A 57,671-nucleotide genomic window follows, 5' to 3' on the forward strand; every position below is an offset into this window, starting at 1 on the left:
AACCCAATAATAGAAGTGCTTTTATTTTATTGTCTCAAAAAATAGTTGCAGTACCATACGACTCTTTTTTCATGTTTTATTTTTCAACTGGTAACCAGAATGGATGTGATGAAACCTCAAAGTTTATATCAAATTCTTGAGGTTTTAATTCTTCGCCATCCATTTGACCATATTCGTTATGTAAACTGCTTAAGGTAAATTCACTGGATTGAATATGCCAGACGTTTTCATCCTTTAGGTGTGAGCCATCCGTCAGTAGTTTAGTAAATAGTTTTATAAAGGTTTTACCTTTTATTTTATTGACAACAACTAGATCTAATTTGCCATCAAACGGTGTTGCTAATGGATCGATAGCAATTCCACCACCAAAGTAGGGATGGTTGGTAGCCGAAACAATATAAGCTTGGTCAAATTTTTTCATGCCATGTTTAGTTGTAACTGTTAATGGAAATGCCCCTTGTTCCTTGATAACTTTAATCAAACTGGAGACATACGCCAACGTTCCTAGTTTCATTTTATTAAGTAAATCTTTTCTTTTGGAATGGTTGGTCGTATAGACTGTATTAGCATCGAAGCCAATACCGATGTTATTTACAAAATACTTTGTTTTATCAGAGAAAGTAGCCTTGCCAATATCAATTGATCGTGGTTCTTGCATTGATAGGATATCTTGTAGTAATACTATTGGTTTTACATGATTTAGTTTGATACCTCTACTAAAATCGTTTCCAGATCCTGCTGGTATATAGGCTAAAGGAGTATTTGGATTTTTAGAAAGTTTTACTCCATTGACTGACTGATTTAAAGTTCCATCTCCACCTAAAACTAATATTTTTGTCTGTTTATCGATTTTGTCGGCAAGATTTTTAGCAATCCTAATCCCGTCACCATTTTTTTGAGTTGAATGAATTTGAAAATCTATCTGATTTTTTTTCAAAAACATCTTTATACTTTTCCAGACTCGCACTGATTCACCATTTCCGGCTTTGCGATTGAGAATTATCTCCAATTTTTTGATCTTTGTCATAATAAACCCCTTAAAAATAAAAAAAGCAGATCAATTGATCTGCTTAAATAGAAGTGGAAATTATCATTGGTAAAATTACAGGATTTCTTGCTGTACGCTTGTATAGAAATTCTTGCAATCCCTCAATTATAATTCGTTTCAATGACGCTTCAGTAACTTTTTCCTCATTATCAAAAGCACTCTTAATCAAGTGGAAGACACGTTTTTGTGCTTGATTGATTAATTCCCCTGATTCACGCATATAAACAAAACCACGTGATAAAATATCAGGTCCTGCAAGTACAATATGTTTTTGATAGTCAATTGTTGCAACGACAACGACCATACCTTCTTCAGAAAGTACTTGTCGGTCATGAATAACTACATTACCAATATCTCCGACACCTTTACCATCGACATAAACATCTCCAGCAGGGAAGTGTCCGGCTACATGGGCTGAATCTTTAGTTAATGCTAAAACATCGCCGTTTTCTAGTAGGAAAGAGTGATCCATTGGCACATCACATAAAGCAGCTAACTCAGTATGGATTTTTAACATTCTGTATTCACCGTGGATTGGCATAAAGAACTTTGGCTTCATTAAACGAAGCATTAATTCTTGTTCAGTTTGACCACCATGTCCAGAAGCGTGAATGTTGTTAACTTTACCATGAATAACTTCAGCACCAGCTTCAGATAATTGGTTGATCAAATGGTTAACACTGATTGTATTACCAGGGATTGGGTTACTTGAAAAGATAACTGTATCACCTGGTTGAATACTGATTTGTCTATGAGTACCATTTGCAATTCTACTTAAAGCTGCAAGAGGTTCACCTTGTGAACCGGTACATAGTATCAATGTTTCACTTGCTGGTGTTTGATTAAGTTCGTGAGGATCGATGATCATATCATCAGGAATATTTAAATATCCAAGCTCACGTCCATTTGCAATTGCGGATTCCATACTTCGTCCAAAGACTGCAATTTTTCGTCCTTGTTGCATTGCAGCGTCGACCGCTTGAGATACACGATAAATATTAGAAGCAAAGGTAGCAAAAATTATTCTTCCTTTAATTGTTTCAAATATTTGGTGGATCGTTAATCCAACTGATCTTTCTGATTTAGAAAAAGTAGGTATTTCAGCATTTGTACTATCAGATAGTAAGCATAAAACACCTTCTTGTCCTAATTGTGCCATTTTTTGTAAATTAGGCGCTGGTAAACCAGCTACTGGTGTTAAGTCGAACTTAAAGTCACCAGTTTCTACAATAGTACCTTGTGGTGTATGAACAGCAACACCTAAGGTATCTGGAATTGAATGAGTTGTTCTGAAGAATGAAACACTAGTTTTAGGAAACTTTATAACTGCGTCTTCTTCAATGGGGTACATTTTAGTAGTTCTGAGTAAACCATGTTCTTCAAGTTTACCTTTTATTAAAGCACAGGCTAATGGACCGGCATATATAGGTATATTAGGTAACTTTTGAAGTAAGAAGGGAATACCACCAATATGATCTTCGTGACCATGAGTGATAAATAATCCCTTGATTTTATCCTGGTTTTGAACAAGATAACTATAATCAGAAATGACGTAGTCGATTCCTAATAAGTCATCTTCGGGAAATTTAATTCCGGCATCAATAACTATTAGTTCATCTTGGTATTGAACACCGTACATATTTTTACCAATTTCGCCAAGGCCCCCGATGGCAAAAACGGCAACTTCGTTATTTTTAACTTTAAACGACATTAATTAAAACTCCGTAAGCTTGTATGAAGGGTCTTTTTGTTCATATTCCAAATGCTTTTCATCAAGCTCCTGAATGAATTCTATGTGGTACTTTGTATTTTTTTCAACTTCTTCACGAACCTCGATACTTGAGTCAGCGTCTACATAGAGTGACTTAGTAAATTCACGACGGGGGTTATCTAGTTCGCTTTCTTGATACAAAACTTTATAAATCAAATTGTTTTCTCCTTTTGGTTATTAACGAAACAGGTCAGCTTCGTTTATTCTTTTCTTGTCCATTAAACGTGCAATAATACAGATGACATCAGTGTAACATATAACTGTTATCAAGTATACTTAGCGGTTTTTATGAAATTACTACGGTACTTGGATCAAGTTCAAATGGTTGTTTTTTATCAATTTTATCGTAGTACAAATGTCCATTTAAGTGATCGATTTCATGTTGGCAAACAATTGCTGGATAATCTCTAACACGTAATGTCTGAGAATTACCGTCAAAATCATCATACTTAATAGTAATACGATCTGAACGAGGTACGAAACCAGGCACATCTTTATCTACTGAGAGGCAACCTTCTCCTTCAGAAAGGGCAGCATTTTGTACAGAATTTCTAACGATAACAGGGTTTATCAACGTTATCTTCAATTGTGGTTTATCAGAGCCATCTTCTGCTGGAACTAGAACAGATGCCATCATTTTGGATACACCAACTTGAGGTGCAGCAAGTCCAACACCAGCACGTAGTTGATGCTTTTCAGCAATTTTTTCATCTTGACTGTTGATTAGATATTCCATCATATCGTCGGCCAATTTTTTGTCTTCGTCACTCAAAGGGAATTCAACCTTTTGGGATACTTTTCTTAATACAGGGTCACCATCGCGAACGATGTCTTTCATTAAATACATAATTTCCTCCAGATATTTAGATTTGAGTTTATATCGATACTATCTATTATAAATTATTTTACGTTAAAAAATGAAATATAACTTAAATTACTTTACAAAATTCCTACATTATTAATTTTAAGACTATATAGTTGGATCTGTCCAAAATTTGATCGGTAAAAATATTTGGAAAATTTAACTTTGAAATTGGAAAAATTTCATTGATTTGTGAGTGTTCCTTTTTAAAAACCACTTAAAATACGCAAATTACGGAAAATGATTTTTCAAGTTTTACGTAAAACTTTCTGAAATGATTTTCGATTAATCGATGTGTTTTTCTTGAATAGATTATGATGTTATAAGCTTTTATCTATGATATTAATAAATAAAATTTTCGACTGTTCAGAGATATTTTTTGAAAATTTTAAATTAGTAAATTCAAGTGTTTTTGATCGACTTCGTGAAATCTTTATAAAGAATAGTTATTAGTAATTTCAAATTCTATAGCAATGTTCGTAAAGATATGTTTTCTTAAAGGTAGTTTTCACTTTTTCATATTTTTAGAAGTTGCAATTTACGTATTCATCAGTTCTTTCAAAGATATTTGACTATTGATGATATGGCTATATGGTTAATAGCCTTTGGGCTTTGTATATATCCATTTAAAATATTTTTTTGCAAAATTTATTAATAAATGACAATAAAATGATAATTGTGAATCAAATAACTATAATGAATGTTATTTCTTATTGATAATAAAGAGTTTTAAAATTTATTTATAATATTCAGTCATTGAATGTGATTAATCTAACTTAGTTGTCAACCTTGAACGAATCGTGATAAGATTAGCTCGCACACCGATGTAACCGTTTTCAGCATAGCTAGAAGGGGAATATACTTATGAACAAAACTGAAAAAGAACGGATTATCGAAGAGGAGCAAAAAGATGCTTCTCCAGTAATAATTCAGCTCGGAATTTTTGCTGCGGTATTGTTTGTATCTAATATTTTGTCATTAATAATGCCCAAGGCTTTTCCAGTACCTGTACCAGTGTGGGGATTAATAATTCTCTATGTGCTTTTAACGACGCATGTAGTTAAACTACATCAAGTCGAAAAGCTTTCCGGTTTTTTAATTGGAATTATTGGAGTTTTCTTTGTTCCATCTGGTATTCAAATGTACAAGAGTCTGGATTTGATCAAAGAGGACGGAATTACTTTGTTCATTGCGATCATTGCTTCAACAATTGTCTTATTGGTAACTGTTACTTTTACTACACGACTTTTTATTTCTATTAGTAGAAAAATTAGAAACAGGAGGGAATGATTATGCAGTTTATCAATAATACTTTTTTTGGAATCTTTGTTTCAGTGGTTGTTTATTTAATAGGGCTATATTTATTTAATCGTTTTAATAATTTCTTTTTATTTCAACCACTGTTTGTCGGAATGATATTAGGTATTTTTGTTCTCTGGGTTTTAGAACATGCTATGGGAGTTTCTTCTACTTTGATCTATGACGCTTTTTGGCATGGAGGAAAAGATAATTTTATTGGTGCCAATCTTTTATTTTGGTTCTTAGGACCAGCCACGATATCTTTTGCAATTCCTTTATATAAACGAAACGATATTGTTAAAGATTATTGGCTCGAAATATTATTATCTTTGGTAGTTGGATTATTTATTAGTTTGATTATTATCTACTATATATGTAGAGCTTTGAATTTAAGCAATTCAGAAATTGCCTCATTATTACCTCAGTCAGCCACTACGGCTATTGCATTACCATTATCAACAAGTATTGGCGGTATACCTGCCATAACTGCTATGACGGTAATTTTAAATTCGGTGATTGTATTAGCAATAGGGGATCAGCTTGTTAAGTGGCTGAAGCTTGACACTGATCCAATTGGTATAGGATTAGGTTTAGGTACTTCTGGACATACAATCGGTTCAGCCAAGGCAGTAAAGCTTGGTTCCATTGAAGGCGCAATGGCATCGATTGCCGTTATCGTTGTTGGAATTGTAACCAATATTGTTGTTCCATTATTTGCACGATTGATCGGTTTAAAATAACTTTTTTAAGGAGAAATTATTATGAAACTTATTGACTACGGTGTAAGAGAAGATGAAATGCAATATATCAAGGATTGGTCAAAGGAAAATGATATTGAAGTAAAGATTGTTACTGATCTTTTAACAGCAGAAACTATTGAAGCCGCAAAAGGCTACGATGGAGTTGTTGCATATCAACAATTACCTTATGATCCGATTATTTTTGACAAGATGAATGAATATGGAATCCATGTAATCTCTTTGAGAAATGTCGGTACTGATAACTTACCTATGGATGCACTTATTAAAAATAATATTAGACTTACAAATGTTCCAAGTTATTCACCAGAAGCTATTGCAGAATATTCCGTAACTGGTCTTATGGCACTATTAAGAAACATGAAATCAATGATCAGAAAAGTCGATAATCATGACTTTAGATGGGCTCCAGATATCGGAAGAGAGTTAAATTCGCTTACTGTTGGTGTTGCTGGTACCGGAAGAATTGGTAGAGCTGCTATTAAAATTTATCAAGGTTTTGGTGCAAATGTAATCGCTTACGATAAATTTCACAATCCAGATATTGAGAAGCAAGGTCTATATGTTGATAGTTTAGACGAACTTCTAAAAAATTCTGACGTAGTAACATTACATCTTCCTAGTCTTGGTAAGGGTAATACTGTTATTAATGAAGAAACAATTTCAGAAATGAAAAATGGAGCTATTGTAGTCAATACTGGTCGTGGCGATTTAATTAAAACAAAAGACCTATACGATGCAGTGGAGAGCGGTAAATTAGATGGTGCTGTCTTGGATGTTTACGAAAATGAGGTTGGAATTTTCAATAGTGATCTTTCCAATGGTGAACTAAATGATGAACTTCTAAAGGCCATGGTTAGTAACCCTAAATTTATCATCACACCACATATCGCCTTTTACACTACTAGAGCGGTAAAGAACATGGCTACAATCTCTCTTGATTCTATGGTAGAAGAGCTAGAAACTGGTACCTCAAAAAATGAGATTAAATTAGCAAAATAGTTAATTAATTCACAAACTAAATAATGAATTTTTTTATTGAAAGCGGTTAAAAACCCCTTGTTTTTTTCATAAACAATGATAGTATTAAGAGTGTGAAAGCCCTTTCAATGCAGGTTGGACGGGTGAGTTTCTTTAATGAAAGGACTGTAGAGAATGGCAAACAAACCGATTGTTGACTTTGAAACTATTAAAAAAGATTTATCAAATAATCCAAAGCCAATACAAGTTTTAAATGAAAACGCTGAAATTGTGGATCAAAAGGTATTTGATTCATTTTCAGATGATGACTTAGTAGAATTTATGAAGAAAATGGTTTGGGAACGTGCATTGCACGAACAAACTATGAACTTTTCACGTCAAGGACGTATGGGATTCTACGCACCAACAGAAGGTGAGGAAGCTTCTGAGATGGGTACTGTCTTAGCAATGAAGAAGCAAGACTACTTATTACCAGCTTATCGTGATATTCCTCAATTGATTCAACATGGTGCTACTGTTACAGAAGCATACCTTTGGTCAAGAGGACATGTTGTAGGTAACAAATATGATGCACGTGCTATGATGCCACAAATCATTATTGGTGCTGCTTATAATGAAGCTGCTGGTGTTGCATTAGGTCTCAAGAAAAATGGTGAAGATGCTATTGCATTTACATACACTGGTGATGGTGGTACTTCTCAAGGTGATAGTTATGAGGGAATGAACTTTGCAGGTGCTTTCCAAGCTCCAGCATTATTCATTGTTCAAAATAATGGCTTTGCCATTTCAACACCTCGTAAGAAACAAACTGCTGCTCCAACACTAGCTCAAAAGGCTGTTGCTGCTGGTATTCCAAGTGTACAAGTTGATGGTATGGATATTTTGGCTTGCTACAAGGTTGCTCAAGCTGCACGTGAATATATTACAGCTGGTAATGGTCCAGTTATGATTGAAACATTAACATATCGTTACGGTGCTCACTCAAGTGCTGGTGATGATCCTAAACGTTACAGAACTGAAGAAGAAACAAAACCTTGGTTCGATAAGGATCCATTGATTCGTTTAAGAAAAGTTCTTGAAGACAAAGGTCTATGGTCAGACGAGGACGAAGAAAAACTTGTTGATGAATACAAATCATCATTCAAGGACGCTATCAAGGAAGCAGATGCTGTTGAACCAGATACAGTACCAGCTATGTTGAAACGTACATTTGAGGTTCCAACTCCAGAAATTAAAGAAGAAATTGCAAAATTTGAAGAAAAGGAGTCGAAGTAACGATGGCAAAGAAAACCTATATTAAAGCAATTACTGACGCACTTGACATTGTCTTAGACGAAGATCCAAAGACATTAATCTTCGGTGAAGATGTTGGTAAAAACGGTGGTGTATTTAGAACTACACAAGGCCTACAAGAAAAATATGGCGAAGATCGTGTCTTCGATACTCCATTAGCTGAATCAGGTATTTTAGGTATGGCTACTGGTCTAGGTGTAACTGGCTGGCGTCCAATTCCTGAGATCCAATTTATGGGATTCTCATTTGAAGCTGTTGATCAAATTGTTGGACAACAAGCAAGAATGCGCTTCCGCTTTGACGGCAAACAAACAGCACCTGTTACTATCCGTACACCTTATGGTGGTGGTACACATACTGCTGAAATGCACGCTGATAACTTGGAAAACTACTTCACAGGTACACCAGGACTACGTGTTGTTATGCCAAGTAATCCATACGATGCTAAGGGACTATTGATTTCATCAGTTGAAAACAATGACCCTGTTCTATTTATGGAAAACCTTAAGCTATATCGTTCAATGAAGGATGATATTCCTGATGGCAAATATACAGTTCCATTGGATAAAGCTAATGTTTCACGTGAAGGTACAGATATCACAATCGTAGCTTACGGTGCAGAAGTTAACGAAGCACTTAAAGTTGCTGATAAATTAGCTGAAGAAAAGATCTCAGTTGAAGTTATTGATCTAAGAACGGTTTCACCTATTGATACAGAAACAATTTTCAAGTCACTTGAAAAGACACACAAAGTTGTAATTGTACAAGAAGCTCAAAAGATGGCTGGTGTTGGAGCACAAGTTGCTTCAGCTATTTCAGAAAAAGCCATTATGTCTCTTGATGCACCTATTGGTAGAGTTGCCGCTCCAAACAGTGTTTACCCATTTGCTCAATCCGAAGATATTTGGATTCCAGGCGAAGAGGAAATTGAAGAAAAAGTAAGAGAAATCTTAAATTATTAATAAAAACTACTAATAATAGGTAATTGAAGGGGAGGATTCTAGCCATGGCATTTAAATTTAAGCTACCAGAACTAGGCGAAGGAATGGCCGAAGGTGAAGTCGCTAGCTGGCTTGTTAAAGAAGGAGACACAGTTAAAGAAGATGATTCTTTAGTTGAAATCCAAAATGATAAGTCTGTTGAGGAATTACCATCACCAGTCTCAGGTACTGTTAAACAAATCGTTGCTCAAGAAGGACAAACTGTAGAAATCGGTGATACATTGATCGTTATTGATGATGGATCAGCTGATACAGGTGACGACGATGAAGCTCCAGCTGCTGCATCAGATGATGACGCAAAACCAGCTGAAAAAGAAGAAGCAGCACCAGCTGCAGAACCTGCTAAGGAAGCAACAGGAGCTGCCAATGCTGACTATCTTGCAATGCCATCAGTACGTCAATTAGCTCGTGATAAGGGTGTTGATCTATCACAAGTTACACCAACTGGTGAACATGGACAAATTACAAAGGCTGATGTTGAAGGATTCAACGGTTCAGCTGCTACTGCACCTGCTAAAGAAGCAGCACCAGCAGCCGCTGCTGCACCTGCTTCAACTGCAACAGCTATCAAACCTTACAAGTCAGATAATCCTGAACTTGAAACACGTGAAAAGATGACTATGACTAGAAAGGCAATTGCTAAGGCAATGTCAAATTCTAAGCACAGAACTCCACACGTTACAAGTTTTGATGATGTTGAAGTTTCAGCATTGATGGCTAACCGTAAGAAATATAAGGCAGTTGCCGCTGATAAGGATATTAAGTTAACATTCTTACCATATATTGTTAAGGCATTAGTTGCTGTTATGAAGGAATATCCTGAATTTAACGCTTCTATTGACGATACAACTGAAGAAATTGTTTACAAACATTATTACAATGTTGGTATTGCTACAAATACTGATCATGGTTTGTATGTACCAAATATTAAAGATGCTGATTCCAAGGGAATGTTCGAAATTGCCAAGGAAATTTCAGAAAATACACAAGCTGCATATGATAACAAGTTGAATGCTAAGTCAATGTCTGGTGGTTCAATCACTATCAGTAACGTTGGTTCAATCGGTGGTGGCTGGTTTACACCAGTTATCAACCAACCTGAAAGTGCTATTTTGGGTGTTGGTAAGATTGCTAATGAACCTTACGTTGATGAAGACGGAAACATCCAAGTTGGTAAGATGTTGAAGCTTTCATTGAGTTATGATCACAGACTAATCGATGGTGCCTTGGCACAAAATGCCTTGAATCTATTGAAGAAATTATTGCATGAACCAGATATGCTACTAATGGAGGGCTAGTTTAAAAATGGCAGATAATGTTGTAGAAAAAGATACTGTTATCATTGGTTCAGGACCCGGCGGATATGTTGCCGCTATTCGTGCCGCTGAATTAGGACAATCAGTAACCGTTATTGAAAAATCAGATACCGTTGGTGGTGTTTGTTTAAATGTTGGATGTGTGCCTTCAAAGGCTTTGATTACTGCTGGACACAGATTACAACAAGCTAAACACTCCGAGACATATGGTATTACAACAAAGGAAGCCACAGTTGACTTCACAAAGACACAAGCATGGAAAGACGAAAAAGTTGTTAAACGTATGACAAATGGTGTCAACATGCTTTTGAAGAAACACAAGGTTGAATTAATTCAAGGTGAAGCATACTTGGATAATGATACACAACTACGTATAATGCCTGCTGGCCCTCGTCAATTTATGGACAACGGTGGTGGACAAACAATCAAGTTCAAGAATTTAATTCTTGCTACTGGTAGTCGTCCCGTTGAAATCAAAGGCTTCAAGTTTGAAGACAGAATTATTGATTCAACTGGCGGTTTGAACCTTAAACAAGTTCCTAAGGAACTTGTAATCATCGGTGGTGGATATGTTGGTACTGAACTAGCTGGTGCTTATGCTGATTTAGGTGCACATGTTACTATCCTTGAAGGTACACCACAAATCATTCCTAACTTTGAAAAAGATATGGTTTCAGTTGTTAAGAAGAACCTTGAAAAGAAGGGCGTTACAATTATTAATAACGCTATGGCTAAGAAGGGTGAAAATTCTAAAGACAACGTTACTGTTACTTATGAAGTTGATGGTAAAGAAGAAAAAGTTGTTGCAGATTACTGCATGGTAACTGTAGGACGTCGTCCAAATACAGACAACTTTGGTCTTGAAATGACATCTGTTAAGACTACTGATCGTGGACTTATCGAAGTTGATGAACAAGGCCGTACAAACGTACCAAACATTTATGCTATTGGTGATATTGTTCCTGGACCAGCTTTGGCTCACAAGGCATTCTTTGAAGCTAAAACTGCCGCTGGTGCAATCTCAGGTAAGAAGACTGCTAATGACTTTATCGGTGTTCCTGCTGTCTGCTTTACAGACCCTGAATTAGCGAGTGTTGGTATGACACAAGCTGAAGCAAAAGATAAAGGTATTGAAGTATCATCAGCTAAGTTCCCATTTGCTGGTAATGCACGTGCCGTATCACTTGATGCTCCAGAAGGATTTGTAAGATTGATTGCTAAGAAAGATACAGGTACACTTATCGGTGCACAAATTGTTGGACCAGGTGCCAGTGATTTGATCTCTGAATTAAGTGTTGCTGTTAACTGTCAATTGAATGCCGAGGATATTGCCTTGACAATTCATCCACATCCAACCTTGGGTGAACCAATTCAAGAAGCAGCTGATATTCTTATCGGTTATCCTACACATATTTAATACAAATAAATAAAGATCAGAGATTCCTGAGAGGGATTTCTGATCTTTTTTGGGTTGGACATCTTTTTAAATTATTGGATAGGTGATGCAAGTGCATCACTTTTTTTGTATAGTATAGTAAATGGTTGAAAAGGGGAATACTGATGCGTGAAAACTATAGTTATCCATTAGATGAAGATTGGAATAATAATGAAATAATTACGGTGATGGCACTATATAATGCTGTTGAGGCAGCATACGAGCATGGTATTAAACGAGAAACTTTTTTGGACAAATATCGATCATTTCAACAGGTGGTACCAATGAAGATGGAACAAAAGCGTCTGGATCATGAATTTGAGACCGAATCAGGTTATTCCATCTATAAAGTATTTAAGCAAAGTAAGACAACACCTGAAAATGAGAAAGTAAGGGTTAGATATGAAGATAGACATTAAAGAAATGGATGAATTTTTAGTTGACCTTCTGAGTGAAATTGGAGATAAGCTATTAATTGATTCGTCTAAAGATAAATCAGTTGACACAAAGAGCAGTCGAATTGATCTGGTTACTAACTTTGATAAATCGACTGAAAAACTAGTAGTAGAAAAAATCAAAGAAAAATATTCCGAAGCTGCTATTGTAAGTGAAGAAGGATATGGCGATGTAGTTAATAATATGTCAGGATTAGTTTTCTTTGTTGATCCAATTGATGGTACAATGAACTTTGTGAAACGACGCGATGATTTTGCCTCAATGATAGGAGTTTATCTTGATGGCAAACCGTTTCTAGGCGCAATAATTGATGTTGTTAAAAAAGAGATCTATCATGGTGGACCTGATTATGGAGTATTTAAAAATGATGAAAAAGTAATCAGTCCTAAAAACCAATCATTACCAGAAGGATTAGTTGATATAAGTTGGCCTATGGTCATGGCTGATCGTTTTAATTCTCAAGCCGTTGTTAAGAAGAGTAGCGGACTTAGAATATATGGTAGTGCGGGAATTATCTTTGAACATTTGATTTTTGGTAGAGAAGTTTTATATATGTCTTATTTAGCTCCTTGGGATTTAGCTGCAGGACGAGTACTCTGTGAAAGTCTAGGTTTGAGGGTCGCAACTATTGACGATAGCCCAATAAATATGCTAAAATCACAAGTCGTAATAGTTGGTACTCAGAAAGTTATTTCTGAAGTATTAAAGACAGTTAAAAAATAATAACTGAAACTGTGAATTACAATCACAGTTTTTTTATTGCAAGTAATCCAGTCGCATTACTATTTGATGGAAGGAAGAAGTACTTTGACTAAATTAAGAGAAGATATTAGAAATATTGCCATTATCGCCCACGTTGACCACGGTAAGACAACCTTAGTTAATGAAATGCTAAAACAATCAGACACATTAGGGGAACATTACCAAATTCAAGATCGTGCTATGGATACTAACGCTATCGAAAAGGAACGTGGTATCACAATTCTTTCAAAGAATACAGCCGTTGATTATAAAGGAAAGAAAATCAATATCTTGGATACACCAGGACACGCCGACTTCGGTGGTGAAGTTGAACGTATCATGAAGATGGTTGATGGTGTTTTGCTTGTTGTTGATGCATACGAAGGAACTATGCCTCAAACACGTTTTGTTCTAAAGAAAGCTTTGGAACAACATCTTACACCAATCGTTGTTATCAACAAGATTGATAGACCAGGTGCTCGTCCTGAAGAAGTTGTTGACGAAGTTCTTGAATTGTTTATCGAATTAGGTGCTGATGACTCACAACTTGATTTCCCTGTTATTTACGCTTCAGCTATTAACGGAACATCAAGTTATGATTCAGATCCAGCTGCACAAGAACACACTATGGACCCATTGTTTGATACAATCTTGAAGACAATTCCTGCTCCTGTTGATAATTCAGATGAACCATTACAATTCCAAGTTGCATTGCTTGATTATAACGACTATGTTGGACGTATTGGTATTGGTCGTGTATTCCGTGGAAAGATCAAAATCGGTGATAACGTTACAGTTATGAAGCTGGATGGATCAACAAAGAACTTCCGTGTTACAAAGATCTTTGGTTTCTTAGGACTAGATCGTGTTGAAGTTCAAGAAGCTAAAGCTGGTGACTTAATTGCCGTTTCTGGTATGGAAGATATCTATGTTGGTGAAACTGTATGTCCAGTTGATCATGAAGAAGCACTTCCATTATTACGTATTGACGAACCAACACTACAAATGATGTTCTTACAAAACAACTCACCATTCGCTGGTCGTGAAGGTACAGAAGTTACTGCTAGAAAGATTGAAGAACGTTTGAGAAAACAATTGCATACTGATGTTTCACTTAAGGTTGAGAATACTGACCAAGCTGGTGCTTGGATGGTTTCAGGACGTGGTGAACTTCACTTGTCTATCCTTGTTGAAGAAATGAGACGTGAAGGATTTGAATTACAACTATCTCGTCCAGAAGTAATCTACAAGAATGTTGATGGTGTAAATAGTGAACCATTTGAAGAGGTAACTATCGATACACCTGATGAATATGTTGGATCAGTTATTGACTCAATGTCACAAAGAAAAGGTGACATGAAGAACATGGAAAGTACTGGAAATGGTCAAACACGTTTGATCTTCTCAGCACCTTCACGTGGTTTGATCGGTTACTCAACAGAGTTCCTATCAATGACTGGTGGTTATGGTATCATGAACCACACATTTGAAGAATACAAACCTGTTGTTAAGAATTGGGAACCTGGTAGAAGAACTGGTGCTTTGGTTTCAATTAACCAAGGTCCATCAACTACATATAGTTTGCAATCAGTTGAAGATCGTGGACAATTATTTATCGGTGCCGGTGTTGATGTTTATGAAGGTATGATCGTTGGTGAAAGTAACCGTGATCAAGATATTGCCGTTACAGTTACAAAGGGTAAGAACCTAACAAATACTCGTGCTGCTGGTAAAGACCATGCTGCTGCTATCAAGACTCCTAAAGAAATGTCACTAGAACAATCAATTGAGTTCTTAAATGAAGATGAGCTTTGTGAAGTAACACCTGAAAGCGTTAGATTACGTAAGAAGATTCTTAATACTAACGAACGTAAGAAGTATGACAAGCAAAGAAAAATGTCTAAGAAGGCTTAATATAGCTTAATAAGGTATAACGTCATTTGATGTTATACCTTTTTTTATACCCTAAAATCATTTATTCTATCAGTATTTTGCAATTCTATACGCCATATTTGATTGGTGGTATAATCTTATTATTAGATTTTAGGAGTATTAATGTGAAAAAATTAAAGTTAATTGACTTGTGGATTTTAATTCCATACATCATACTTCTGGGTATTGGTGTTGTAATGGTGTATTCCGCCAGTTTTTATAATTCCATGTCACATGGTGGAAGTACCAATACATATCTGATAAAACAAGGCCTGTATTCAATTATGGGATTGATAGTGTTTTTTATAACTTTTATGCTGAAAGTTAGATTGTTTAAGAGTGCTAGAATTAGAGCAATATTGTTGTTCATCACATTAGGATCGTTAATATTGCTGTTAGCCAGAGCTATATTAAATCCAAGTAGTAGGATCAATGGAGCTTCAGCTTGGTTTAATTTAGGATTTATTAGCTTTCAGCCACTTGAGTTAGCTAAGATAACTTTGATTTTATATTTAGCATATATTTTGACTAGTAGAAAAAGTAGTCTTTTGGAAAATGACAAATTGTTTGATTCTTTAAAAGTTATAAGAGAACCCGTAATAACGATTTTGGCAATTATAATTTTTGTTGCCTGTCAACCTGATATTGGTGGTGCAGCAATTTTAGGGTTAATTACAATTGTTTTGATTTCATCATCTTCTATTCCCTTTAGTCATATAGTTAAACTAGATGGTAGTCTAATGGCCGCTTTTGTTGCTGGAATACTTTGGATAGCAAAATTTCAGCCCAGCTTTATTGTAAAAAACTACCAGTATCAACGTATTCTAGCTATGTTCCATCCGTTTAAGTTAGAGAGAACTTCAGGAAACCAGTTAGTAAATTCATTTTATGCGATTAGTAATGGTGGGATATTTGGTGTTGGATTAGGAAATAGTATTCAAAAAAGAGGATACCTTCCAGAGCCCCATACTGATTTTATTTTGGCTATTATTAGTGAAGAATTAGGGCTAGTTGGCGTATTTATTGTGTTAGGACTATTAAGTCTGGTTATTTTTAGGTTACTTTATTTAGGCATTAAGTCTGCCAATACATATAATGTATTAGTATATTACGGTGTTGCAATTATGTTATTTGCACAGACGGCCTTTAATGTTGGCGGACTATTAGGACTATTGCCACTAACAGGTGTTACATTACCATTTATAAGTTATGGTGGTTCAAGTTTATTGATTCTTTCATTCTCGTTAGGAATTGTTTTAAACCTTGAAGCAACAGACAAATTTATTACAGAAAAACACAGGTGATTTTATGTACAAAAAAGTGGAACGTCAGGCTATGTACGTCTGGGTCTACTCAATGAAATGGAAAAAGAAGTTACAACGTTATGGGACGATTTATTATTCTTCACCAAAAATGAAGTATGTAATGTTGTATGTTAATTCAAATCGAGCCTCTGAGGTTAGAAAAGAATTAATCAATAAAAAGTATGTTAAGCGAGTTACTATGGCTCATCGCAAAGAACTTGATGATCATTATGTATTAAAAGAAAAGAAAACCGATGAGTTAGGAGATTAGCTATGAAAGTTGTATCAGGCTCTTTTGGAGGATTAAATTTAAAACCCGTTCCTGGAAATAACACCAGACCTACATCTGCCAAAGTAAAAGAGGCCATTTTTAGTATGTTGACACCTTATCTCAATAATGGCACAGCATTAGACTTATTTGCTGGAACCGGTAGTTTAGGAATTGAAGCGGTTTCTAGAGGGTTTGAAAAAGCATATCTAGTTGATAAGGCATATAAGGCAATTAATATTATTAAAGAAAATGTAGAAAAGACACGTCATGAAGACCAGTTTTCGATTATAAAAAAGTCGGCAACAGAGGCTTTAAAACAGTTTTCAGATGAAGGTGTTAAGTTCGATTTAGTATTTTTGGATCCACCATACAGGATGAAGATAACTGAACAAATAATTCTAGATATGATTGAAACCAATTTATTAAATGATGGAGCAATTATTGTTGACGAAACGGATTATAATGTTAAGTTGTCTTCTGATAAAATTACTCTTATTAAAGAAAAAGATTATAAAGATACAAGAGTTGCAATGTATCAATTTGGGGGATAGTTATGCCAAATAGAATTGGAATGTATGCAGGCAGTTTTGATCCTGTAACTAATGGTCATTTAACAATTATTCGTCGTGCATCCAAGTTGTTTGATGAATTGATTGTCGCTACTATGACTAATAATTCTAAAAATTATATGTTTAATTATGAAGAAAAAAAAGCTTTTATCGAAGCTGAAATAGGCGATTTAAAAAATGTAAAAGTAATTGATGGTAAAGAGCAATTGACAACCAAGCTTGCTAAAGAATACGGAGCCAATGTTTTGGTACGATCAATGCGCAATTCCAGTGATTTTAGTTACGAAGCTGGCGTTTTTTCAATGAATCGATCCCTAAATCCAGAGATTGAAACAGTATTTTTATTAGCGGATTCTAAATATGCTAATATATCATCATCAATGATCAAAGAGGTTGCTAAGTTCGGTGGGGATGTTTCTAAATTTGTCCCTGATGATGTTGCTAAGTCTTTGGTTAAGAAATTGCGGAAGGAATAGATCTGTTGAAATTTAATAAAACTAGAAATAAGATTTTTGGTGGGATTTTTCTTTTTATCATTGTTTTAGCGTTCTTTACTTTTCCAACCAAATACTATTTGGAAGTTCCTGGTAGTGCGGAATCGACCTCACAATACGTTAAGGTAGATGGAAAGCATGATAAAAAGAAAGGTGACTTTTTATTAACCACTGTTGGAATCATGCAAGGTACACCATTTACTTTATTACGCTCAGTTGGAAATGATTTTGAAACTATTTACTCCAGAGAAGATCTGATGGGTAAAGAAACTGATCAACAATACATGCAAGTTCAGCAGTACTATATGAGATCAGCAACTAATAATGCCGTACAAGCGGCTTATTCTGCAGCAGATAAACCATTTACCAAAAGGTATATGGGTGTTTATGTTATGGATATTTTAGGAAATTCAGATTTTAAGAATAAACTAAAAGTTGGAGATACAATTAGTTCTATCAATGGCTATAAGTTTAAGAATTCAAATCAATTTATAAAATATGTTCGTAAGCAAAGTAGAAAAGCTACCGTTAAGATCAATTTTACCAGGGATGGCAAAAAGAAGTCGGCAAGTGGTAAATTAGTAAAATTAGCTAGTACTAAGCGTTATGGGTTAGGAATTACTTTAACTGATAATACTGAAGCTAAGGGAACACCACCAACAAAAATCAATGCAGGCGATATTGGTGGACCTTCGGCAGGGTTAATGTTTACATTACAAGTTTATTCACAGATCACCAATAAGAACTTGAAAAGGGACCGTATTGTTGCCGGGACTGGTACTATTTCTCCTGATGGCACAGTTGGGCCAATAGGTGGAATTGAGAAGAAAGTATATGCTGCTTCTGCAGAAGGAGCAACTATCTTCTTTGCGCCTGATGATCCAGTTACAAAAGAAATTAAGAAGTATGATCCTAGTTATGTAAATAATTATCATTTGGCTAAGAAAGCTGCAAAAAAGATAAATACTAAGATGAAAATCGTACCAGTTAAGTCTTTGAATGAAGCCATCAAATATCTTGAGAATAATTAAAAGCATCGAATTTTATTTCGATGCTTTTTTTTTCGGCCATTTTCAAAATTGTTACCGTAGTTTTTATTGAGGTGAAATAAATGGAAAAAATTTTGAAACTGTTCCGAGAGAATATGATAATTATTTTTTGCGTGTTTATCTTAATAGGATTGGGTGCATGGACACACAGCAAAAATACACAACCTAAATCTGTGGCTATAAAATCAGAATCAATTCAGAAAAAGTCTGAGTCACCCAAAAAAGAACAAAATAAATTATTAATGGTTGATATTCAAGGAGCAGTTAAATCGCCAGGAGTTTACCAATTTAAAGATGGTGCAATTGTTCAAGAAGTCATTAAAGTTGCTGGTGGCTTGACTGAAAATGCTGACGTAAAACAAATTAATCAAGCACAAAAAGTAACCGATCAAATGCAAATCATTGTTCCGCAAATTGATGAATCATCTGGTAATATTTCGGCCAGTACAAAAGCAACTGATAAGAAGGTTAATATAAATACTGCTAAAGTTGAAGATTTTCAATCTGTTACTGGTATTGGGCCTAAGAAAGCTCAAAAAATTATAGAATTTAGGGAACAGAACGGGACTTTCAAAGAGTTAAAGGATCTAACAAAAGTATCTGGAATAGGAGACAAGACATTAGAATCTTTAAAGGATCAACTGACTGTTTAAATGAAGAACTATCTGATTTTTCCGGCATTATTTTGTTACTGTATTTCCGCAACATTAAATAGTAAGTCTTATATTATTTGGATTGTTCTACTGTTGATAATTTCATTGCGCGTAAGTTTTCTTAAAAATAAGGTACTTTTAGTAGTGATGATACTAGTTGGAGGACTTTTTTTCGTCAGAGCAAATACAACTCATACGGCTGAAATTTATTCAGGTGAATCGGAGTTGGTTTTCTTTCCGGATCATTTTAGAGTAAATGGAGATTTAGTTAGTGGTGATACGATAAAAGATGATCAAAAGGTGAAATTTACTTATAGATTAACGAGCCAAAAGGAGAAAGCCTTTTTTAGTTCATTGTCTGATCCAATTAAAGTTAGAACTTCAATTGATAAGGTTGAAAAAATCCCGATAACTAGAAATCCAGGTGAATTTGATTACAGTAATTTTTTGAGCCATAGAAATATCTATTATTCAATTAAGTTATCCAAAATAGATAAGATTGAAAAATATGTTCCTAAAACATCTTTTGACAGAATAAATGTTTTACGAATACATATCATTAAAGAATTAGACAAATTACCTAAATGGTTAAAGATACACAGCCAAAGTTTATTATTGGGTTACGATGATGGAAGCGAGAAAGAATTTTTCAACAGTTTAAGTGTACTTGGAATTATTCATCTCTTTAGTTTATCTGGATTACATGTTTTGATATTTGTAACTTTTTTTAGAAAATTCCTTTCGACGCTTAAAATCACCAAAGAAACGACGGATTTTATTTTACTAATTTTATTGCCACTGTATGGAATCTTAGCTGGATCAAAAATAGGAATATGGAGAGCTATTATTTTGTCTTTACTGGCTATAGTGATCTCGAAGTGTAGATTAAACTTAAGTCGATTAGATATTTTTAGTCTAACAATGATTATTTGCTTGCTTATTCAACCTAAATCAATTTTAGATATGGGTGGTCAACTGAGTTTCCTTTTGTCTTTTTCGTTGCTATTCTTATATGAAGGAAGTAGCTCTATAGTTTCTACAACAAAGTTGAATTTAGTTAGTTTACCTTTAATTTGTAATTATACTTATCAGATCAGTTGGTTAGTTTTGCTAGCAAATTTGATATTTGTTCCATTTTTTACATATATAATTCTTCCGACGACGCTTTTAGTGGCTGTTTTACCCAATTTAAAAATTTGGAATTTTGTTAATGATTTTTTCGAATTTGTTTACTCATTTTTAGAAGATATCTCGCAAGATCAAAGTTTTATAATTATTACTGGGAAATTTTCTTTATTAATTGTTTTTATAATGATAGTTTTAAGTTTGTTCAATTTAACAGAGACCAAGCTTAAAAATAAGTATTTAATTAGTTATATTGCTACTTTTTCTATGGCGATTTCTTTTAATAAGTTTCCTCTATTTGGACAGGTTTCGATAATAGACGTTGGACAAGGTGATAGTATTTTGGCCACGACACCAATTGTCAGGAAAACATTTTTAGTAGATACCGGTGGCAAATTATCATTTCCGCAAAAAGATTGGCAAATTAGAAATATTAAAAATCAAGTTGAGACTTCGACGATACCTTATTTAAAATCACAAGGGATAAGTAACATAGATAGAGTGTTTTTATCGCATAAGGATGTAGATCATATGGGTAATCTACCCACTTTATTGAAAAAGTTTCCGGTTTCAGAGGTGAGCTTTGGTACAGGCATGCAAGATAATAAGTCGATTAGAGATATTATTATTAATTATCCTAATATAAAATTTTCTTCATTAAAGCAAGGAGATTTTTTTGAGGCTAACGGGATAAGCTGGAATGTTTTATGGCCTAAAAGAAAGAGTGTAGGTGAGAACGGTGACTCACTTACTCTATTAGCAAAAGTAAATCAGAAAAACTGGCTATTTACTGGTGACTTGGATATTGCTGGTGAAGAAAAAATATTAAATGACTATAAGATTAAAATAGATTACTTGAAAGCTGGGCATCATGGTTCTAAAACATCTACTGGAGATAATCTTTTAAATGAGGTAAAGCCAAATTTAGCTTTAATATCTGCAGGGGTAAACAACAGATATAGTCATCCAAGTAAGGAAACGATTAATAGACTCGATAAATATGGAGTTGCTCATATGAATACCGCGGATTATGGTATGATTACTTGGTATTATTATCCGTTTGTTCAGGAAAACAAGATAAAAACTTTTTTAAAGGGTGAAGTAATTGAAAATATCAGAATTAAAGAGTGAATTGAAAAAATCAAATATTAAAAATGTTTATCTTGTAACTGGAAAAGAAGAGGTTTTTGTTAAGCAAGTAGAAAATGCATTTAAAGATTTATTATTACCAGAAGAAAGAGATATGAATTTCTCTTCATTTGATTTAGAGGATACTTCTTTAGATGATGCAATAAATGAGGCAATATCTGCTCCCTTTTTTGGAGAAAAAAGATTAGTATTCATTAATCATCCTTATTTTTTGACTGGAGAAAAATCTAAAAGTTTTGTAGAACAAAATATGGATTTATTGACGGAATATGTTAAAAATCCTACACCATCAACTATAATGGTTATTTTTGCCACTTATGAAAAATTGGATTCGCGTAAAAAAGTAGTAAAGCAGCTTAAAAAATCTGTAACTACTGTTGATGCCAGTAAGATGGATAGTGGACGTTTAGCCAATACTGTTAATATGGACTTAAAAAATGATGGTTATAGTATTGATCGAGAGGCACTAGATTTACTAATAAATAAAACGCAGGGGAATTATTCTCAAGTAGTTAATCAGCTTGATAAATTAAAACTATATGCAATGCAGTCCAAAGTAATTGATGAAAAAGCGGTTAGCGAATTGGTTCCGCAAAGTTTGGATGATAATGTCTTTGAATTGATGAATCAAATATTGGCTCAAAACATTTATCAAGCCGAGGAGTTGTATCAACAATTTTTATTACAAAAAATTGATCCAATCTTGTTGGTGGCAATATTAATGTCTCAATTGAGAACACTGATACAGACAAAAATATTAAGTGAAAGAGGACTATCCGAATCAACGATATCTAAGAGTCTTAAATTACATCCGTATAGAGTTAAGATGTCTCTTAAACAGGCTAGAAACTTGGAGATTCAGCAATTGATTTTAATGTTCCACTCCATTGTAGATTTAGATTACCAAATTAAGTCTGGTCAAGGTGATAAGGAATTACTATTTGATCTGTTTATTGCCAAATTTGCATAAAATAAAAAAGAGTGTGACAAAAGGCGGTCTGCCACCGGAACATAGTCTAGAATCACGAATGATTGGTACTGTCAATCATTTGTGGTTCGTAACTATGTGGAGGTTGCAGCCTGTTGTTACACGTTTAGGCTATAAAAAAGTTTGGAAATGTAAAAAGGGGATGTGACATATGTCACATCCCCTTTTTGTGTATCTATAATAATGTCAAAAAAAATAAGCAACTAAATTAGTTGCTTACGTTTTAATTCATTTTAGCAAGTCTTGACTTATCACGAGCAGCTTTGTTTGCCTTGATAAGACCTTTTGATTTAGCCATATCAATAGCGCGAACTGCTGATCTGAACAAATCTTCTTTGTTGTCAGCGTTGTTTGCAGCTGAAGTTTCAAAGTTCTTGATAGCTGAACGCATAGCGTTACGTTGTGAACCGTTGCGAAGGTTAGCCTTTTCTGCAGACTTCACATGCTTGATTGCTGATTTAATTTGTGGCATCTATTTCACCTCCGATTACCTAGTGACTTAAACTCAATACATAGAATTATACATAATTGATAGTTTCAATGCAATAAATTATTTGTAATTAGTGCAAATGGTTTACATTGAATAAGTAATATTAAACATATTTTCATATTGAAAGTGAAGCTGTTTTATAGTAAACTAGTTAATCGTATTAACCATGCTCTGTTTGACGAATCACCAGCGTTTTGCATAGTTTGGCTAAATTAATAAGGAAAAGGTGAATGAAATGGCTATTTCAAAAGAAAAGAAAAACGAAATCATTAAGCAATATGGACGTAAAGAAGGAGACACAGGTTCTCCAGAAGTACAAATTGCTGTTTTGACATATGATATTAACTCATTAAATGATCACTTGAAAGTTAACAAGAAAGACCACCATTCATACGTTGGTTTGTTGAAGAAGATTGGTCACCGTCGTAACTTACTTAAATATCTTAGAAATAATGATGTTCAACGTTACCGTGAATTAATCAAGTCACTTGGTCTACGTCGTTAATATATTTTAGGAAATTCCAAAAGGAATTTCCTATTTTTTTTGCTAAATTTCAATTTGCTATGTGGTGTGATAGAATAACAATCAGGTACATATCAAGTAGTCTTAAGTAGAGGGACTCAAAACGACAATTAGATATTGTTATCTATCCATATTTATGAAATGAGAGATGAAATAATGAGCAAAAAAATAAAGATTGTTCTATTAAGTGGAGTTCGTGAAAACGGTAAGAATATGTACGCCGTTGAAGTAAATAATGAGATTTATATTTTAGATATTGGTTTACAGTATCCTGATAATGATTTATACGGAATTGATGTTGTTGTTCCGGATATGACTTATATTAAAGAAAACATTGATAGAGTTGTTGGTATTTTCTTATCACATGGTCATGCTGATGCTATAGGCGCTTTGCCATATTTGATAGGTGATTATGATATTCCTGTCTTTGGCTCAAAGATGACAATTGAATTAGCTAAAATTGTTTGTTCAAATGATCGTCGTAGTAAAAAATTCAATGATTTTCATGTAATTGATGAAAATACGGCAATTGATTTTGAAGAAGCAACTGTTGCATTCTTTAAAACAACGCATTCAATTCCAGGTTCTTTAGGAATTGATATTAAAACTAGTGAAGGTCAAATTGTTTATACCGGTGATTTCAAGTTTGATCAAGCTGCGGTACCAACATATAGAACTGACTTTGGCCGTATTGCAAAAATTGGTAGTGAACGAGTTCTGGCATTGTTAAGTGATTCTGCAAATGCTGAGTCTCCATATGAGAATTCAAATGAACGAGATATTTTTGAATATATTCTTGATATGTTTAATTATCACAACGGTCGTATTGTAGTTGCTCAAGTTGCTTCCAATATTCAAAGAATGCAACAAGTTTTAGACGCAGCTGATCAAACTGGCCGTCAAGTTTATTTATCAGGTACAGACGCTGAAAGAATCCTTAAAACAGCCATGAGACTTGGATATCTAAAAATAGCTAATAAGAAACTTATTGTTAAAGGTAAAGAGCTAAATGATGTAGATCCTAATAAATTAGTTGTTATTGAAACTGGTAGAATGGGCGAACCTATCAAGCTTTTGCTCAAGATGGCAAATCCATCTGCTAAAACTAAGTTCCAAATTGAAGAGGGAGATTTAGTGTTTATTGCTACAACTCCTTCACACGCAATGGATACAAGTTTTGCTAAGACACGTGATGCTATCTATAGAACTGGCGCTGAAGTAAAATCATTAGGTGATGATCTTCATTCTTCAGGACATGCTAATAAGACTGATCTACAATTAATGATTAATTTGTTAAATCCTGAAAATGTTATTCCAATTCAAGGTGAGTATAGATTATTAGATGCTCATGCAAGAATTGCGCATGAAACAGGAATACCTTATCAAAATATCTTCCTAACTAAAAAGGGTGATGTTTTAAATTATGAAAACGATCAATTCTATCTTGGTAAAGGAGTTGCAGCTGGAGATACTATGATTGACGGTATCGGTGTTGGTGATATCGGTAGTATCGTTCTTCGTGACCGTGAATTACTGGCTGAAGATGGTGTATTTATTGCTGTCGCAACAATTGATCGTAAAAAGAAAAAGGTTATTGCTAAACCTAAGATCACAGCACGTGGCTTTGTATATATGAGAGCCAGTCGTGATTTATTAAGTGAGAGTTCAGACTTGATCGTTGATACTATTGTCGACTACTTGCAAAATAGTAAAGATTTTGATTGGTCTGATTTAAAACAAGGAGTTAGAGACAAGCTTAATCACTTCCTATATGAACAAACAAATCGCCATCCTGTTATTTTGCCAGTTATTATGGAAGTTAATCAAAATAGACATCGTAAATCTAAAAAGTAAGATCAATTGATCTTCTGTAAAGAGGTATTTTATGGACGACTCAGACAACCTAAAAAAAATATTGGACGCAGCTGACGATGCATTCAACAAGGGTAATTGGGATGAAGCCACTGAACTTTATACCGAGGCATATACTATGCAGCCATCCTTTTTAACAAATCAAGGACTGGCTGCTTCTTTGTTGAACCTAAAAAAAGCTGACGATGCTGAGGCCGTTATATTAGATTACTTTAATTACTACCTCAGCAATGCAGATGCCGCCAAACTGGCTGCGGATATTGTATTGGAAAATAATGATTTTTTGTTGGCAAATCAAATCATAAATTATTATGATAATAACAACATTTCTACTATTGAAGATGAATTTGTAATCGATTTTAAAAGACGAGTAGCACTAGCCGAAGAGCGTCATTTAAGATCTTTTAAACCACATATGACAAACATAATCACACATCTAAGATCAATTGTAACAAGACCTATGGTAGGGCAGATTCAATTGATTAGAAGTATGAGAGAATTTGATAAGAGAGATTATATAGAAGCTGCTAAGCTATTGCTTGGTAATCCACTTTTACATCCATTATTAAAAAGTGAATTGGCTGAAAATCTTTATAAGTTAGGTGTCACTGAAAAAATTGACATTTCATTTTATGGGGATATGAAAACATTTGTACCTTCTAAATTGAAACCGATCATGGCAACTGATGTTTATCTAGAAATGTGTGATGAATTAGATAAAATTCTAGAAGATAGTAAAAATGAGACTCAAGTTGAGAATTTATGTGGAGAATTATCATTATATGCCGCTATGGTCTACCCATTTGGAGAAAATATAATAAAAAATCCAAGTCTCTGGACAAACCTTTTCCTTTTGAGGTATGGTCTTATAGATGAGTCTGATATTAAAGACAATTCACACTATTCAGAAGTGAAGAGCTGGGTCGACAGGTTCGATTCTCTAATAAATGTATTTCAGCAATGAAAATATGCATTTTTTTCGTTATTAGTATTTACAATTTGGATTGTGCCCCGTATAATCCAAAGAGTATATTTTTAGTAGGCGATTTGCGTTGAATTGCTTTGCTTTCGCTTCTGAAAGTAGTATAATTTTTCAGTAAAGAGTCATCTAAAGAACATTTTCTTTGGATTAATCTTATGAAATGAAATTTTAGGAGGATTCTTTGTAATGGCAGAAAAAGAACATTATGAGAGAACAAAGCCCCATGTAAATATTGGGACAATTGGTCACGTTGACCACGGTAAGACTACATTAACAGCCGCAATTACAAAGGTTTTGGCTGACAAAGGTTTAGCTAAGGCTGAAGATTACGCTGATATTGATAAGGCCCCAGAAGAAAAAGAACGTGGGATCACAATCAATACAGCTCACGTTGAGTATGAAACTGAAAAGCGTCACTATGCACATATTGATGCTCCAGGACATGCTGACTACGTTAAGAACATGATCACTGGTGCTGCACAAATGGATGGTGCCATCCTTGTTGTTGCTGCAACTGATGGTCCTATGCCACAAACTCGTGAACACATCCTATTGGCTCGTCAAGTTGGTGTTGAATACATCGTTGTATTCCTAAACAAGACAGACCTTGTTGATGATGACGAACTTGTTGACTTAGTTGAGATGGAAGTACGTGAATTACTTTCAGAATACGATTATCCTGGGGACGATACACCTATCGTTCGTGGATCAGCTTTGAAGGCTCTTGAAGGTGACCCAGAGGAAATCAAACATGTTGAAGAACTTCTTGACATTATTGATGAATATATCCCAACACCTAAACGTGAAACAGACAAGCCATTTATGATGCCTGTTGAAGATGTATTTACAATCACAGGACGTGGTACTGTTGCTTCTGGTCGTATCGACCGTGGTGAAGTTAAAGTCGGTGATGAAGTTGAAATTGTTGGTTTGAAGGAAGAAGTTATCAAATCTACAGTTACTGGTCTAGAAATGTTCCGTAAGACATTGGATCTTGGTGAAGCCGGAGATAACGTTGGTGTTCTTCTTCGTGGTGTTAACCGTGACCAAGTTGAACGTGGACAAGTTCTTGCTAAGCCAGGTTCAATCCAAACTCACACAAAATTCAAGGGTGAAGTTTATATCATGACAAAAGAAGAAGGTGGACGTCATACTCCATTCTTCTCAAACTACCGTCCTCAATTCTACTTCCATACAACTGACGTTACTGGTGTTATTGAATTGCCAGAAGGCGTTGAAATGGTAATGCCTGGTGACCAAGTTACTTTTGAAGTTGACTTGATTGCTCCAGTTGCCGTTGAAGAAGGTACACGTTTCACTGTTCGTGAAGGTGGACGTACTGTTGGTGCTGGTGTTGTTACTGATATCTTAGACTAATCTCTTTGATTCTAATTAAAAGAGTTGAGACTATGTCTCAGCTCTTTTTTTTTAATCAGATTTGATTAGGAAAACGCTTTACGTTATCTTATAATAGTAAAGTAATGGCGTAAAAGCCTATATTTAGCGTGAAATATTTACAATATTATTGATTTAAGGTAATATTACAAAGTATGAGATCGTGAAATACCGGAGGGATAAAATGTCTGCTAAGGCTGAATTTACAAAAAAAGAAAAAAATACTGGTGAATTAAAATTTGAAATTGACCAAGATACTATCAAAAAAGGTTTAGATACTGCTTTTGATCGTGTAAAGAAAAACTTAAATGTTCCTGGTTTTAGAAAGGGTAGAGTACCTCGTCAAATCTTCAACCGTATGTACGGAGAAGAAGCTTTGTATGAAGATGCTTTAAACGCTGTTTTACCAGAAGCATATGATAAAGCTGTTAGTGATACTGCAGTTGAACCAGTTGATCAACCACAAATTAGTGTTGAATCAATGGAAAAGGGTAAACCATGGGCTATCAGTGCAACAATCACTGTTAAACCAGAAGTTAAACTTGGTGACTATACAGGTCTTGAAGTTAAGAAGCAAAAACGTAATGTTATGAAGACAGACGTTGAAGCACGTCTTGCTGAACTACAAAAGCAACAAGCTGAACTTGTTCTTAAAGATGGTAAAGCTGAAAACGGTGATACTGTTGTTATTGATTACGTTGGTACAGTTGATGGAAAAGAATTCGATGGTGGTAGTGCACAAAACTATTCACTTGAATTAGGTTCAGGTTCATTTATTCCTGGATTTGAAGATGAATTAGTTGGTCACAGTGCTGATGAAGATGTTGACGTTAACGTAACATTCCCAGAAGACTACCAAGCAAAAGACTTAGCTGGTAAGAAGGCTATCTTCAAGACAAAGATTCATGAAGTTAAGACAAAGGAATTGCCTGAACTTGATGATGACTTTGCTAAAGATGTTGACGAAGATGTTGATACATTGGACGCACTTAAGAAGAAGATCCATGATGAATTGAAGGATCAAAAGAAGCAAACTGCTGAAGAAAACATTCAAGAAGAAGCAATTTCTGCAGCTGTAAAGAATGCTAAAATTGACGAAGTACCACAAGCTATGATCGATACTGAAGTTTCAAACCAAATGAATCAATATCTATCAAACTTACGTCGTCAAGGAATCGATCCTAAGTTGTACTATCAAATGACAGGTACAACAGAAGATGATTTGAAGAAGCAATTCTCAAATGATGCTGAAGAACGTGTTAAGACTGATCTTGTTATCGAAGCAATTGTTGCTAAAGAAAACATCAAGCCTACAGAAGACGAAATCAAAGATGAAGTTAAGTCACTTGCTGATGAATATAACATGGACGAAAAAGCTGTTAGAAATGCACTTACAGATGATATGTTAGCTCATGATATTTCAGCTAAGAAGGCTATCGAACTTATCGTTGACTCAGCCGTTGAAAAATAATTAACTAATTAATTATTGAAAAAAGAAGCCAATGGGCTTCTTTTTTTTAGGTAATCAGTTTATTAAAGTTTAAGGTAATATTTGTTTAAAACTAATTACTTTACTCTTAACAGCTTCAATGCTAGACTTTCAAAGTATTGGAACTATTGAAGGAGAAATTGCATATGTTTGATAGTACAGAAACTACAGGCACAATCAGTTGTTCTTTCTGCGGAAAGACACAAGATCAAGTTCAAAAAATTGTTGCGGGACCAGGAGTATACATCTGTAACGAATGTATCGATCTTTGTAAAGAGATCATCGATGAAGAATTAAGTGAAAATAAACCATTGGATCTTGAAAACATCCCTACACCAGTAGCAATTAAGAAGATCCTTGATGATTATGTCATTGGACAAAGTGATGCTAAGCGTGCTTTATCAGTTGCCGTTTATAATCACTACAAGAGAATTAATAAGATGGAAAATTCAAAAGATGGTGACACAGAGCTACAAAAGAGTAATATCGCTTTAATTGGACCTACAGGTTCAGGTAAAACGTTCCTTGCTCAAACACTTGCACGTATCTTAAAAGTACCATTTGCAATTGCAGATGCTACGACATTAACAGAAGCAGGTTATGTTGGTGAAGATGTTGAAAATATCTTATTGAAATTGTTGCAAAATGCCGACTTTGACGTTGAAAAAGCCGAACATGGTATTGTTTACATTGATGAAATTGATAAGATTTCAAAGAAGAGTGAAAATGTTTCAATTACACGTGATGTTTCAGGTGAAGGTGTACAACAAGCCTTGCTTAAGATACTTGAAGGAACGATTGCTAGTGTTCCCCCACAAGGTGGAAGAAAGCATCCTCAACAAGAGCTTATTCAAATTGATACAACAAACATTTTGTTTATTGTAGGTGGAGCTTTTGATGGTATTGAACAAATTGTTAAAAACCGTTTAGGTGATAAGACAATTGGGTTTGGTGCAGAACACGATGTAAATATTGATGAGGAAAAGAGTTTGATGCAACAAATCATTCCTGAAGATTTGATGAAGTTTGGTATTATTCCAGAATTCATTGGTCGTATTCCTATCGTTACAGCACTTGAGAAGTTGACTGAGAGTGATTTGGTTGAGATCCTTACAAAGCCAAAGAATGCCCTTATTAAACAATATCAAGAGTTGATGTCAATTGATGGTGTTGAATTGAAGTTTACTGATGGAGCATTGAATGAAATAGCTAAGATGTCAATTGAAAGAAATACCGGTGCTCGTGGTCTACGCTCTATTGTTGAAGAAACAATGCTAGATACGATGTTTGATATTCCTGAAAGAAAAGACGTTAAGATGGTTAAAGTAACTAAAGATGCCGTCCGTAAAATCAAAGAACCAGAATTAATTCTAAAAGATGGAGAGGTTGCCTAAGGGGCGGCCTTTTTTTATATCTTTGAATATATCTCGTATGTTAAAATAAAATCATTGAGGTGAATTATGCAGGTAAATAATGTATCAATGAATTTAAGCGCAGTTAGCGCCAAACAATATCCGGATGACGGTTATCCTGAAATAGCTCTTTTGGGACGTTCAAATGTAGGTAAATCGTCATTAATAAACACTTTGATCAATCGTAAAAGCTTTGCCAGAACGTCAAGTACCCCTGGTAAAACACAAACACTAAATTTCTATAACATAGAAAATCAACTTTATTTGGTTGATGTTCCAGGTTATGGATTTGCCAAGGTATCTAAGAAACAACGCGAAGAATTTGGTACGATGATCGAAGAATATTTAACAACTAGAAAAGTTTTAAAGGGTGTCATTATTCTTACGGATGGTCGACATGTTCCAAGTGATGATGATGTTTCAATGTATCAATACGTTAGCTATTATCATATTCCAACATTAATAGTTTCCACAAAGATGGATAAAGTTAAAAAGAATCAATGGAATAAGAGTAGCAGTCAAATAATGAAGACAATGCAAGTTAACCAGACTGATGATATACAAATGTTTAGCGCAGAGACTAAATATGGTAAAGAACAAGTTTGGGATTGGATAGAATCAAAAATGAATGAATAAAGATCACAATATTTATGGTGGTCTTTTTTTTGTCGACATTTGTGAGGAATTTAATTTATTACAATAGAATATATTAAAATATATTGGTTTCGAATTGAAACAATACTATAATGAAAGCATTAACAATAATGGAGGGATATGAATGTCTACTTTAGAAATCAAAGATCTGCATGTTTCAGTAACCGATGATGAAAAAGGTGAAGGACAAGAGATCTTAAAAGGCGTAAATTTATCAATGAGTACAGGTGAGGTTCATGCAATTATGGGACCTAACGGAACTGGTAAATCAACTTTATCACAAGCAATTATGGGGAATTCTGCCTATAAGGTGACTCAGGGTGATGTTTTACTTGATGGTAAAAGCATATTAGATCTACCCGTTGATGAACGTGCACGTTTAGGATTGTTTTTGGCCATGCAATATCCAGCTGAAATTCCAGGTGTTACAAATGTTGAATTTATGCGTGCTGCTATAAACGCACGTCGTGATGAGGATAAACAAATCCCTGTTATGGAATTCATTAAAAAACTAGAAGCAAAGCAAAAGATTCTTGATATGACAGATGAAATGTCAGAAAGATACCTAAATGAAGGCTTTTCTGGTGGTGAAAAGAAGCGTAATGAAATTTTACAACTATTAATGATCGAACCTAAGTTTGCCATCTTAGACGAAATTGACTCAGGTCTTGATATTGATGCTTTGAAAGTTGTTTCTCGTGGTGTTAACTCAATGCGTGGTGATAACTTTGGATCATTGATCATTACTCACTATCAAAGACTGTTGAATTATATCGTTCCAGATCAAGTTCATGTAATGATGGATGGAAGAATCGTTAAGAGTGGTGGCCCAGATTTGGCTAAAAAACTAGAGGATGAGGGTTATGCTGGTCTACGTGACGACTTACATCTTGATGTTAAATTAACGGATGAAATTTAGGAGGAGGAGTTATGCGAGCTAATTTAATAGATAAATATAAAGATGAAGTGACTTCCTTTTCGGAATCTAAAAATGAGCCAGATTGGTATAAACAAGTGCGTCTTGATAGTTTAGCTAAAGCTGACGAATTATCTCTCCCTAAATATGAAAAAATCAATTATCGTAGCTGGCGTTTAGATAGACCAGGTGTGATCAATGCGGACTCAGAAATTAAAAATGATAATAAACCTCAAGCTGATAATTATATTTATCAGGCCGGGAATCAAACACTATCAAGTAGTTTAGATGAAGAGTTATCAGATAAAGGAGTTATTTTAACTGACATCTTTTCAGCAATGAATGATTATCCTGAGTTAATGAAAAAGTATTTTATGACTAAAGTAACTAAAGCTGAAGATAATAAACTGACAGCTTTAAATGCTGCATTCTTAAATAGTGGTATTTTCTTATATGTTCCAAGAGGAGTTCATATAAATAAATCTATTCAAGCTATGTTTGTCCAAGATAATTCAGTCGATTGTGATTTTGTTCATCATGTTTTGATTGTTGCAGAGGCAGACAGTGAAGTTACTTATTTGGAAAACTTAGTTTCGACTGGTTCAGGATATAAAAATAAAGCAAATATAGTTGTAGAAGTTATTGCAGCTGATGACTCTAGAGTTCATTTTTCAGCATTAGATCAACTTTCAAAAGATACAACTACTTATTTAAGTCGCCGTGGTTGCACTGGTAATAATACTAGACTTGATTGGGCCATCGGATTTATGAATGATGGTGATGTAATTGGTGACTTTGGGACTGACCTATTAGGCGAAGGATCACACACTGAGGCGAAAGTGGTTGCCATTACAACTGGCGATCAAGTACAAGGAATTGATACTAAGGTTACAAATTATGGTCAACATACAATTGGTCATATTCTTCAACATGGGGTTATTTTGCAAAAATCAACACTTACATTTAATGGTGTTGGTCATATTGTCAAAGGTGCTAGAGGTTCAGATGCTCAACAAGAGAGTCGTGTCTTGATGCTTTCAAGAAAGGCTCGTGGTGATGCTAATCCAATCCTTTTGATTGATGAAAATGATGTTACCGCTGGACATGCTGCTAGTGTTGGTCGTGTAAATGAAGATCAAATGTATTATTTGATGAGCCGTGGTATTGATGAAAAAACAGCTCAAAGATTAGTTATTCGTGGCTTCTTAAGTAGTGTTATTTCTGAAATTCCAGAAAAAGACGTTCGCGCTAGCCTAACTCAAATGATTGAGAGGAAACTGATCAATGGACAACAATAATGTTTGGAGAAAAGATTTTCCTATTCTTGATCAAAAAGTTAATGATGAAGATCTAGTTTATTTGGATAACGCTGCTACAACACAAAAACCAAAAGACGTTATGTCAAAAGTAGCTAACTTTTACTATAGTGATTATGCCAATGTTCACCGTGGAGTACATACTCTAGCTGAACGTTCGACTGAACAATTTGAAGCTGCAAGAGAAAAGGTTAGAAAATTTATTAATGCTAACTCTGATAAGGAAGTCATCTTTACTAAGGGTGCAACTAATTCTTTGAACCTTGTAGCCCAAAGTTACGGGGAAGAAAATATCCACGAAGGAGATGAAATTGTCATTTCCTATATGGAACACCATAGTAACTTGATTCCTTGGCAACAATTGGCTTTGAGAAAGAAAGCAACTTTGAAATATATTGAGTTGACTGATGATGGACAGCTTGATATGGACGACGCTCAAAGGAAAATTACTGATAAAACCAAAATTGTCTCAATAGCACAGTCATCTAATGTCTTAGGAGTAATAAATCCAGTTAAAGAATTGGCTCAAATTGCTCATAGTCATGATGCGGTCATGGTGGTTGATGGAGCACAGTCTGTTCCTAATATGCCGGTTGATGTAACTGATTTAGATTGTGATTTCTTTGCTTTCTCTGGTCATAAGATGATGGCAGAAACAGGAATTGGTGTTTTATACGGTAAACAAGAATTATTGGAGCAAATGCCACCGGTTGAATTTGGTGGAGAAATGATTGAATTTGTAAAGAAATTTGATAGTTCATGGAATGAATTACCATGGAAGTTTGAAGCTGGAACACCTAATATTGCTGGAGCAATTTCATTGGGATATGCAATTGATTATTTAGAGTCAGTTGGACTAGATAATATTCAAAAAAATACTCAAGCTATAGTGGATCATGTTTTACCTAAATTGTTAGATATTGATGATCTAGAAGTTTATGGTCCAAAAGATCCAGCAAATCATACTGGGGTTATTTCCTTTAATCTGAAGGGATTACATCCCCATGATTTAGCAACTGGATTAGACATGGAAGGTGTGGCAGTGCGTGCTGGACACCATTGTGCACAACCATTGATGGAATATTTGGGACTTTCAGCTACTGCAAGAGCTAGTTTCTATTTGTATAACACTATTAGTGATGCAGATAGACTAGTTGAAGCAATTAAAGCAACAAAGGAGTTCTTTAAAAATGGCACTGTCTAAAATGTATAATCTTTATCGTCAAGTGATTTTAGACCATTCGGATAATCCTCATCATCATGGGGAATTGCCTAAGTCAACAAACGAAATTGAGTTGAAAAATCCTACTTGCGGTGATGTATTAAAATTACAACTTGTGGTTAAAGATGGAATTATCAAAGATGCTGCGTTTAGTGGTTATGGTTGTACTATTAGCCAAGCATCCGCCAGCATGATGACCGATGCTGTCATTAATAAAAAAGTCGAAGATGCTGATAATATGGTTCAAGTATTTTCGGACATGATTATTGGTGATGATGTTGATACAAATGTTTTGGGAGATGCCGCTGTATTGCAAGGAGTTTCTAAATTCCCGGCTCGTATCAAATGTGCAACTTTAGCCTGGAAAGCATTACACAGATCATTGACTAATCAAAGCAAATAGGAAGTGAATAATATGCCAGAAACTGAAAATACAAAAAATAATGAAGAAGCTGTTTCTTCAGTAAAATCGTTGAATCTAAAAGATGATTATGACTTTGGTTTTCATGATGATGTCAAACCTGTTTTCTCTACTGGTAGAGGATTAACAGAAGATGTTGTTCGCGCTATCTCTAAGGAAAAGGGCGAACCAAAGTGGATGCTTGATTTTAGATTAAAATGTTATGCAATGTATAAAAAAATGCCAATGCCTGATTTTGGTCCCGATTTATCAGGATTAGACTTGAAAAATATGCGTTATTATCAAAAGGCAACTGACAAAAAGTATCGTGATTGGGATGATGTTCCAACAGAATTAAAAGATACTTTCAATCGATTAGGCGTACCTGAAGCTGAAAGAAAATATTTGGCTGGATCTTCAGCTCAATATGAATCAGAAGTTGTTTATCATAATATGCGTGATGAATTTGCTAAGTTCGGTATTATCTTTACGGATACAGATACCGCTTTGCGTGAATATCCAGAACTATTTAGAAAATGGTTTGGTAAATTAGTTCATCCAGATGATAATAAATTTGCAGCCTTAAATGGTGCTGTTTGGTCTGGTGGATCATTTATTTATGTGCCAAAGGGTGTTAAATTGGATATTCCAATTCAATCATATTTCCGTTTAAACGCTGAAAATAGTGGTCAATTTGAAAGAACTTTGATCATTGTTGATGAAGGGGCAAGTATTCAATACGTTGAGGGATGTACTGCACCTAACTATTCATCAGATAGTTTGCATGCTGCTGTTGTTGAAGTATTTGCTGAGAAAGACGCATACGTACGTTATACAACCATTCAAAATTGGTCGAATAATGTTTACAGTCTTGAGACAAAACGTGCTCAGGCAATGGAAAATGCCACAATGGAATGGGTCGATGGTAATCTAGGTTCTAAGATAACTATGAAGTATCCTAGTGTATATCTTGATGGTGAAGGTGCAAGAGGTACGATGTTATCTATCGCTGTTGCCGGACATAATGTTGACCAAGATGCCGGTGCTAGAATGATTCATGCCGCTAAAAATACATCATCCTCCATTGTTTCTAAGTCAATTTCTAAAGACGGTGGTGCCGTTGATTATCGTGGTACTGTCAGATTTGAAAGAAATTCTGATGGGTCTAAAGCTCACGTTGAATGTGATACTATCATCATGGATGAAGATTCCAGTTCAGATACGGTTCCTTATAATCAAATTTTGAATGGTAATGTTTCAATGGAACATGAAGCTAAGGTTTCTAAAGTTTCAGAGGAGCAATTATACTATTTGATGAGTCGCGGATTAAGTGAACAAAAGGCTACTGAAATGATCATCATGGGATTTGTTGAACCATTTACGAAAGAGTTACCAATGGAATATGCTGTCGAACTTAACCGTTTGATAAGTTATGAGATGGAAGGTACTGTTGGATAGATCTTACTTAAAATGAAAATATTAAACGACAATGCTAAAATAAAGCATTGTCGTTTTTTTTATAAAAAAATTCACTTTTTTAAAGTTTTTACGTAATTTAAGTTAAATAACTGAATGGAGTGGAATATGGATCGTTTAACAGTATTTATTATGAGCTTATTGTCATTTAAAGGTATTGGGAACCAAACTGTATTGTATTATTTGAGGGAAAATAAAGATCGTCAGAAGAATCTTTCTTATTCAGAATTAAAAAAGACACGTAACTTCAAGATAAAGAAATTGATCAATGAAAAAGTGATTTCTGATACTTCATTTAAAGATGCTCAAACCAATTCTTTGAAAAAATTTAAAGACAGTATTAAGAAGAATATTGAAATTATAAATTATTTTGATGATAAATACCCTAGAAGACTAAAAAATATGTCAAATCGTCCAGTATTGTTATATTTGAAAGGAAATATAGATTTACTAAATTCAGACAATACATTGGCTATCGTTGGTACGAGGTCTCCTAATAAAAATAGCCTATTTTGGGTTTCTAATACTACTTCTGAATTAATGTCAGATTTTGTTATCATAAGTGGATTAGCAAAAGGAATCGATACTGCTGTTCATGAGAATGTGGTTAATGGGCTCAAACAGACTATTTCAATATTAGGTCAGGGATTAGATATGCCGACTTACCCATATGAAAATAGAGATTTAGCAAATAAAATAGTTGAAACTGGTGGTTTATTAGTTTCAACATACCCTAACGGAACTAAAGTATATTCACATAATTTAGCTGCAAGGGATGAATGGCAAAGTGCATTAAGCGATGGATTGATTGTCGCCGAAACAGGTATGAGAAGTGGGACGACTAATACTATCAATTTTGCTTTACAGCAAAATAAAGAAATTATGATCTTTGACGATAAAGAATTGTCTGGTAATCAATTTTTTCTAAATGACAGTAGAATTAAGCCAGTAAGTGATTCTACAGCAATAAAAAAAGTCATGTCGGAAAGATTCCAACATGACTAGTTATTATTTAATATTTGAATAATCGTGGTTGATTACATCTTGAAGATCATATTTATTGTCTTCAAAAGTGTATTTTAAGATGCTGCAGTTAGTAAAACCACTTCTCAACACTTCGATTGAGTCGTTCCATTGATTATTGAAAGATAAGATTGAAACATAATGACTCACGACTAGAACATTATTAACATCCTGATTCATAATATCGTTTAGTTCTCTTGTCACACGTTTTTGTACATTGAGCATATCTTCTCCACCATATTGAACAAAAGCATCGTTAAATAGTTCATAGTGTGATTTGATAGGATTTAATTTGTTGTTTTCACCCTCGAATAATCCAAAGTACATTTCTTTAAGACCCTTACGGCGTTCGTAAGGCATGTCAGTGATCAATTCCAAAGTGTCACTAGCACGTTCTGAAGTTGAAGAATAGGCAGCATCAAATGTTATGCCATTGTCTTCATAATATTTTTTTGCTACTTTAGCTTGGTTATGACCTAATTCCGTTAATGGAGCATCAGACCATCCTTGCATTTTTCCTCGTTCGTTAAAAATAGTTTGACCGTGACGCATTAAATATAGAGTCTTTTTCATATATAACTTCCTCATGATTTTTTTATACCTATAAGATTGTAAAGGATTTGTTATCTTAATAAAAGTGAGACGGGCTATTTTAATTTATTTACAATTTTTTTAAGAAAACTACTTGCAAAAATTATATTGTCTGCTAGTATCATATACATAAATTAAATTTCAGCTACACAAGAAGTAATCTTTTATCTGGGTGTTCAGAGAATTGACGGTTGGTGCGAGTCATGCAGGATAAAATGATAAAATACCTAGCTGGAATTTCGTGTCCGACGTTACAGGAGTAAAGAGCAAATAGATTTATGATCTATTTGAATTTTGGGTGGTACCGCGCAAATAGCGTCCCTGCATATAATTGCAGGGGCGCTTTTTTTATTCCCAGTAATTCGGACAAATTAATAGGAGGATATTTAAATGAATATTATTGATGAACTTTCATGGCGTGGTTTGATCAACCAACAATCTGATGAAGAGGGCTTAAGAAAGTTAGTCGACGAGAAAGACATTTCACTTTATTGCGGAATGGATCCAACCGGAGATTCAATGCATATCGGTCACTTATTACCATTTATGACTTTGAAACGTTTTGGTGATATGGGACATCATCCCTATATCGTTATCGGTGGAGCTACTGGTTCAATTGGTGATCCAAGTGGTAAGAAAGCTGAACGACCAATGCAAACAATGGACCAAGTTAATCATAATGTTGAGGCTCTTAGTAACCAAGCTAAGAAAATCTTCAAAGATTTCACAATGGTTAACAATTATGACTGGACAGAACCAATTGGTATCTTAGATTTTCTTCGCGATTACGGGAAGTTATTTAATGTTAATACCATGCTTAATAAAGAAATTATTTCAAGTCGTTTGGAAGCAGGTATTTCTTTCACAGAATTTACCTATCAAATCCTACAATCATTGGACTTCCTAACACTTTATCGTCAACACGATATTCAACTACAAGTCGGTGGTGGTGATCAATGGGGAAATCTTACAGCTGGATTGGATCTTATTCATAAAGCTGAAGGACAAGATGCCAAGGTTTACGCTTTGACAATTCCATTATTACTTAAAGCTGATGGTACAAAGTTTGGTAAAACAGCTGGTGGAGCAGTTTGGTTAGATGCTAAGAAGACATCACCTTATGAATTCTATCAATTCTGGTTCAACCAAGATGACAAAGACGTTATTAATCTTCTTAAGAAATTCACTTTCTTAAATCAAGATGAAATCGCAGCTTTAGCAGAAAAAGTTAAAACAGAACCTGAAAAACGCGTTGCACAAAGAACATTGGCAGAAGAAGTTACTAAATTTGTTCACGGGGAAGAAGCACTTAAAACAGCAGAAAAAATTACTGATGTACTCTTCTCAGGTGAAATTCAATCTCTAACGACAGATGAAGTTGCACAAGCCTTTCATGGTGTACCAAGTGAGGAGATCTCTAATGAAGAGATCAACTTGGTTGATTTATTGATTGCTACAAAAGTAGACAAATCTAAACGCCAAGCACGTGAAGATATTCAAAATGGAGCTATTAGAATTAATGGGGAAAGACTAACTGATACAACAATTATGATTGATCCTAAAGATTCATTTGATGGTAAATACATCGTTATCCGTCGTGGAAAGAAAAAGTACTTCTTAGCCAAAATTAAATAAATTTAATTAAGGCGATGAATGAAATGGAAAAGAAGAATAGATTAAGTGTTTTAGAGAGTGTCATTATTATGTTAGTGATGTTTGGAATATTGGGGACGATGATGATAAAGTTCAAAATGACTCCTCAAGTTCCGATTCTATTAACTTTTACCTTGTTATTGTTTTACGGGAAAATCCGTGGCTTTAGTTGGAACGAATTACAAGAAGGAATAGTAAATGGTGTAAAACCTGGAATCATTCCTATGATAATTTTCGTAATGATTGGTGTATTAGTAGCATCATGGTTAATTTCAGGTGTTATTCCGACAATCATGGTTTATGGACTTGAGATTTTGAATCCTACATTTTTCTTATTTACAGTTTTTGTAAGTTGCTGTTTAGTTGGAGTTATCGTAGGTAGTTCATTTACAACTATCTCTACTTTAGGAATTGTTTTTATGGGTATAGGTCAAGTAATGGGAATTGATACAGTTTTAACAGCAGGTTCAATTGTTTCTGGTTCCTTGTTTGGAAATAATATGTCTCCACTTTCTGGTACGACTAATCTTTCTACTGGTATAGCTGGCGTTGATAATGTTTTTAAACATATTAGAACTATTTCTCATACTGCTTTGATATCAGCTGCAATTACCGGAGTTATTTTCTTGTTTGTTGGCCATACAAGCGCTCAAGTTGATATGGGTTCAGTACACCATATTATTAATGCACTACAAGCTAATTTCTTTGTTTCACCAATTATGTTATTACCAATAGCAGTTTTAATTACTTGCGCATTTTTGCAAGTACCTGCAATTCCAACACTTTTAAGTGGATCATTGACAGCAATTATTATGGATATATTTATCAACCATACTTCGTTTAATACCATTAGCAATGTTATTATGAAAGGATTTGTCTTGAAGTCTTCTGATAAGCATATAAATGCAATTGTTAGTGGTGGTGGTGTTTCAAGTATGCTAGATAGTATTTCACTGATTTTAGTTGCATTAACACTTGGTGGAGTATTGCTGAAACTAGGTGTTGTAGATAATTTGATTGGTAAATTAAGAACTAGTGTTAATACACCTGGAAAAGTCGTTGCTGCTTCAATGTTAAGTGCAATCGGTGTTAACTTCTTAGTTGGTGAGCAATACATTTCAATTATTCTTCCAGGAACTACTTTCCGTAAAAATTTTGAGGATCTTGGTATAGAACCACAATACCTATCACGTGTTTTAGCAAGTGGTGGTGCTGATATTAATGCTTTAGTTCCTTGGGGTGTTAGTGGTATCTTTATTTCCGGTATTCTTGGAGTTAGTCCAGTTCATTTCATTCCATTTGCTTTTTACGTTTGGTTAAATCCATTGTTGACAGTAGTTTTTGCATTTGTCTTTGGTAAAAATTACCTTAAATCAACTAATTCAAAAAGAGTTGTTTCAAAAAATTTAGTTTTGGATGCTAAATAATATTCAATTATAAAAAAGATATTATTTATCTCTGTATAAGCTGATGTAACACTCTTTTCGATAGAATGAAATCTTTATAAAATCTGAAAAAACTTGACGTTGTTGAGAAATTAAATTATATTATTTCCAACGAAAACTTTTAAACAAGTCCTGTGAGGCTTGGAAGGTTAAACACGTCACGCGTAAACTTCCTCTCCTTGTGGGTAGGGAGTTTTTTGTTTACTTAATAAAAAATAAAAGGAACTTTTAATCAGATCCAGCGAGGTCTCAAAGGTTGAGTGGCATTTTCTGCCTTTAGGACACCGCATCTGTGGGTGTCCTTTTTTATTGGAGGAAAACAATGAAAAATATACTTTCTATGTCACAACTATCAAACGAAGAAATCTTTAACTTGATCCATTTAGCAATGGACTTTAAATCAGGGAAAATACGTTCCAATAATAGTGATAAATTCGCAATGAATTTATTTTTTGAAGATAGCACAAGAACTAATACTAGCTTTCAAGTGGCCGAAGCAAAGTTAGGTATGAAGCAAATTGACTTTGATGCAAGACATTCATCAGTAAATAAAGGTGAATCACTATACGATACGATTAAAACAGTTGAAAGTATGGGTGTGAATTTAGCTGTTATTAGACATAAACAAGATAAATTTTATGAAGAATTACTTGGTAAAAATTTGAAGATCCATTTGATCAATGCTGGGGATGGTACAGGACAACATCCATCACAATCACTATTGGATTTGATGACAATTTATGAAAGATTTGGGTATTTTGAAGGATTAAAAGTTGGTATTATTGGTGATTTGAAGCACTCACGTGTTGCACATTCTGATGCTGAAGCTTTGACAAATCTTGGAGCAGAAGTAAACTTTGGCGGATTAAAAGAATGGTACAGTGATGAATTTAAAGCAATTGGACCTCATATGAATGTTGATGAACTTTGCCAAGAAATGGACATTGTAATGCTATTAAGAGTTCAGCATGAAAGACTTGCTGATAATGAGAATAAAGAATTTTCTAAAGAATCATATTTCAAAGAATTCGGTATTGATATGCGACGTGTAGAAATGATGAAAGCTGATACAATGATTATGCACCCAGCTCCAATCAATCGAGGAGTCGAAATTGCAGACGATGTGGTTGAATGTAATAAATCATATATCTTCAAGCAAATGGAAAATGGCGTATATATGAGAATGGCAATGATAGAAACCTTATTAGGGGTAAAACAATTTGACAACGATCCTGATCAAGAACGCGAATTTGTTTTACGCTAAAAAATTAAATAAGAGTGAACTATTAATAAAAGACGGCAAAATTTCTCAAATAGCTGAAAAAATAGATGAAAAAGCCGATCAAGTAATTGATGCAAAAAATAATTTAGTAGCACCTGGACTAGTGGACGTCCATGTTCATTTTAGAGAACCAGGTCAAGTTCATAAGGAAACCATTTTAACTGGTTCAAAAGCTGCAGCACATGGAGGGTTTACTACTGTTGGAGCGATGCCAAATGTTGTACCTGTGCCAGATAATGTAGATGATTTCAAACATCAACTAGCTTTAAATCAAAAGTCAGTTATTAAAACTTTGCAATATGCGCCTGTCACAGCGAATGAAACTACTGATTCTTTAAGCCCAATTGAAGATTTAGCAAAGTTAGGCGCAATGGCATTTTCTAATGATGGTCATGGAATTAATAATGCAAAGACTATGTTTGAGGCAATGAAAAGAATTAAAGCTGTAAATAGTCATTTGGCAGCTCATGTAGAAGATCAAAATCTATTTAATAAGGGTGTTATCAATGCAGGTCCTGCAGCGGTTGAGTTGGGGCTTCCTGCCATTGAGAGGGTTGCAGAAACTTCGCAACTTGCAAGAGATTTGATCTTGGCAAAAGAAACGGGAGTACATTATCATGTTTGTCATTTATCTACAGCAGATGGGGTAAAAATGATTAGGTTTGCTAAAGATGCAGGTATAAATGTTACCTGTGAAGTAACGCCTCATCATTTACTATTGAGTGACGATAATATTATTGAAGATGATGCTAATTATAAAATGAATCCACCTCTAAGAAGTGAAATCGATCGTAGGGCACTTATTGATGGTTTATTAGATGGAACAATAGATATGATTGCCACTGATCATGCACCACATGCTGAAAGTGAAAAGAATCAAGGGTTTTTAAAAAGTGCGTTTGGAATTACAGGCATAGAAACTTCATTTCCACTTATGTATAGTCGATTTGTTAAGACAAGTTTGATCAGTTTAGAGCAATTATTAGAGTTAATGACGATTAAGCCTGCCCAAATTTTTGATTTACCTGCGGGTGAAATACAAATAGGTAAAAGTGCAGATTTAACCATTATAGATTTAAATAAAAAATATCAAATCAAAAAAGAGGACTTCATTTCTAAAGGTGTAAACAGTCCGTTTATTAATCAAGAAGTCTATGGCCAAATTCAAAAAATGTTTGTAGATGGTCAAGAAGTATATTCAATTTAGGAGGATAAAATGTCAAAGCCAGTTATAGTTGCGTTAGATTTTGCGGATGATTTTGAGTGTATTGAATTTTTAAGTCAGTTCCCTAAGGACACAGATTTATTTGTGAAAATAGGTTTGGAAATGTTTTGTCAATTCGGATATCCATTCGTTAGAAGTTTGAGAAATCGTGGATACAAGATATTCTTAGACTTGAAATTGCATGATATTCCTAACACTGTTAGAAGAACTTGTGAAATGATTGCTAAATGGGATGTACAAATGCTTACTGTTCATGGTAGTGGTGGTTCTGAAATGATTGCCGCCGCTAAAAAGGGACTCGAAGGATCAAACACAAATCTTTTAGCTGTTACTCAATTGACATCTCTAGGACAAAGCGAATTGTCAGAGGAATTGATGATTCCACAAAAATCGCAAGATTATGTCACTCATTTGGCTAAATTGGCATTTGATAATGGTGCAGATGGAGTAATTTCATCAGCACTAGAGGTTCCTATGATAAAAGAAGTCACAGATGAAAGCTTCCTCTGTGTTACTCCAGGTATTAGACCTAAAACGGCTCAAGTTGGTGATCAAAAATGTGTTGCAACACCAAAAGAAGCCAGAGAATTGGGTAGTGATGCGATAGTAGTTGGTAGACCAATTACACAATCAGAAGATGGATTTTCTGCATATAAAAATATTTGTCAGGAGTGGAATAAATAATGAAAGAATCAGTAGCATATCAAACAGCTAGTAAATTACTAGAAATCAAGGCAATTACTTTAAACGCTAAAACTCCATTTGTTTGGGCTAGTGGAATAAAGGCACCAATATATACTGATAATCGTTTGACTATTGCATATCCAGATTTTAGACAGCAAATTGCTAAAGACTTATCAGCTTTGATCAAAGAAAATTATCCAGATGTTGAAGTTATTGGTGGAGTGGCTACAGCAGGCATTCCACATGCTGCTGGAGTTTCAAACATTTTAAACTTACCATTAAATTATGTTCGCTCTAAACCTAAGGATCATGGGAAAAATAGCCAAATTGAAGGTCGTTGTGAAAGAGGAGATAAAGTAGTTTTAATTGATGATTTAATTTCTACTGGTGGTAGTATTTTAAAGGCTGTTAAAGCGGTTCGTGACGCTGGCGCTGAAGTTATTGGGACAGTAGCCATCTTCTCTTATAATTTGCCTGAAAGTAAGTCAAATTTTGAAGATGCTAAAACTAAATTAGTTACTTTAACTAACTATCCCACAATGATCGAAGTGGCTAATGAAAAAGATTACGTTGAAGAAAAAGATATGGAATTATTGAAGAAGTGGTATCAAGATCCAGAAGGATGGTGCAAATAATGGATTGGTATCAAATGATTCGCCCTATGGTATTTGCAATTGACCCTGAAGTTGACCACAAAATTGTTGGTAGTGGTTTAAAAATTTTTAATGATCATCCCAAATTTTTAAAGAAATTATTTTATACTCGCAAACGTGATAATTTAAAAGTTCAAATAAAGGATGTTGTTTTCGATTCACCAATTGGTATTGCTGCTGGATTTGATAAGAAAGCTGAATTTTATAATAGTTTAGCTGGTCTTGGGGCAGGCTTCGTTGAGATTGGTAGTGTAACCAGAAATCCTCAAGAGGGTAATCCTAAGAAGCGTATTTTCAGATTGACTGAGGATCAAGGTATTATTAATCGAATGGGGTTAAATAATGTTGGTATTGAAGAAACTAAACGACGTTTAAAGAATCATCCCTCCAAAACTAAGTTGGGAATCAGTATTGCTCCAGGACATGGATTAAGTAGTGAAGAAATGGTTCAAGAAATGATTGAAGATATAAAGGATATTCACGAATACGCTGATTATATTGCTTTAAATCTTAGTTGTCCTAACCAAGTTGGAGTTACTGTTTTACAACAATTAGATGTTTTAAAACCTCTTCTTGAAGGAATATCTGAATTAGGAATCAAAGAGCCAGTTTTTGGTAAATTTAGTAATGATATCGATACAGACGAGTTGATCCATAATCTTCACGAAGTAGACGGATTGATGGACGGAATTATCCTATCTAACTGTTCGACTAAAAGAGAAAATCTAATTTCACATAATCAAGTAGAAAAAGGTGGATTGAGTGGTAAGCCGATTTTTGCTCGTTCGATGTATCTAACCAAAACTTTGCATAAAGAATTTCCAGATATGCCAATTATTTATTCAGGAGGTATTTTCACACCTGAAGATGCACAGTTGGCTTTAGAAACAGGAGCAACTTTGGTTCAAGTATATTCAGGTTTTATTTATAACGGACCAAGTCTGATTGAAAAGATCAATCGACATTTATCAGAAAAGAATTTAATAGATTCAATTTAAATTGGAAAAGAGGAGTTGTGACGCAAGTCGCAACCCCTCTTTTACATTTCCGAACTTTTTTATAGCCTAAACGTGTAACAACAGGCTGCAACCTCCACATAGTCTAGAACCACAAATGATTGACAGTACCAATCATTCGTGATTCTAGACTATGTTCCGGTGGCAGACCGCCTTTTGTCACACTCTTTTTTTTATAAAATTTTATTCATAAATATTGAGAATATAAAATGCTTAATGAATTGACAAAGACTTCTAAAGAAAGTATCTTTGAGCCGATCAATAAAGGAGGTATTTTATATGGCTTATAAAGTAATTAATCCATTTGATGGAAAATTAATTAGAGAGTTTCCTAATGCCACAGATTCTGAAGTTGAACGTGCATTAGATGAAGCTCATGAGTTTTATATGGATGCTAAGCATCAACCGATTTTGGAGAGAGAAAAAAATTTAAAAAAAGTTGCTGATGAATTAAGAGCAAATGTTGAATATTACGCTAAAGTATTGACAATTAATATGGGGAAATTGTATAAGGAATCCAAACAAGAAGTTATTAAAACTGCCCAATTCGCTGAATATTATTCTAAAAATGGTAGTTCCTTTTTAAAATCTCAGCCTTATGAAATACCTGACAATTATTCTTACGTTGAATATGATTCTATCGGTGCAATTATGGCAGTCGAACCTTGGAATTTTCCATATATGCAAGTTATGCGAGTATTTGCACCAAATTATTTGATTGGCAACCCTGTGATTTTAAAACATGCAAGTATTGTTCCAGGTGCTGCGCAAGCATTTGAAGAGGCGATAATTAAGGCAAATTTACCAAAAGGAGCATTCAAAAATCTTTTTGTAAGTTATGATCAGGTGAATAAAATTATTTCTGACCGGAGAGTTCAAGGAGTTGCCTTAACTGGGTCTGAGCAGGCAGGAAAAATTTTAGCCTCAGAAGCGGGTAAAAATTTAAAAAAATCAACTATGGAACTTGGTGGGACGGATGTTTTAATTGTTTTGGATGATGCTGACATTAAATTAGCCGTGAAAAATGCAGTATCCGCTCGCTTGGGTAATGCAGGACAAGCTTGTACATCCGCAAAAAGATTTATAGTCAATCAAAAAGTTTATGGTGAATTTATTGATGGCATCATATCAGAGTTTTCAAAAAGAGTTTCCGGCGATCCACTTGATTTAAAAACAACTTTAGCTCCATTATCTTCAAAGGCAGCACAGATTAAGCTAAAAGAGCAGGTTGATGCTGCAATAGCTGGAGGTTCACAAATTATTTGGGGAGATACTACTGAAGTCGATGGATCAGACGCAATATTTAATCCATTAATTATTTCAGGAATGACTCCCAATAATCCAATGTATGATCAAGAATTATTTGGACCGGTTGCCCAGATTTTGCCTTTTAAAGATGATGTTGAGGCGGTTAAAATGGCAAATTACTCAAATTATGGCTTAGGTGGAGCAATTTATTCTACTGATTTGGAGCGGGCCCAGAATTTAGCAAGTCACATTGAAACAGGAATGGTTGCAATAAATCAGATTATGACGTCACATGCGGAGATTCCATTTGGTGGTATTAAAAAATCAGGTTATGGTCGAGAGCTTAGTGATTTAGGGATAAAAGAATTTGCTAATGCTAAAACGATTTTATATAGATAGAAAAAGAACATCCAAAAAACTAGGATGTTCTTTTTTTACTGTTTTGAAATAATTACTTTGACACACACAGTAGTTGATGATACATTATACCTATCGAAAGGAAGATATTTTATGAAACCAATAATTTCGAAGGATATAATTCGCGGTCATACAACTACGATTGTTTTAAACATTTTAAGTCAAGGTGACAGTTATGGATATGAAATCGCAAAAATGATAAAAAAATTGAGTCATGAATCATATGAGTTAAATGAAGCAACACTTTATACGGTTTTCAGACGTTTAGAAAAAAATGGTGATATTGAAAGTTACTGGGGTGACGAAAGCCAAGGTGGCAGACGTAAGTACTATAAAATCACCAGTCAAGGTACTGAAACTTTAGAAAATAATGTTAAAGAATGGAATTTCGCCAAGCATGTAATTGATGATTTAATTCTTGGAAGGATAAATTAACTATGAATGAAAAAATAATAAAATTAGTAAATGAAAAGTTAAATGATATATTTGAGGACTATCCTAAAACAGCAGATATTAATGAATTGGCTGAAGAATTACAGTCTGATTTAGTTGCCTCTGCTGAAGATAAAGTTAGTGAAGGTAAGAGTGCTGAAGATGCCGTAAAAGAATCTTTTGTTGAGTTTGGAGATATAACTGAACTAATAGACGATGTCTTATCTGAAAATAATGATGATTCAGCAGCTGAAGATAATGGTCACAGAATCGATATTAATCAATCGGGAATCACAATTGATGGCGGAGATAAATTAAAAATTGATAAAACAGGGATGTTTATCAATAAAGGTAAGTCATTTAAAGCTGATGGATCTGGTGTATCGATAGGTGATGGTAAGATTTTTAAGGCTGATGAAAATGGCGTTAAATTAGGTAACATGACAATTGATGGTCGTGGAATAAATTTTGATCAGAATAAAGAAAATGTAAGCGAGACTTTTTCTAAGTTTGATGATCAATTTGACCACAGTGTGGATACAGAAGTGTATGTTGAAACTTTAGATTTAGTAAACGAACAAGAATTCTTAGTTGATGATGTTGAAAGATTGGACATTGCATATGGTTCTGCTACGGTCAGAGTTTTGCCAAGTAATGGCGACAAAATCATTTTAAGAGAATATATGTCGCGCAATAATCCAGACTATTTTGCTAGAACTTCATTTGGATCAGGTACACTTAGAATCAATCAAGGTCGATATCCTAGATTTTTACATTTAAAGATCAGAGTTCAAATACTTATTCCTAGCAATTTTAAAAATAGCATGAGAATCGCAAATTCATCTGGACAACTTTATATGAATAACATTACTGGTTTGGATACTATTAAGGCTACGATCAATAGTGGAAATGGATATTTTAAGAATATATCTGTAAATAATTTGTCAGTAAGTAATCATTCTGGAAGAATCAAATTGGCAAACGTAAAAGCAAATGGTGACCTACAGTTGGATGATCATAGTGGTTCTCTAAGAGTAGATAATGTTTTTGGATCTAGATTTGATATTAAAGCTCATTCCGGTTCTATTAGAGGTGAAGGTTTAGGTGGAAGTGGTTCATTAATTACTCATTCTGGAACGATTGCATTGAATATTACTGATTTAACAGGTGATATAAAGGCAGAATCTAATAGTGGAACGGTTAAATTAACAATGCTTTTAAATAACTACTATTTTGACTTACAAGCTAAAAATGGAATCGTCAAGAGTCCTGAGAATGCTATTTTAAAACATGACACAGTTAGTTTTAAAGATGGTCAAGTAGGTAGTGATCCTATGTATAAACTAGAAGGTAAAGCTTCTTCAGGCATAGTTAAATTGTATTAAGAATTTAGTGATATCCGTTATATACAAAAATTTGGTCGAAAAGATTTCGGTATTTTACCGGTATCTTCTCGGCCAATTTTTCTTTTATATGATTATTAGTGTAATAGCGAATGTACTCTTTAATAAAAGTATTGATAAGTTTAACTTATCAATTAGCTCCTCAATAAGAATTGGTTCATTAGTAATTTGATTGTATTATAAGCTTCAAAAGTTATGAGAAATGCCTGGAGGAAATAAAATGAATAGCGAAGTTGAAGTATTATTTGGTGCCGGAGCAATCGGAGAAGCAATTGTTAGAAGAATTTCGTCAGGTCGAAAGTTATTGATTGCTGATTATAGTGAAGAGAAATTATATACGATGAAACAACGTTTAGAAGAAGCTGGCTTTTCAGTTGAGACCATTAAAGCTGATCTATCTTCAAGAAAATCAATCAAAGAAGTTGTGGCAAAAGCTCAGTCACTAGGTGACATTATTGGGTTGGTTAATGCAGCAGGAGTTTCACCATCACAAGCGTCTTCTAGTGAAGTTTTGCATGTTGATTTATACGGAACATCAGTATTACTTGAGGAATTTGGAAAAGTAATGGCGCCCGGTGGTGCAGGGATTGTCATTTCATCACAATCAGGACATAGGCTACCTGCATTGTCTATTGAAGACAATAAAGCTTTGGCAATGACACCAACGGAAGAATTATTGAATTTGCCAATCTTACAACCTGATTTAATTAAAGATTCACTAGCGGCCTATCAGTATGCTAAACGTACTAATGTTTTGAGAGTTGCAGCTGAATCAGTTAAGTGGCAAAAGCGTGGTGCTAGGATCAACTCGATAAGCCCTGGAATAATCATGACGCCACTTGCATTGGACGAATTAAATGGTCCTCGAGGTGCAGGATATAAGAAAATGTTTGATTCGATGGTAACAAAACGACCAGGGACACCAGATGAAATTGCTAATTTAGCGGAATTATTGATGGACCGGAAAAGTGCGTTTATTACCGGCAGTGATTTTCTTGCTGATGGTGGAATTACTGCACAGTATTGGTTTGGTGATGTTGAAGAAGTCCGTGATAGTGGGACTACTAAGTAACAATAATAAATCTATGAACTGAAGTTCATGCACAATAATCGAGGAAGAAGAAAGTTAATTATGAAAGCTGCTTTATTTGTTAAACCTGGAGAAATGACTACTACAGAGGTTGAAAAACCTACAATTGAAAAGTCTACAGATGCTGTTATTCGTGTAATTCGCGCCTGTGTTTGTGGTTCTGATTTATGGTGGTACCGAGGTATCTCTCATCGAGATGGTAATTCACTTGCTGGACATGAGGCAATCGGTGTTGTTGAATCTGTGGGCTCTGATTTGAAAAATATTAAAATTGGGGATTTTGTTATTGTACCTTTCACTCATGGTTGTGGGCATTGTGCAGCATGTTTGGCTGGTTTTGATGGAAATTGTCTTAATGCCCAATCCGGTGGTAATGGTTATCAAGCAGAATATGTCCGTTACGAAAATGCAGACTGGGGATTAGTCAAGATTCCCGGAAAACCTGATGATTATTCAGATGATATGCTAAACAACTTTTTAGCATTAGCTGATGTAATGGCAACTGGATACCACGCTGCTGCAAGTGCAGAAGTTAAAAAAGGTGATACCACTGTAGTCTTTGGTGATGGTGCTGTTGGACTAGCAGGTGTGATTGCTGCTAAATTACGTGGTGCAACACGTATTATTGCTATGAGTCGTCATGAGGACAGGCAACAATTAGCAACACAATTTGGGGCAACAGATATTATTCCAGAACGTGGAGATGTAGCTGTACAGAAAGTTTTGGACTTAACTAATGGCAATGGTGCAGATTCAATTTTAGAGTGTGTTGGAACTGAGCAGTCCGTTGATACAGCAATCAAAGTTGGACGTCCAGGTGCTATTGTTGGACGAGTTGGAGTTCCTCAAAAATCTCAAATGAATACTAATGATCTATTTTGGAAAAATATCGGACTTAGAGGTGGAATCGCCTCTGTTACAACTTATGATAGAAATGTATTGCTAGATGCTGTATTAAATGGCAAAATTGAACCTGGAAAAGTTTTCACAAAACGATTTGATCTTGACCACATCGAAGATGCATATGATTCTATGGATAAGAGAACTGCCATCAAATCATTATTAATTATTTCAGATAAGTAGAAAACCATTATTAGATTAATTATCATTTGAAAAATTTGTCGGAAGAAGGATAAAAGTATGAAAAAAGTATTGATTATTGGAGCAACTGGAACTGTTGGTTCAAAAGTCCGTCAGACATTGTTAAAGGAAACTGATGACCGATTGACTTTATTTTCTAGAAGAGCAAATGAATTATCTGTTTCAAATCGTGAAGAAACGATTTCAGGAGATGTCACAAATGATAGTGATTTGGATAAAGCAGTTTCAGGACAAGACGTTGTGTTTGTTGCATTAAGTGGAAATTTGTCAAAATTTGCTAAAAAGATTATTTCAGCAATGAATCGCAATCATGTTGATCGTTTGATTTTCATCACATCAATGGGAATTTATAATGAAATTCCAGCAAGTATTGGTGCAAGCGGAAATCTACAAAGCAATCCGATGTTGCAATCATATAGGGATGCTGCCGATTTAATTGAAAGTTCAGATTTAAACTATACGATCATCAGACCGGGATGGTTTAATAATGGACCAGTTGACTATCAAGTAACAAAAAAGGGTGAACCATTCGGTGGACATGATGTTTCAGTTAGCTCAATCGCTGATATGGTCAAGAAATTGATTGACGACGATAGTTTGTATTCACATGACAGTATTGGATTGAATACTCCAGAATAATAAAATTTAATAAATAAGAAAAAATGAAAGCTAGCTTTGAATACATAAGCTGGCTTTTTTGCTTTTGATAAAAATATTCATTAATTTAATGTGATTCAGTTTTTACTTCTTCAAGCAATGAATTTAGTTAGTTGCTATAATAATAGGGAAAAATTTGCTTTTAGTTATAAAAATGAAATAGAGAAAAAGATGAGGCGAGTCTATGTTTCAACAAATGGTATATTTCATCGCAATTGTAAAAAATAATAGTTTTACCAAGGCAGCAGAAGAGTGTAATATTTCTCAATCAGCAATTTCACAACAGATGAAAGAACTGGAGTCTAGCTTGGGCGTCAGTCTTTTGGAAAGGAAGGGACGTAGTTTTACTGTTACAGATGCAGGAAAATATTTTTATACACATAGTCAAGATATTTTGGAAGACGTCAACCAATTAATTAATAATACGGTTAAGATTGTCAAAGATGATCAAATTAATTTGAAAGTTGGATATTTAAGAAGTTTTGGAACAACGGAATTTTTACGTGCAGTCTCAGAATTTAATAAGCAGTATCCTCAAGTAAAAATTAATATTACAAGCGGAAATCACGAAGATTTATATCAATTACTTCGAAGTGGTCAAGTAGATATGAATTTTGCTGATCAGCGTCGAGCACTTTCAAACAAGTACGTTAATGAGTTTTTAACTGACAGCAAGTTTATGGTGGCTATTAGTCGCTCTAGTTTTCCAAGTTTATCAACTAAAATAAGTTCAGAACAATTGATTGATATGACATGTATTCTTGTCAGTGGAGACGATGAGTTGGAGTCTGATGAATCATATTATCAAGATATTTTGGGAATAAGAAGTGAATTCAAGGCAGTTAAAACATTGGATGAAGCACAAATTTTAGTTGCGTCTAATCAAGGTTATTTAATTGTAAATGACAGGACTCAAGGTCAGTTGAACTTAGATACAGTTAAAACACTTGAACTTATTAATGGGAAGCAAACTATGTCACAGAAGTATTATGCATATTGGAAAGCAGATAATTCAGGCTATTATATCGAGACTTTTGCAGATTTACTCAAGAAAAATTTTACATAAGAATAACTTATCATTAAGTCAAAAAATTAGAATAGCTGCCTACATTAATTGTTGATATCATACATATATAAACAGTTGAAAGCGTGATATCTATGACGAATGAAGAACAAATTATTGAACTATATAGACAAGAAAACCAAGCGATGGTGGAAAAAGATATTTCAAAATTGAATGAGATACTTTTGCCAAATATGTCGCTGAAACATATGACTGGGTATGTTCAACCAAAACTAGAATGGATCGATCAAATCCAAAATGGACAAATGAAATATTTTTCTTCTACTGAAGATAACATTAAAGATATCGAAATATCTGGAGATTACGCATCGCTGATTGGTCAAAGCCAAGTCAAAGCGAGTGTTTGGGGTGGCGGAGTAAATACATGGTCACTTCAAATGAAAATGTATTTCAAAAAGCAAAATGGAGCTTGGTTGATTTCAAAACAAGAAGCTTCAATATATTAAAAGATACCAATTCAGTGTCTTTTAGTTATTTTGCTGATAAACTTGATAAGTGATTAAATCCATTAAATTAAAAATAATTAAAAAAAATCTAATTTGATATTGTAATTTATAAGAAATAAACGTATCCTTAGTATCATTCTACAAGATAAGGGGAGATAGTTTATGCAGGAAACAAAAAGTAAATGGCATATGCCTTCGGCATTTACCATATTGTTTATCCTAATAATTCTTGTAGCAATTTTAACCTGGATCATTCCAGCTGGAGAATATGCTACTACTAAGGCGGGCAATGTAATTGCCGGGACTTACCGAAGCCGAAGTAGCAGTCCTCAGGGACTTTGGGATATTTTTGAAGCTCCTATAAATGGAATGATCGGTACAAAAACAACAGATGGAGCAATTCCGGTATCACTTTATATTTTAGTTATTGGTGGTGTATTAGGAGTTGTTAATAGAACCAATACTTTTGCGGACGGTATTGGTTCAGCCGCAAAAAAGTATAAGGGTAGAGAAAAATATTTAATTCCCTTTTTAATGACACTGTTTGCACTAGGTGGAACTGTCTTTGGTATGGGTGAAGAAACAATCGCCTTTGTACCAATCGTTATACCTATTATGATGAGTGTTGGTTATGATACGATAACTGCAATTTCAATTACTTTGATCGGGTCACAAATTGGATGTATGGGATCTACTGTTAATCCCTTTGCTACAGGGGTGGCGTCAGATACTATTCATATATCTTTAGGCCAAGGTATCTTACCAAGAGTTGTGTTCTTAGTGTTAGCTTTAATAATCGGAATTATATATGTAATGCGCTATGCTGCTAAAGTTAAGGGCAAACCTGATCAATCTTTGGTTTATGAACGTTATGAAAAAGATCTTAAGGAATTTGTTGCCTCAAATGATGTCGAAGTTACTGAATTGACAAAGAGACAAAAATGGGTTTTATTCGCCTTTATTATGACTTTTGTTGTCATGATTGTTGGGCTTGTTCCGTGGTCAACATTAAATCCTAAATGGACATTTTTTGAAGATTTTCTAAAATGGCTGAATAGTATGCCATTTATTGGTTCTTTTGTGGGTCGAGATATGGTTCCATTTGGAACTTGGGGTTTTGTTGAGATCACTACTTTGATCTTCTTTGCCTCACTTGTAATCAAAGCAATTTATCAAATGAAAGAAGCGGACTTTATTGACGCCTTTATGGGCGGAGTTAGAGATTTCGTTGAAGTTGCTATGATAGTTGCAATTGCTCGTGGTATTCAAGTTATTATGAATAATGGTTATATTTCTGCGACAATTTTACATGCAGGTGAAGTTGGTCTGCATGGTTTATCATCGTCAGTATTTATTATTTTGACGTATATATTCTATATTCCGATGTCATTTTTGATTCCTTCTAGTTCTGGTTTAGCTGTTTCTACAATGGGAATTATCGGACCAATCGGTAGGTTTTCAGGTGTTCCAGGATCAACCGTTGTAACTGCATATCAGATTGCTTCAGGACTAGTTAATTTAGTCACTCCAACATCGGCCATTGTTATGGGATCGTTAGCGTTAGGTCATGTAAGTATTGTTACTTGGTTTAAATATATTTGGAAATTACTTTTAATATTTATAATTTTCACCTGTGCGTTTTTGGCATTTTGTACAATTTTTAATTTTCAATAATGATAACACCGCGCCTAAATGGATAAGTCGCGGTGTTTTTGTTTCAGAAAAGTGCTAAAAATTTGTTTTATCTAGGAAAATTGGTTAATTTAGAGTTAATAAGTATTTTGATAAATCAAATTCTATTTAGAAAGGAAAGGACTTAGTTTCCTTGAAAGTTTGGTAAAATGTTTAACTTTAATACACAATCTAAAAAATATTCACTAAACGGTGAAATAACTGTTCCTGGAGATAAGAGTATTGCTCATAGAGCTATTATGTTCGGCTCATTAGCAAAAGGAGTAACTCAACTTAGTAACTTTTCTTTTTCTGAAGATTTAGCTACAACTGCGCGAGTTTTTAAAGAATTAGGCGCTAAAATTCATTCAGAACCTAGTACTAAAAGCATGATTATAAAAGGTACTAATCATCAATTCAAAAAATTAGATACACCACTTGAAATTCATAACGTTGGAGAATTAGAGAGTCTTCTATTAGGAGTTTTGGCATCTGTTCCAGAAGAATATATTATTGATGGAGGAGATTTCCTAAAGAAAAGACCCCAAAAGAACACTTTGAGACTTTTAAGTGAAATGGGAGCTAAGTATGTTCCTGTATCTGAAGAAGCTCTGCCATTAAAAATTACTGGTAGTGAAGATTTAAATGGTATAACGTATCAACAAGAAATTTCTAGTGCGCAAATTAAAAGTAGTTTAATTTTAGCTGGACTTTATGCCAAGTCAAAAACAAAGATTATCAGAAAAATACCAACTAGAAATCATACTGAAGTTTTAGCTAATTATTTTGGAGCTGGTATAGATATGAATGACAAGATTATTACTATTGATCCCAAAATGACACATCTAAAGGGTCAAAGTCTTAATATTCCAGGTGATTTTTCATCAGCTTCTTTTTATTTAGTAGGGGCTATGTTATCTAAAGATAGTAAAATAACCCTTCGTAGAGTTGGTTTGAATCCTACTAGAATTGGTTTACTAGATGTTATTAAACAAATGGGTGGACAGATTGAAATTAGTAATCGGGTAGATAATATTGAACCATACGGTGATTTAACAGTTTGGAATCAATCACTGCATGGTACAACAATTACCGCTGAAAAAGTTCCATCTATTATAGATGAAATTCCTTTGATAGCATTGATAGCTTCACAAGCAACTGGAAAAACAGTTATAGAAGAAGTTCAAGATGTTTATCTTCAAAATAGTGAACGAGTTAGAATTATGAGAACTGAATTGGCTAAGTTAGGAATCGTTATGCAAATAAATGATGATTCCATTGTGATTGAGGGAAATCAACAAGTTAAAGTTAAAGATGATGTTGATAGTCATAAAGATCATCGAATTGCGATGATGCTCGTTATAGCTTCAAATTTAACTAAAACGCCTTTCCAAATAAAAAACATTGAAGCCATAGATGTTTCATATCCTAATTTTATTTCCGACTTGAAGAAATTAGTTAACTTTTAGACATTTGGAACTTCTTTTTTTTTATTCATTATCGTATGATAACGGTAGTGAGATTATGTAAGGGGTTACTTAATGATTAAATTTATTGGAACTGATATGGATGGTACTTTGTTAAATAGTTATAGTAAGATATCCAAAGAAAACATTGATTCTATTCTTAGGGCAGTGAACTCAGGGATAAAATATGCAATTTGTTCTGGAAGAACTTTACATTCAGTTAATAGTTTCTTTTCTAAAGATTTAAAAATACCAGGATATAGGGTCGTCTTGAATGGAGCAGTTGTTGTAGATCCTAAGGGTAAAAAAATTGTTGATGCACCTATTGATAAAAAAACTGTTGAGGAAATTTTTAAAAGGGTAGAGTTCAGCAATTTTAAAGTGGTTTTAGATGGTTTAAATAGTTCATATATATATGATCCTAATCATAATTTCTCAGCTT

At 34.3% G+C, this 57,671-nt stretch carries 55 protein-coding genes (1 of these 55 running past the window's edge); 49 read left to right on the forward strand and 6 right to left on the reverse strand.

The genetic code is table 11. The features are described 5' to 3' along the window. Positions 1 to 76: 76 nt before the first annotated feature. The 4 genes from FC72_RS01195 to def all read right to left on the reverse strand — a co-directional run bounded on the left by FC72_RS01195 (position 77) and on the right by def (position 3,666). Positions 77 to 1,027, reverse strand: coding sequence for a diacylglycerol/lipid kinase family protein (locus tag FC72_RS01195; protein WP_057763940.1), 951 nt, complete (start codon positions 1,025 to 1,027; stop codon positions 77 to 79). 43 nt (positions 1,028 to 1,070) lie between these two features. Continuing rightward, complete coding sequence (rnjA, locus tag FC72_RS01200) at positions 1,071 to 2,759, reverse strand: ribonuclease J1 (protein ID WP_057763942.1); 1,689 nt, start codon at positions 2,757 to 2,759, stop codon at positions 1,071 to 1,073. 3 nt (positions 2,760 to 2,762) lie between these two features. Further along, the gene (locus FC72_RS01205) at positions 2,763 to 2,975 is read right to left on the reverse strand and encodes a DNA-directed RNA polymerase subunit epsilon (protein WP_057763943.1); all 213 of its coding nucleotides are present in this window, start codon (positions 2,973 to 2,975) and stop codon (positions 2,763 to 2,765) included. 130 nt (positions 2,976 to 3,105) lie between these two features. Continuing rightward, positions 3,106 to 3,666, reverse strand: coding sequence for a peptide deformylase (def, locus tag FC72_RS01210; protein WP_057763945.1), 561 nt, complete (start codon positions 3,664 to 3,666; stop codon positions 3,106 to 3,108). A gap of 879 nt (positions 3,667 to 4,545) precedes the next feature. Between def and FC72_RS01215 the strand changes: the two genes are divergently transcribed. From FC72_RS01215 to holA, 18 genes are all read left to right on the forward strand, one after another. Then, the gene (locus FC72_RS01215; RefSeq protein ID WP_201781784.1) at positions 4,546 to 4,971 is read left to right on the forward strand and encodes a CidA/LrgA family protein; all 426 of its coding nucleotides are present in this window, start codon (positions 4,546 to 4,548) and stop codon (positions 4,969 to 4,971) included. Next, the gene (locus FC72_RS01220) at positions 4,968 to 5,720 is read left to right on the forward strand and encodes an LrgB family protein (protein ID WP_057763947.1); all 753 of its coding nucleotides are present in this window, start codon (positions 4,968 to 4,970) and stop codon (positions 5,718 to 5,720) included. The genes FC72_RS01215 and FC72_RS01220 overlap by 4 nt, the downstream gene beginning before the upstream one ends. Positions 5,721 to 5,741: 21 nt before the next feature. Beyond that, positions 5,742 to 6,740 carry a D-2-hydroxyacid dehydrogenase gene (locus FC72_RS01225; RefSeq protein WP_057763949.1) on the forward strand — a complete coding sequence of 333 codons (999 nt, stop codon included), beginning with the start codon at positions 5,742 to 5,744 and terminating at the stop codon, positions 6,738 to 6,740. Positions 6,741 to 6,893: 153 nt separating this feature from the next. Then, the gene (pdhA, locus tag FC72_RS01230) at positions 6,894 to 7,994 is read left to right on the forward strand and encodes a pyruvate dehydrogenase (acetyl-transferring) E1 component subunit alpha (RefSeq protein WP_057763950.1); all 1,101 of its coding nucleotides are present in this window, start codon (positions 6,894 to 6,896) and stop codon (positions 7,992 to 7,994) included. A gap of 2 nt (positions 7,995 to 7,996) precedes the next feature. Continuing rightward, positions 7,997 to 8,974, forward strand: coding sequence for an alpha-ketoacid dehydrogenase subunit beta (locus FC72_RS01235; protein WP_057763953.1), 978 nt, complete (start codon positions 7,997 to 7,999; stop codon positions 8,972 to 8,974). Between the two features lie 44 nt (positions 8,975 to 9,018). Continuing rightward, entirely contained in the window at positions 9,019 to 10,311 is a 1,293-nt protein-coding gene (locus tag FC72_RS01240; RefSeq protein WP_057763955.1) for a 2-oxo acid dehydrogenase subunit E2, read from the forward strand. Between the two features lie 7 nt (positions 10,312 to 10,318). Next, positions 10,319 to 11,746, forward strand: a complete 1,428-nt coding sequence (gene lpdA, locus FC72_RS01245) for a dihydrolipoyl dehydrogenase (protein ID WP_057763957.1) — start codon at positions 10,319 to 10,321, stop codon at positions 11,744 to 11,746. Between the two features lie 143 nt (positions 11,747 to 11,889). Next, positions 11,890 to 12,183: a UPF0223 family protein gene (locus tag FC72_RS01250; RefSeq protein WP_057763959.1), complete on the forward strand. Its 294-nt coding sequence runs from the start codon at positions 11,890 to 11,892 to the stop codon at positions 12,181 to 12,183. Beyond that, positions 12,167 to 12,943 (forward strand): inositol monophosphatase family protein, encoded by a 777-nt coding sequence (locus tag FC72_RS01255; RefSeq protein ID WP_057763961.1) that lies wholly within the window; start codon positions 12,167 to 12,169, stop codon positions 12,941 to 12,943. Before FC72_RS01250 ends, FC72_RS01255 begins: the two co-directional genes overlap by 17 nt. 66 nt (positions 12,944 to 13,009) lie before the next feature. Then, positions 13,010 to 14,875, forward strand: a complete 1,866-nt coding sequence (gene typA / locus FC72_RS01260; RefSeq protein WP_057763963.1) for a translational GTPase TypA — start codon at positions 13,010 to 13,012, stop codon at positions 14,873 to 14,875. 143 nt (positions 14,876 to 15,018) lie between these two features. Next, the gene (locus FC72_RS01265; RefSeq protein ID WP_057763972.1) at positions 15,019 to 16,197 is read left to right on the forward strand and encodes an FtsW/RodA/SpoVE family cell cycle protein; all 1,179 of its coding nucleotides are present in this window, start codon (positions 15,019 to 15,021) and stop codon (positions 16,195 to 16,197) included. Positions 16,198 to 16,201: 4 nt separating this feature from the next. Then, positions 16,202 to 16,468 (forward strand): YlbG family protein, encoded by a 267-nt coding sequence (locus tag FC72_RS01270; RefSeq protein WP_057763974.1) that lies wholly within the window; start codon positions 16,202 to 16,204, stop codon positions 16,466 to 16,468. 2 nt (positions 16,469 to 16,470) lie between these two features. Then, positions 16,471 to 17,019, forward strand: coding sequence for a 16S rRNA (guanine(966)-N(2))-methyltransferase RsmD (gene rsmD, locus FC72_RS01275; protein ID WP_057763976.1), 549 nt, complete (start codon positions 16,471 to 16,473; stop codon positions 17,017 to 17,019). A 2-nt stretch (positions 17,020 to 17,021) separates the two neighbouring features. Then, positions 17,022 to 17,513: a pantetheine-phosphate adenylyltransferase gene (gene coaD, locus FC72_RS01280; RefSeq protein ID WP_057763978.1), complete on the forward strand. Its 492-nt coding sequence runs from the start codon at positions 17,022 to 17,024 to the stop codon at positions 17,511 to 17,513. A gap of 5 nt (positions 17,514 to 17,518) precedes the next feature. Continuing rightward, a complete protein-coding gene (locus FC72_RS01285) occupies positions 17,519 to 18,562 on the forward strand; it encodes a SepM family pheromone-processing serine protease (protein ID WP_083480710.1) in 1,044 nt (347 codons plus the stop codon). Positions 18,563 to 18,642: 80 nt separating this feature from the next. Continuing rightward, complete coding sequence (locus tag FC72_RS01290; RefSeq protein WP_057763980.1) at positions 18,643 to 19,233, forward strand: helix-hairpin-helix domain-containing protein; 591 nt, start codon at positions 18,643 to 18,645, stop codon at positions 19,231 to 19,233. Between the two features lie 147 nt (positions 19,234 to 19,380). Further along, positions 19,381 to 21,489: a DNA internalization-related competence protein ComEC/Rec2 gene (locus FC72_RS01295; protein ID WP_235805128.1), complete on the forward strand. Its 2,109-nt coding sequence runs from the start codon at positions 19,381 to 19,383 to the stop codon at positions 21,487 to 21,489. After that, on the forward strand, positions 21,464 to 22,477 hold the full coding sequence (gene holA, locus FC72_RS01300) for a DNA polymerase III subunit delta (RefSeq protein ID WP_057763985.1): 1,014 nt from the start codon (positions 21,464 to 21,466) through the stop codon (positions 22,475 to 22,477). Before FC72_RS01295 ends, holA begins: the two co-directional genes overlap by 26 nt. A gap of 241 nt (positions 22,478 to 22,718) precedes the next feature. On the opposite strand, the gene rpsT is transcribed toward holA, so the two are convergent. Then, positions 22,719 to 22,967: a 30S ribosomal protein S20 gene (gene rpsT / locus FC72_RS01310; protein ID WP_057763989.1), complete on the reverse strand. Its 249-nt coding sequence runs from the start codon at positions 22,965 to 22,967 to the stop codon at positions 22,719 to 22,721. Between the two features lie 253 nt (positions 22,968 to 23,220). On the opposite strand from rpsT, the gene rpsO reads away from it, so the two are divergent. From rpsO to FC72_RS01375, 13 genes are all read left to right on the forward strand, one after another. Beyond that, a complete protein-coding gene (gene rpsO / locus FC72_RS01315; RefSeq protein WP_057763991.1) occupies positions 23,221 to 23,490 on the forward strand; it encodes a 30S ribosomal protein S15 in 270 nt (89 codons plus the stop codon). Positions 23,491 to 23,664: 174 nt separating this feature from the next. Beyond that, on the forward strand, positions 23,665 to 25,362 hold the full coding sequence (locus FC72_RS01320) for a ribonuclease J (RefSeq protein WP_057763993.1): 1,698 nt from the start codon (positions 23,665 to 23,667) through the stop codon (positions 25,360 to 25,362). Between the two features lie 31 nt (positions 25,363 to 25,393). Then, entirely contained in the window at positions 25,394 to 26,344 is a 951-nt protein-coding gene (locus FC72_RS01325; protein ID WP_057763996.1) for a hypothetical protein, read from the forward strand. A 204-nt stretch (positions 26,345 to 26,548) separates the two neighbouring features. Then, complete coding sequence (gene tuf, locus FC72_RS01330) at positions 26,549 to 27,739, forward strand: elongation factor Tu (protein WP_057763998.1); 1,191 nt, start codon at positions 26,549 to 26,551, stop codon at positions 27,737 to 27,739. Between the two features lie 202 nt (positions 27,740 to 27,941). Continuing rightward, positions 27,942 to 29,228, forward strand: coding sequence for a trigger factor (gene tig / locus FC72_RS01335; RefSeq protein ID WP_057764000.1), 1,287 nt, complete (start codon positions 27,942 to 27,944; stop codon positions 29,226 to 29,228). Between the two features lie 164 nt (positions 29,229 to 29,392). Beyond that, on the forward strand, positions 29,393 to 30,640 hold the full coding sequence (clpX, locus tag FC72_RS01340; RefSeq protein ID WP_057764002.1) for an ATP-dependent Clp protease ATP-binding subunit ClpX: 1,248 nt from the start codon (positions 29,393 to 29,395) through the stop codon (positions 30,638 to 30,640). A gap of 66 nt (positions 30,641 to 30,706) precedes the next feature. Continuing rightward, a complete protein-coding gene (yihA, locus tag FC72_RS01345; RefSeq protein WP_057764004.1) occupies positions 30,707 to 31,294 on the forward strand; it encodes a ribosome biogenesis GTP-binding protein YihA/YsxC in 588 nt (195 codons plus the stop codon). Positions 31,295 to 31,436: 142 nt separating this feature from the next. Then, positions 31,437 to 32,231, forward strand: a complete 795-nt coding sequence (sufC, locus tag FC72_RS01350) for a Fe-S cluster assembly ATPase SufC (protein ID WP_057764006.1) — start codon at positions 31,437 to 31,439, stop codon at positions 32,229 to 32,231. Between the two features lie 11 nt (positions 32,232 to 32,242). Continuing rightward, on the forward strand, positions 32,243 to 33,526 hold the full coding sequence (gene sufD / locus FC72_RS01355; RefSeq protein WP_057764007.1) for a Fe-S cluster assembly protein SufD: 1,284 nt from the start codon (positions 32,243 to 32,245) through the stop codon (positions 33,524 to 33,526). Then, positions 33,513 to 34,748 carry a cysteine desulfurase gene (locus FC72_RS01360; protein WP_057764009.1) on the forward strand — a complete coding sequence of 412 codons (1,236 nt, stop codon included), beginning with the start codon at positions 33,513 to 33,515 and terminating at the stop codon, positions 34,746 to 34,748. The genes sufD and FC72_RS01360 overlap by 14 nt, the downstream gene beginning before the upstream one ends. After that, entirely contained in the window at positions 34,735 to 35,169 is a 435-nt protein-coding gene (gene sufU, locus FC72_RS01365) for a Fe-S cluster assembly sulfur transfer protein SufU (RefSeq protein WP_057764010.1), read from the forward strand. The genes FC72_RS01360 and sufU overlap by 14 nt, the downstream gene beginning before the upstream one ends. Positions 35,170 to 35,181: 12 nt before the next feature. Further along, a complete protein-coding gene (gene sufB / locus FC72_RS01370; protein WP_057764012.1) occupies positions 35,182 to 36,624 on the forward strand; it encodes a Fe-S cluster assembly protein SufB in 1,443 nt (480 codons plus the stop codon). Between the two features lie 126 nt (positions 36,625 to 36,750). Beyond that, positions 36,751 to 37,647, forward strand: coding sequence for a DNA-processing protein DprA (locus tag FC72_RS01375; RefSeq protein ID WP_057764014.1), 897 nt, complete (start codon positions 36,751 to 36,753; stop codon positions 37,645 to 37,647). 3 nt (positions 37,648 to 37,650) lie between these two features. Here FC72_RS01375 and FC72_RS01380 read toward each other — a convergent pair whose 3' ends face one another. After that, positions 37,651 to 38,238: a histidine phosphatase family protein gene (locus tag FC72_RS01380; protein ID WP_057764016.1), complete on the reverse strand. Its 588-nt coding sequence runs from the start codon at positions 38,236 to 38,238 to the stop codon at positions 37,651 to 37,653. 408 nt (positions 38,239 to 38,646) lie between these two features. Between FC72_RS01380 and tyrS the strand changes: the two genes are divergently transcribed. From tyrS to FC72_RS01470, 18 genes are all read left to right on the forward strand, one after another. Then, on the forward strand, positions 38,647 to 39,891 hold the full coding sequence (gene tyrS, locus FC72_RS01385) for a tyrosine--tRNA ligase (protein ID WP_057764020.1): 1,245 nt from the start codon (positions 38,647 to 38,649) through the stop codon (positions 39,889 to 39,891). Positions 39,892 to 39,914: 23 nt separating this feature from the next. Further along, entirely contained in the window at positions 39,915 to 41,336 is a 1,422-nt protein-coding gene (locus FC72_RS01390) for a Na+/H+ antiporter NhaC family protein (protein ID WP_057764023.1), read from the forward strand. A 340-nt stretch (positions 41,337 to 41,676) separates the two neighbouring features. Further along, positions 41,677 to 42,618, forward strand: a complete 942-nt coding sequence (locus FC72_RS01395; protein WP_057764025.1) for an aspartate carbamoyltransferase catalytic subunit — start codon at positions 41,677 to 41,679, stop codon at positions 42,616 to 42,618. Then, entirely contained in the window at positions 42,575 to 43,843 is a 1,269-nt protein-coding gene (locus tag FC72_RS01400; RefSeq protein ID WP_057764028.1) for a dihydroorotase, read from the forward strand. Before FC72_RS01395 ends, FC72_RS01400 begins: the two co-directional genes overlap by 44 nt. Positions 43,844 to 43,852: 9 nt before the next feature. Continuing rightward, positions 43,853 to 44,545 carry an orotidine-5'-phosphate decarboxylase gene (gene pyrF / locus FC72_RS01405; protein WP_057764031.1) on the forward strand — a complete coding sequence of 231 codons (693 nt, stop codon included), beginning with the start codon at positions 43,853 to 43,855 and terminating at the stop codon, positions 44,543 to 44,545. Continuing rightward, a complete protein-coding gene (pyrE, locus tag FC72_RS01410; RefSeq protein WP_057764033.1) occupies positions 44,545 to 45,180 on the forward strand; it encodes an orotate phosphoribosyltransferase in 636 nt (211 codons plus the stop codon). The genes pyrF and pyrE overlap by 1 nt, the downstream gene beginning before the upstream one ends. Beyond that, positions 45,180 to 46,196: a quinone-dependent dihydroorotate dehydrogenase gene (locus FC72_RS01415; protein WP_057764035.1), complete on the forward strand. Its 1,017-nt coding sequence runs from the start codon at positions 45,180 to 45,182 to the stop codon at positions 46,194 to 46,196. Before pyrE ends, FC72_RS01415 begins: the two co-directional genes overlap by 1 nt. A gap of 297 nt (positions 46,197 to 46,493) precedes the next feature. Beyond that, positions 46,494 to 47,861 (forward strand): NAD-dependent succinate-semialdehyde dehydrogenase, encoded by a 1,368-nt coding sequence (locus tag FC72_RS01420; RefSeq protein WP_057764037.1) that lies wholly within the window; start codon positions 46,494 to 46,496, stop codon positions 47,859 to 47,861. A gap of 111 nt (positions 47,862 to 47,972) precedes the next feature. Beyond that, positions 47,973 to 48,314 (forward strand): PadR family transcriptional regulator, encoded by a 342-nt coding sequence (locus FC72_RS01425; RefSeq protein WP_057764039.1) that lies wholly within the window; start codon positions 47,973 to 47,975, stop codon positions 48,312 to 48,314. A gap of 2 nt (positions 48,315 to 48,316) precedes the next feature. Beyond that, entirely contained in the window at positions 48,317 to 49,696 is a 1,380-nt protein-coding gene (locus tag FC72_RS01430; RefSeq protein ID WP_057764041.1) for a DUF4097 family beta strand repeat-containing protein, read from the forward strand. Between the two features lie 238 nt (positions 49,697 to 49,934). Next, positions 49,935 to 50,786 carry an SDR family oxidoreductase gene (locus FC72_RS01435; RefSeq protein WP_057764043.1) on the forward strand — a complete coding sequence of 284 codons (852 nt, stop codon included), beginning with the start codon at positions 49,935 to 49,937 and terminating at the stop codon, positions 50,784 to 50,786. Positions 50,787 to 50,846: 60 nt separating this feature from the next. Then, on the forward strand, positions 50,847 to 51,887 hold the full coding sequence (locus FC72_RS01440; protein WP_057764045.1) for a zinc-dependent alcohol dehydrogenase family protein: 1,041 nt from the start codon (positions 50,847 to 50,849) through the stop codon (positions 51,885 to 51,887). A 57-nt stretch (positions 51,888 to 51,944) separates the two neighbouring features. Beyond that, complete coding sequence (locus FC72_RS01445) at positions 51,945 to 52,544, forward strand: NAD(P)H-binding protein (RefSeq protein ID WP_057764047.1); 600 nt, start codon at positions 51,945 to 51,947, stop codon at positions 52,542 to 52,544. Positions 52,545 to 52,746: 202 nt separating this feature from the next. Then, positions 52,747 to 53,628, forward strand: coding sequence for a LysR family transcriptional regulator (locus tag FC72_RS01450; RefSeq protein WP_057764051.1), 882 nt, complete (start codon positions 52,747 to 52,749; stop codon positions 53,626 to 53,628). A 92-nt stretch (positions 53,629 to 53,720) separates the two neighbouring features. Beyond that, complete coding sequence (locus FC72_RS01455; RefSeq protein ID WP_057764053.1) at positions 53,721 to 54,092, forward strand: nuclear transport factor 2 family protein; 372 nt, start codon at positions 53,721 to 53,723, stop codon at positions 54,090 to 54,092. 162 nt (positions 54,093 to 54,254) lie between these two features. Further along, positions 54,255 to 55,766 carry a YfcC family protein gene (locus tag FC72_RS01460; protein WP_057764055.1) on the forward strand — a complete coding sequence of 504 codons (1,512 nt, stop codon included), beginning with the start codon at positions 54,255 to 54,257 and terminating at the stop codon, positions 55,764 to 55,766. A gap of 167 nt (positions 55,767 to 55,933) precedes the next feature. Next, positions 55,934 to 57,232 carry a 3-phosphoshikimate 1-carboxyvinyltransferase gene (aroA, locus tag FC72_RS01465; RefSeq protein WP_057764057.1) on the forward strand — a complete coding sequence of 433 codons (1,299 nt, stop codon included), beginning with the start codon at positions 55,934 to 55,936 and terminating at the stop codon, positions 57,230 to 57,232. Between the two features lie 72 nt (positions 57,233 to 57,304). After that, a protein-coding gene (locus tag FC72_RS01470; protein ID WP_057764060.1) for a Cof-type HAD-IIB family hydrolase crosses the window boundary here: on the forward strand, positions 57,305 to 57,671 show its 5' portion. The gene runs 458 nt beyond the window's last position; 367 of the gene's 825 nt are visible here — the first part of the coding sequence; its start codon is at positions 57,305 to 57,307; its stop codon lies beyond the right edge, outside the window.

Source organism: Companilactobacillus tucceti DSM 20183, from assembly GCF_001434665.1.
GTDB classification, from domain to species: Bacteria; Bacillota; Bacilli; order Lactobacillales; family Lactobacillaceae; genus Companilactobacillus; species Companilactobacillus tucceti.

Bases quoted from the DNA above. Each gene is read 5' to 3' on its own strand.
- FC72_RS01195 (WP_057763940.1), bottom strand. From the start codon at position 1,027: ATGACAAAGATCAAAAAATTGGAGATAATTCTCAATCGCAAAGCCGGA.
- rnjA (WP_057763942.1), bottom strand. From the start codon at position 2,759: ATGTCGTTTAAAGTTAAAAATAACGAAGTTGCCGTTTTTGCCATCGGG.
- def (WP_057763945.1), bottom strand. From the start codon at position 3,666: ATGTATTTAATGAAAGACATCGTTCGCGATGGTGACCCTGTATTAAGA.
- FC72_RS01215 (WP_201781784.1), top strand. From the start codon at position 4,546: ATGAACAAAACTGAAAAAGAACGGATTATCGAAGAGGAGCAAAAAGAT.
- FC72_RS01220 (WP_057763947.1), top strand. From the start codon at position 4,968: ATGATTATGCAGTTTATCAATAATACTTTTTTTGGAATCTTTGTTTCA.
- FC72_RS01225 (WP_057763949.1), top strand. From the start codon at position 5,742: ATGAAACTTATTGACTACGGTGTAAGAGAAGATGAAATGCAATATATC.
- pdhA (WP_057763950.1), top strand. From the start codon at position 6,894: ATGGCAAACAAACCGATTGTTGACTTTGAAACTATTAAAAAAGATTTA.
- FC72_RS01235 (WP_057763953.1), top strand. From the start codon at position 7,997: ATGGCAAAGAAAACCTATATTAAAGCAATTACTGACGCACTTGACATT.
- FC72_RS01240 (WP_057763955.1), top strand. From the start codon at position 9,019: ATGGCATTTAAATTTAAGCTACCAGAACTAGGCGAAGGAATGGCCGAA.
- lpdA (WP_057763957.1), top strand. From the start codon at position 10,319: ATGGCAGATAATGTTGTAGAAAAAGATACTGTTATCATTGGTTCAGGA.
- FC72_RS01250 (WP_057763959.1), top strand. From the start codon at position 11,890: ATGCGTGAAAACTATAGTTATCCATTAGATGAAGATTGGAATAATAAT.
- FC72_RS01255 (WP_057763961.1), top strand. From the start codon at position 12,167: ATGAAGATAGACATTAAAGAAATGGATGAATTTTTAGTTGACCTTCTG.
- typA (WP_057763963.1), top strand. From the start codon at position 13,010: ATGGAAGGAAGAAGTACTTTGACTAAATTAAGAGAAGATATTAGAAAT.
- FC72_RS01270 (WP_057763974.1), top strand. From the start codon at position 16,202: ATGTACAAAAAAGTGGAACGTCAGGCTATGTACGTCTGGGTCTACTCA.
- rsmD (WP_057763976.1), top strand. From the start codon at position 16,471: ATGAAAGTTGTATCAGGCTCTTTTGGAGGATTAAATTTAAAACCCGTT.
- coaD (WP_057763978.1), top strand. From the start codon at position 17,022: ATGCCAAATAGAATTGGAATGTATGCAGGCAGTTTTGATCCTGTAACT.
- FC72_RS01290 (WP_057763980.1), top strand. From the start codon at position 18,643: ATGGAAAAAATTTTGAAACTGTTCCGAGAGAATATGATAATTATTTTT.
- FC72_RS01295 (WP_235805128.1), top strand. From the start codon at position 19,381: ATGATACTAGTTGGAGGACTTTTTTTCGTCAGAGCAAATACAACTCAT.
- rpsT (WP_057763989.1), bottom strand. From the start codon at position 22,967: ATGCCACAAATTAAATCAGCAATCAAGCATGTGAAGTCTGCAGAAAAG.
- rpsO (WP_057763991.1), top strand. From the start codon at position 23,221: ATGGCTATTTCAAAAGAAAAGAAAAACGAAATCATTAAGCAATATGGA.
- FC72_RS01320 (WP_057763993.1), top strand. From the start codon at position 23,665: ATGAGCAAAAAAATAAAGATTGTTCTATTAAGTGGAGTTCGTGAAAAC.
- FC72_RS01325 (WP_057763996.1), top strand. From the start codon at position 25,394: ATGGACGACTCAGACAACCTAAAAAAAATATTGGACGCAGCTGACGAT.
- tuf (WP_057763998.1), top strand. From the start codon at position 26,549: ATGGCAGAAAAAGAACATTATGAGAGAACAAAGCCCCATGTAAATATT.
- tig (WP_057764000.1), top strand. From the start codon at position 27,942: ATGTCTGCTAAGGCTGAATTTACAAAAAAAGAAAAAAATACTGGTGAA.
- clpX (WP_057764002.1), top strand. From the start codon at position 29,393: ATGTTTGATAGTACAGAAACTACAGGCACAATCAGTTGTTCTTTCTGC.
- yihA (WP_057764004.1), top strand. From the start codon at position 30,707: ATGCAGGTAAATAATGTATCAATGAATTTAAGCGCAGTTAGCGCCAAA.
- sufC (WP_057764006.1), top strand. From the start codon at position 31,437: ATGTCTACTTTAGAAATCAAAGATCTGCATGTTTCAGTAACCGATGAT.
- sufD (WP_057764007.1), top strand. From the start codon at position 32,243: ATGCGAGCTAATTTAATAGATAAATATAAAGATGAAGTGACTTCCTTT.
- FC72_RS01360 (WP_057764009.1), top strand. From the start codon at position 33,513: ATGGACAACAATAATGTTTGGAGAAAAGATTTTCCTATTCTTGATCAA.
- sufU (WP_057764010.1), top strand. From the start codon at position 34,735: ATGGCACTGTCTAAAATGTATAATCTTTATCGTCAAGTGATTTTAGAC.
- sufB (WP_057764012.1), top strand. From the start codon at position 35,182: ATGCCAGAAACTGAAAATACAAAAAATAATGAAGAAGCTGTTTCTTCA.
- FC72_RS01375 (WP_057764014.1), top strand. From the start codon at position 36,751: ATGGATCGTTTAACAGTATTTATTATGAGCTTATTGTCATTTAAAGGT.
- FC72_RS01380 (WP_057764016.1), bottom strand. From the start codon at position 38,238: ATGAAAAAGACTCTATATTTAATGCGTCACGGTCAAACTATTTTTAAC.
- tyrS (WP_057764020.1), top strand. From the start codon at position 38,647: ATGAATATTATTGATGAACTTTCATGGCGTGGTTTGATCAACCAACAA.
- FC72_RS01390 (WP_057764023.1), top strand. From the start codon at position 39,915: ATGGAAAAGAAGAATAGATTAAGTGTTTTAGAGAGTGTCATTATTATG.
- FC72_RS01395 (WP_057764025.1), top strand. From the start codon at position 41,677: ATGAAAAATATACTTTCTATGTCACAACTATCAAACGAAGAAATCTTT.
- pyrF (WP_057764031.1), top strand. From the start codon at position 43,853: ATGTCAAAGCCAGTTATAGTTGCGTTAGATTTTGCGGATGATTTTGAG.
- pyrE (WP_057764033.1), top strand. From the start codon at position 44,545: ATGAAAGAATCAGTAGCATATCAAACAGCTAGTAAATTACTAGAAATC.
- FC72_RS01415 (WP_057764035.1), top strand. From the start codon at position 45,180: ATGGATTGGTATCAAATGATTCGCCCTATGGTATTTGCAATTGACCCT.
- FC72_RS01420 (WP_057764037.1), top strand. From the start codon at position 46,494: ATGGCTTATAAAGTAATTAATCCATTTGATGGAAAATTAATTAGAGAG.
- FC72_RS01425 (WP_057764039.1), top strand. From the start codon at position 47,973: ATGAAACCAATAATTTCGAAGGATATAATTCGCGGTCATACAACTACG.
- FC72_RS01430 (WP_057764041.1), top strand. From the start codon at position 48,317: ATGAATGAAAAAATAATAAAATTAGTAAATGAAAAGTTAAATGATATA.
- FC72_RS01435 (WP_057764043.1), top strand. From the start codon at position 49,935: ATGAATAGCGAAGTTGAAGTATTATTTGGTGCCGGAGCAATCGGAGAA.
- FC72_RS01440 (WP_057764045.1), top strand. From the start codon at position 50,847: ATGAAAGCTGCTTTATTTGTTAAACCTGGAGAAATGACTACTACAGAG.
- FC72_RS01445 (WP_057764047.1), top strand. From the start codon at position 51,945: ATGAAAAAAGTATTGATTATTGGAGCAACTGGAACTGTTGGTTCAAAA.
- FC72_RS01450 (WP_057764051.1), top strand. From the start codon at position 52,747: ATGTTTCAACAAATGGTATATTTCATCGCAATTGTAAAAAATAATAGT.
- FC72_RS01455 (WP_057764053.1), top strand. From the start codon at position 53,721: ATGACGAATGAAGAACAAATTATTGAACTATATAGACAAGAAAACCAA.
- FC72_RS01460 (WP_057764055.1), top strand. From the start codon at position 54,255: ATGCAGGAAACAAAAAGTAAATGGCATATGCCTTCGGCATTTACCATA.
- aroA (WP_057764057.1), top strand. From the start codon at position 55,934: ATGTTTAACTTTAATACACAATCTAAAAAATATTCACTAAACGGTGAA.